Annotated in this window: 39 protein-coding genes and 1 pseudogene (1 of these 40 running past the window's edge); 27 read left to right on the plus strand and 13 right to left on the minus strand. The window is 51.8% G+C overall.

The annotated features are described in order from the left end of the window. Positions 1-238: 238 nt before the first annotated feature. Positions 239-844 carry a phage integrase SAM-like domain-containing protein gene (locus ACS5NO_RS31745; RefSeq protein WP_439418824.1) on the plus strand — a complete coding sequence of 202 codons (606 nt, stop codon included), beginning with the start codon at positions 239-241 and terminating at the stop codon, positions 842-844. A 35-nt stretch (positions 845-879) separates the two neighbouring features. Beyond that, positions 880-1,377, plus strand: a complete 498-nt coding sequence (locus tag ACS5NO_RS31750; RefSeq protein WP_439418825.1) for a site-specific integrase — start codon at positions 880-882, stop codon at positions 1,375-1,377. 498 nt (positions 1,378-1,875) lie between these two features. Here ACS5NO_RS31750 and ACS5NO_RS31755 read toward each other — a convergent pair whose 3' ends face one another. The 3 genes and pseudogenes from ACS5NO_RS31755 to ACS5NO_RS31765 form a co-directional block, all read right to left on the minus strand. Next, a complete protein-coding gene (locus ACS5NO_RS31755) occupies positions 1,876-4,113 on the minus strand; it encodes a PAS domain-containing sensor histidine kinase (RefSeq protein ID WP_439418826.1) in 2,238 nt (745 codons plus the stop codon). A gap of 247 nt (positions 4,114-4,360) precedes the next feature. Next, positions 4,361-4,864 (minus strand): annotated as a pseudogene (locus tag ACS5NO_RS31760) (transposase); the annotation flags it as partial. A 24-nt stretch (positions 4,865-4,888) separates the two neighbouring features. Further along, positions 4,889-5,191 (minus strand): transposase, encoded by a 303-nt coding sequence (locus tag ACS5NO_RS31765; protein ID WP_439415918.1) that lies wholly within the window; start codon positions 5,189-5,191, stop codon positions 4,889-4,891. Between the two features lie 96 nt (positions 5,192-5,287). Here ACS5NO_RS31765 and ACS5NO_RS31770 point away from each other — a divergent pair, with 96 nt between their 5' ends. Next, positions 5,288-5,722 (plus strand): hypothetical protein, encoded by a 435-nt coding sequence (locus tag ACS5NO_RS31770; protein WP_439418827.1) that lies wholly within the window; start codon positions 5,288-5,290, stop codon positions 5,720-5,722. A gap of 599 nt (positions 5,723-6,321) precedes the next feature. Continuing rightward, the gene (locus ACS5NO_RS31775) at positions 6,322-7,008 is read left to right on the plus strand and encodes an FISUMP domain-containing protein (RefSeq protein ID WP_439418828.1); all 687 of its coding nucleotides are present in this window, start codon (positions 6,322-6,324) and stop codon (positions 7,006-7,008) included. Positions 7,009-7,456: 448 nt separating this feature from the next. Here the strand turns inward: ACS5NO_RS31775 and ACS5NO_RS31780 are convergent, their stop codons facing one another. Next, positions 7,457-9,106 carry a hypothetical protein gene (locus ACS5NO_RS31780; RefSeq protein WP_439418829.1) on the minus strand — a complete coding sequence of 550 codons (1,650 nt, stop codon included), beginning with the start codon at positions 9,104-9,106 and terminating at the stop codon, positions 7,457-7,459. Between the two features lie 323 nt (positions 9,107-9,429). Next, positions 9,430-10,461: an alpha/beta fold hydrolase gene (locus tag ACS5NO_RS31785; protein ID WP_439418830.1), complete on the minus strand. Its 1,032-nt coding sequence runs from the start codon at positions 10,459-10,461 to the stop codon at positions 9,430-9,432. Here ACS5NO_RS31785 and ACS5NO_RS31790 point away from each other — a divergent pair. Continuing rightward, entirely contained in the window at positions 10,460-11,224 is a 765-nt protein-coding gene (locus tag ACS5NO_RS31790) for a Crp/Fnr family transcriptional regulator (RefSeq protein ID WP_439418831.1), read from the plus strand. The two genes, ACS5NO_RS31785 and ACS5NO_RS31790, sit on opposite strands and share 2 nt — an antisense overlap. Before the next feature lie 32 nt (positions 11,225-11,256). On the opposite strand, the gene ACS5NO_RS31795 is transcribed toward ACS5NO_RS31790, so the two are convergent. Continuing rightward, positions 11,257-12,468, minus strand: a complete 1,212-nt coding sequence (locus ACS5NO_RS31795) for a sensor histidine kinase (RefSeq protein ID WP_439418832.1) — start codon at positions 12,466-12,468, stop codon at positions 11,257-11,259. Here ACS5NO_RS31795 and ACS5NO_RS31800 point away from each other — a divergent pair. Further along, positions 12,468-12,599, plus strand: coding sequence for a hypothetical protein (locus ACS5NO_RS31800; RefSeq protein WP_439418833.1), 132 nt, complete (start codon positions 12,468-12,470; stop codon positions 12,597-12,599). The two genes, ACS5NO_RS31795 and ACS5NO_RS31800, sit on opposite strands and share 1 nt — an antisense overlap. Before the next feature lie 116 nt (positions 12,600-12,715). Continuing rightward, positions 12,716-13,912 carry a hypothetical protein gene (locus ACS5NO_RS31805; RefSeq protein ID WP_439418834.1) on the plus strand — a complete coding sequence of 399 codons (1,197 nt, stop codon included), beginning with the start codon at positions 12,716-12,718 and terminating at the stop codon, positions 13,910-13,912. A 64-nt stretch (positions 13,913-13,976) separates the two neighbouring features. On the opposite strand, the gene ACS5NO_RS31810 is transcribed toward ACS5NO_RS31805, so the two are convergent. Beyond that, entirely contained in the window at positions 13,977-16,193 is a 2,217-nt protein-coding gene (locus tag ACS5NO_RS31810) for an outer membrane protein assembly factor BamB family protein (protein WP_439418835.1), read from the minus strand. A 364-nt stretch (positions 16,194-16,557) separates the two neighbouring features. Here ACS5NO_RS31810 and ACS5NO_RS31815 point away from each other — a divergent pair, with 364 nt between their 5' ends. Then, complete coding sequence (locus ACS5NO_RS31815) at positions 16,558-16,821, plus strand: hypothetical protein (protein ID WP_439418836.1); 264 nt, start codon at positions 16,558-16,560, stop codon at positions 16,819-16,821. Between the two features lie 12 nt (positions 16,822-16,833). On the opposite strand, the gene ACS5NO_RS31820 is transcribed toward ACS5NO_RS31815, so the two are convergent. Further along, a complete protein-coding gene (locus ACS5NO_RS31820; protein WP_439418837.1) occupies positions 16,834-19,665 on the minus strand; it encodes a hypothetical protein in 2,832 nt (943 codons plus the stop codon). A gap of 263 nt (positions 19,666-19,928) precedes the next feature. On the opposite strand from ACS5NO_RS31820, the gene wecB reads away from it, so the two are divergent. From wecB to ACS5NO_RS31905, 17 genes are all read left to right on the plus strand, one after another. Continuing rightward, positions 19,929-21,017, plus strand: a complete 1,089-nt coding sequence (gene wecB / locus ACS5NO_RS31825; protein WP_439418870.1) for a non-hydrolyzing UDP-N-acetylglucosamine 2-epimerase — start codon at positions 19,929-19,931, stop codon at positions 21,015-21,017. Positions 21,018-21,515: 498 nt separating this feature from the next. After that, positions 21,516-23,819, plus strand: coding sequence for an SLBB domain-containing protein (locus ACS5NO_RS31830; RefSeq protein WP_439418838.1), 2,304 nt, complete (start codon positions 21,516-21,518; stop codon positions 23,817-23,819). Positions 23,820-23,831: 12 nt separating this feature from the next. Then, positions 23,832-24,911 (plus strand): Wzz/FepE/Etk N-terminal domain-containing protein, encoded by a 1,080-nt coding sequence (locus ACS5NO_RS31835; protein WP_439418839.1) that lies wholly within the window; start codon positions 23,832-23,834, stop codon positions 24,909-24,911. A 60-nt stretch (positions 24,912-24,971) separates the two neighbouring features. Continuing rightward, the gene (locus ACS5NO_RS31840; protein ID WP_439418840.1) at positions 24,972-26,321 is read left to right on the plus strand and encodes a lipopolysaccharide biosynthesis protein; all 1,350 of its coding nucleotides are present in this window, start codon (positions 24,972-24,974) and stop codon (positions 26,319-26,321) included. Beyond that, complete coding sequence (locus ACS5NO_RS31845; protein ID WP_439418841.1) at positions 26,318-27,529, plus strand: glycosyltransferase family 4 protein; 1,212 nt, start codon at positions 26,318-26,320, stop codon at positions 27,527-27,529. The genes ACS5NO_RS31840 and ACS5NO_RS31845 overlap by 4 nt, the downstream gene beginning before the upstream one ends. Before the next feature lie 8 nt (positions 27,530-27,537). Continuing rightward, positions 27,538-28,674: a glycosyltransferase family 4 protein gene (locus ACS5NO_RS31850; RefSeq protein ID WP_439418842.1), complete on the plus strand. Its 1,137-nt coding sequence runs from the start codon at positions 27,538-27,540 to the stop codon at positions 28,672-28,674. Between the two features lie 419 nt (positions 28,675-29,093). Beyond that, positions 29,094-29,996: a hypothetical protein gene (locus tag ACS5NO_RS31855; protein WP_439418843.1), complete on the plus strand. Its 903-nt coding sequence runs from the start codon at positions 29,094-29,096 to the stop codon at positions 29,994-29,996. Then, positions 29,993-31,147 carry a glycosyltransferase gene (locus ACS5NO_RS31860; RefSeq protein WP_439418844.1) on the plus strand — a complete coding sequence of 385 codons (1,155 nt, stop codon included), beginning with the start codon at positions 29,993-29,995 and terminating at the stop codon, positions 31,145-31,147. The genes ACS5NO_RS31855 and ACS5NO_RS31860 overlap by 4 nt, the downstream gene beginning before the upstream one ends. A gap of 32 nt (positions 31,148-31,179) precedes the next feature. Next, a complete protein-coding gene (locus ACS5NO_RS31865; RefSeq protein ID WP_439418845.1) occupies positions 31,180-31,914 on the plus strand; it encodes a hypothetical protein in 735 nt (244 codons plus the stop codon). A 112-nt stretch (positions 31,915-32,026) separates the two neighbouring features. After that, positions 32,027-32,833: a class I SAM-dependent methyltransferase gene (locus ACS5NO_RS31870; protein WP_439418846.1), complete on the plus strand. Its 807-nt coding sequence runs from the start codon at positions 32,027-32,029 to the stop codon at positions 32,831-32,833. A gap of 116 nt (positions 32,834-32,949) precedes the next feature. Further along, positions 32,950-34,857 (plus strand): asparagine synthase (glutamine-hydrolyzing), encoded by a 1,908-nt coding sequence (gene asnB / locus ACS5NO_RS31875; RefSeq protein WP_439418847.1) that lies wholly within the window; start codon positions 32,950-32,952, stop codon positions 34,855-34,857. A gap of 3 nt (positions 34,858-34,860) precedes the next feature. After that, a complete protein-coding gene (locus ACS5NO_RS31880) occupies positions 34,861-37,038 on the plus strand; it encodes a bi-domain-containing oxidoreductase (protein ID WP_439418848.1) in 2,178 nt (725 codons plus the stop codon). After that, positions 37,035-38,594 carry a heparinase II/III domain-containing protein gene (locus ACS5NO_RS31885; RefSeq protein WP_439418849.1) on the plus strand — a complete coding sequence of 520 codons (1,560 nt, stop codon included), beginning with the start codon at positions 37,035-37,037 and terminating at the stop codon, positions 38,592-38,594. Before ACS5NO_RS31880 ends, ACS5NO_RS31885 begins: the two co-directional genes overlap by 4 nt. Beyond that, positions 38,591-39,838, plus strand: coding sequence for a glycosyltransferase family 4 protein (locus ACS5NO_RS31890; RefSeq protein WP_439418850.1), 1,248 nt, complete (start codon positions 38,591-38,593; stop codon positions 39,836-39,838). The genes ACS5NO_RS31885 and ACS5NO_RS31890 overlap by 4 nt, the downstream gene beginning before the upstream one ends. Continuing rightward, on the plus strand, positions 39,771-40,766 hold the full coding sequence (locus ACS5NO_RS31895) for an NAD-dependent epimerase/dehydratase family protein (protein ID WP_439418851.1): 996 nt from the start codon (positions 39,771-39,773) through the stop codon (positions 40,764-40,766). Before ACS5NO_RS31890 ends, ACS5NO_RS31895 begins: the two co-directional genes overlap by 68 nt. A gap of 9 nt (positions 40,767-40,775) precedes the next feature. Further along, a complete protein-coding gene (locus ACS5NO_RS31900) occupies positions 40,776-41,912 on the plus strand; it encodes a glycosyltransferase (RefSeq protein ID WP_439418852.1) in 1,137 nt (378 codons plus the stop codon). Continuing rightward, entirely contained in the window at positions 41,909-42,922 is a 1,014-nt protein-coding gene (locus ACS5NO_RS31905) for an MraY family glycosyltransferase (RefSeq protein WP_439418853.1), read from the plus strand. The genes ACS5NO_RS31900 and ACS5NO_RS31905 overlap by 4 nt, the downstream gene beginning before the upstream one ends. On the opposite strand, the gene ACS5NO_RS31910 is transcribed toward ACS5NO_RS31905, so the two are convergent. Genes ACS5NO_RS31910 through ACS5NO_RS31920 form a run of 3 tightly spaced genes read right to left on the minus strand, consistent with a single transcriptional unit; the run spans position 42,880 to position 48,302 of the window. Then, positions 42,880-44,472: a capsule assembly Wzi family protein gene (locus ACS5NO_RS31910; protein WP_439418854.1), complete on the minus strand. Its 1,593-nt coding sequence runs from the start codon at positions 44,470-44,472 to the stop codon at positions 42,880-42,882. The two genes, ACS5NO_RS31905 and ACS5NO_RS31910, sit on opposite strands and share 43 nt — an antisense overlap. Before the next feature lie 18 nt (positions 44,473-44,490). Then, positions 44,491-47,850: a putative type IX secretion system sortase PorU2 gene (gene porU2 / locus ACS5NO_RS31915; RefSeq protein ID WP_439418855.1), complete on the minus strand. Its 3,360-nt coding sequence runs from the start codon at positions 47,848-47,850 to the stop codon at positions 44,491-44,493. 56 nt (positions 47,851-47,906) lie between these two features. Then, the gene (locus ACS5NO_RS31920) at positions 47,907-48,302 is read right to left on the minus strand and encodes a sugar 3,4-ketoisomerase (protein ID WP_439418856.1); all 396 of its coding nucleotides are present in this window, start codon (positions 48,300-48,302) and stop codon (positions 47,907-47,909) included. 348 nt (positions 48,303-48,650) lie between these two features. On the opposite strand from ACS5NO_RS31920, the gene ACS5NO_RS31925 reads away from it, so the two are divergent. Then, the gene (locus tag ACS5NO_RS31925; RefSeq protein ID WP_439418857.1) at positions 48,651-49,637 is read left to right on the plus strand and encodes a sensor histidine kinase; all 987 of its coding nucleotides are present in this window, start codon (positions 48,651-48,653) and stop codon (positions 49,635-49,637) included. A 225-nt stretch (positions 49,638-49,862) separates the two neighbouring features. Further along, positions 49,863-51,917, plus strand: a complete 2,055-nt coding sequence (locus ACS5NO_RS31930) for a tetratricopeptide repeat-containing sensor histidine kinase (RefSeq protein WP_439418858.1) — start codon at positions 49,863-49,865, stop codon at positions 51,915-51,917. A 117-nt stretch (positions 51,918-52,034) separates the two neighbouring features. Here the strand turns inward: ACS5NO_RS31930 and ACS5NO_RS31935 are convergent, their stop codons facing one another. Further along, complete coding sequence (locus tag ACS5NO_RS31935; RefSeq protein WP_439418859.1) at positions 52,035-52,919, minus strand: T9SS type B sorting domain-containing protein; 885 nt, start codon at positions 52,917-52,919, stop codon at positions 52,035-52,037. 90 nt (positions 52,920-53,009) lie between these two features. Continuing rightward, positions 53,010-57,671: the end of a beta strand repeat-containing protein gene (locus ACS5NO_RS31940; protein WP_439418860.1), read on the minus strand. 13,098 nt of this gene lie beyond the right edge of the window; 4,662 of the gene's 17,760 nt are visible here — the last part of the coding sequence; its start codon lies beyond the right edge, outside the window; it ends in the stop codon at positions 53,010-53,012.

The following is a 57,671-nucleotide window of genomic DNA, read 5'->3' on the forward strand; positions in this document are numbered from 1 at the left end:
TGCCAAAATCAAAGCGTTCCGGGCCCAGTTCAGAGGGGTAAGAAATGTGGAATTTTTCCTTTACAGACTAACTCAGTTATATGCTTAAACCAAGATGATCCACAACTTTTGGTATTGATCCAATAAATCTGGGTACACCCTATTGTCATTTTTTCATACAAACAACATAATTGTTAAATCGGGGATTTTTTCTAAAATCTTCCACTTAATCCAATTATGTTATGCTCTCGCGCAAAAAATGCACGTTTTATTCAAGCGCCGACCTAATTCTACCGCCATTTACTGCCGCATCACCGTCAATGGCATTCATGCTACCTTGTTCTCGACTTTCATAAAAGTGCCGGTAGACCAATGGGATCAGAAGGCTCAGCGCATACTGGGCGATAGTCTGGCAAGTTGCGATAATAACATGCGCCTGGATCAAATCAAGTCTGATATCACCCGACTCTTTTTGCAAGACAATGAATTGAGCTCACATGAGCTGGCGGCTCTGTATTTGCAAAAAGACAAAGTCATTTTCTACTTCTCCGATATCGTGGACTTATTTGAAAAGGATTGCCGTTTGATCTATCGCAATCCGGAAACCCTACGCAGTTACCTGACACGCATCGGAAATGTCCGAGCCTTCATTGAGGACCGGAAAATAAATAAGATGCAGGCTTTTCGCATCTCTCTATCAATTGCCCATGATTTTGTACGGTTTATGAGAGAACGCAATTGCAGCCATCCCTACATCTCCCGCAATATCTATGTACTCAAAAATATTACCAGCAACGCGGCCAGTCGGGAGATCCTAAAATTGACCCCCTACTCAGTTTCAAATTTAAGAAGCGGGAAAAAGTGAACACGAACCACTTGGCGAAAAAGGAATTAACAACGTTGGAGACGTTTGCTTGGCGACCCAATCTTCAACGAATTGTTGATCTGTTTTTATTCTCCTGCTATACGGGTCTGCATTACGATGACGTGCAAACGCTGAAAGCAAATGAGATCGTCGACGGGATCGACGGTCGGGAATGGCTGATGAAGGCGCGGGTAAAATACACCGACAGCGATTTCTTCGGGGAACGGATTCAATGCGTGCCCTTGCACCCTAAAGCCAAAATATTGATTGAGAAATACGCAGGCGTAGAGAATCTGCCCAAAATTAGTAACGACAAATACAACGACTATCTCAAGCAAGTTCAGTACCTGGCCGAGATCAGGATCAACTTGAGTGTAAAGATCGGCAGGAAAACACTTACGGATATTCTCCTGAATGCGTTAAATGCCAGTGAAGAAGCCGTTGCGGCCATGCTCGGCCACAGCTCAACCCGTTTCGTAAAATACTATGGCCGGGCGGATGAACGGCGCATTGCCAGCGAAGTGAAGGGGTAAGGGGTACTTAATAGTTTTAGGATGCCCGGTCACATTGGCCGGGTATCCTGATATTCATTCTTCCCGATTCAATTGAAACGAGTCAATTAATCCCGGTCAAACAACTACCGTTTTCCGTTCTTTGAATGATTAACCGGGTTAATATTCACTATTGAGATATAAGAAGTTAGCTAAAGTCACTTTTTTAATCCCACGTTTGATGGGCTTCGACAGCAGGCTGATAGTATTTAGTTTTTCCGGGGGCAAATCGTCGGCTATGATGTGCGACCTGCTTGAGACGTTGCCGGAATATTGGAATCGAAAGAAAACCTAGGTATAAATAACTTAATGTCTAATTTCAAAATACCTTCAATTATTATCTATTGACCTTTTATAAAATACTTTAATTAGGCTGAATTAGCAGTTTTATATATGATCGTTTGTTGAGAGTAGTCCTTAAAAAAGTGCATCCTAATAAGGCCCGATCGACCGAAATACCAAAAGACACCGGTTAATTCATTACTCGTAGCTTGGTAAGAAAACGCTAAAAGTGGCTCCCTGACCGGACTGACTTGAGGCTGTAATAGCCCCCCCATGATTGGTCACCACCTTCTCACAAATCGCCAGCCCGATACCAGTGCCGGCAAACTTGCTTTTGTCATGCAAGCGCTGAAAGACCTGGAAAATGCGATCCAGATACTTCTCCTCAAAACCAATCCCGTTGTCCACTACGTCAATCCGATAATAGCCGCTGACCGGTCGGAGGGGCGTAACCCCCTTTGGTAAATCACTTGCTAACACCCAACTCGACAGGATCTGAATCCTTGGATCAACGCCGGGCTTAACAAACTTAAGGGCATTACTCAACAGGTTCTGGAACAACTGGCCTAGCTGGGCGGCATCGCCTGGTAACATAGGCAACGGCCCCACTTGAATCTGAGCTTCTGTTTGCTGAATCGTCCAGTCTAATGTATTGAGCACGGTGGCAACAATGGTTTGGAGAGAGACGGGAGCACTTTGGTCCCGAAGGGTGGAAATACGGGAGTAATTCAGCAGGTCCCGAATCAGCGTCGACATCCGAGAGGCCGATATTTGCATCCGCTCCAGATACATCAGTGCCTCAACAGTGGGGTCTGTTAAACACGTTTTTAAGAGATCACCAAACTGCTGAATCTTGCGTAGAGGCTCTTGCAAATCGTGGCTGGCAATGAAGGCAAAGGTTTGTAGGTTGGCATTCGAGCGAACCAACAAGCCATTGGATTCGGCTAAGGCTTGGTTATTGATCGCCAATTCGTGGTTAGCCGCAGCCAGCTCCTCCGTGCGCTGTTGCACCTGACTTTCCAAATTCGCCAACAACTGCCGAAGCTGCTCCTCTCTTTGGGCCAGGGTGGTCTCGGTGCGGGACCGTTCCAGGACCGTCCAGGTACGTTCCGCCGTTTCCTGGATCAATTCAACCTCCGACAAAGTCCAGGAGCGGGCCTGGATACTAAGTATCGTCAGCGTGGCAACCCACTGCTGTTTCTTAACCAGAGGAACGGTGATATAGGCTCCAATCTGAGCGGCTTGCAGTTCCGCTCGTTCGGCCAGTGTATGGACGGGATCAATGGCCACATCGGCAACTACCTGCACCTGACCCCCTCGGTCGGAAACAAGTGATTTTACGCCCAAGGTCATTGAGCGAAAGGTATCCATCCGGAGTGGTTGATGGCTGCCATGGACCGCGTGAATGATCACTTCCTGCCCGGTCATTGGTATAAACTGAATCTGGGTATTGCCAAGGTATTGCTCCAGCAACCGGACGGACGTCGTTTGGATCTCAATCGGATCCGCTAAGGCCTGCAGCGCATCACTCAGGGCGAGTAAAAATGCCTGTTTCTCCTGGTTTTGGCGTAGCGCTGTCGTCAGCTCATATTCAGCTGTTATATCCAGATTTGTCCCCATCAGTTCCACGGGGCGTCCCTTCGGGTCGGTTACCACATGGAAACGGGAGCGAATATGGTGGACGCTTTGGTCCGGATGGATGACCCGATAGCTCAGGCCGAAGGGTAGGCCCCGGGCGATACCCGCCATCACCTCGGCTTCCGTGTGGGCCAAATCGTCGGGATGAATGCTGGACATCTGTGCCTGGGCTACGTTGGCTAGATGTCCCGGAGCCAGACCGATTAGCTCCGCTCCCCGTACATCCAGATACCCCTCATTGGTCAGCAGGTTCCAACTCCAGGTGCCCAGTTGGGCAATATCCAGGGCCAACTGTAGGCTGACTTTGCTTTGTTGCTGGGATTCTTGGGCCTGTCGACGGGCGGTGATGTCGTCATAATGGACCACAAACTGGTCATTGCCATAAAAAAAGGCCGTCATTTCAAACCAGCGGTCCAATCCAGGCATGAACCGCTCAAAGCGAATAGTTTGTCCGCTATCGATGAGCTGCTGGTAGGTGTCGAACCACGCTGGGTCAAGAGCGGGGAATACATCCCGAGCCGTTTTGCCAACTGCCTCTTGAGGATGGACACCGGTGAGTTTCTCAAATGCCGGGTTCAGCTCCAGGAATCGGCAATCGATCATTTTACCGGTTTGATCCTTAATGGTTTGGCAAAGGGCAAAGCCGGTGTTTATAGCCTCGAAGAGTCGGCGGTATTTTTGGTCTGACCAGTCCGGGCCTTGGGTGTTCTCTACCGCCTGGTGGCTTAGAGGTGAATCTGTAGGCTGAGCTAGATGCTGTTTGCTCATGGAAATCGGAAAAGAGCCTTTGATAGCCATCTTTTATGGAAGCCAAAGTTAGGCTTAATTTTCTATTTACCAGAACCAGTTAGGTTTTGGTCGTTGAGGGGAGTAGGTTGGATTACCATTCAAATATGCCCGTTTCCACGAGACAATAGACTAACCAGCCATGTGGCCTTCTTGGGCTAAATTCATCAGTCTCACATTGCCATCTCTCGAATCAATCGCAACGGCGCACCGCGTTCCATTTTCAGTACAACAGATGAGTTTGTGACATAGAAGCTGTTTAGACTTTTTCTTTTTTGTTGATTTTGCGTAAAAATAAGACCGCAAAGGCGATCCAATGGAAGGCTGCCCAATTGGCCGCTTTGCATTCAAATCGAACCAAAAGTGCCTTAAAACTATCTAACCAAGCATTCGCCCGTTCAATAACCGTTCTACGTCGATATAGCATTTCATCAAAGTAGTGATCTTGCTGCGGCTGCTTTTTTGCATTCCGAGTATTGGGTTTAATGTTAGTTTCTATCTCGTAGTCAGCGCATTTTTGACGCAAATCTTGCGAATCAAATCCAGGGTCTGCATTGAGAAAAAGCCCTTTCAAAGGAATGCCAGTGGCTGTTAAGACTTGGCACAGTTCATCAAACAAGCTTTGTATTTCAAACAGGTCGTGGTGATTACCCTCCTGGGGTGACGATATAGCCATCATAACACCTTGGTTATCAGACAAAAATAAGCAATTCGTAGTATTGGCTGACTTTCTGGCCTGATAACCAATCGATTGTCCGCCATTTTTAGCGGGCGTATGACTGCCATCCTATTGCATGCAGGAAAGGTCTAAATACCGTCGGTTCGCTTTTAACAGTTCGATCCACATCCGTTGCCAGCAGCCCTGCTTGGTCCATTTATTAAAATAGTAGAACACGCCCTGCCAAGTCAATAACTGACCGGAAAAGAATTGTTTAACGGGTAACTCTCGCCATTGACATCCTGTTTTCAATCGATGAAGAATGGCTTCAACCACTTCCCCAAGAGGTACTTTACTTTCAAAACCACGTTTCCCCACACTCAGATGCGGTAAAATCCACGTCTGGATGGTATGTTTACTTAAGATTCCCACTGGTTTGCTATTTTATGATTCGACACCACAAAACTCAAACTCTGTTGGGAATCTTTTACATTAGTCTAAACAAATTCACTATATAAAATAGAACTTATGAATCTACTTCTCATTTTTTTTATTGAATTTGTATGCGTCTTTTTTTTTAGTTGCTCTAAATCCGGAGGCCCTGATATCTCTGAACGGTATTTCGGGACTTACGCTGTTAAAATGAATACTGATCTTATGGATCCTTCAACAGGTAATCATTTTTTTGCCAAAGATTCATTCCTGCTAATCGTTGATAAGTCTACTACTAGTTCAGAAATCAGTTTTACATGTCAAGATAGTTGGACTGGTGTTCTCAATAAAAATAAATTTATCATTACTCCACATATTTCTAAGCGAACCTATGGTGATATCATATCTCAATCATACGAAGTTTCAGGTTCTGGATCATTTAGTGGAGACAGTATTTATTATATCGAAAATTTAGTATGGGGTGGTTTTGGGTTGCGCGGTAAGAGTCAAATCGTAGGTGTGAAGCAATAGATACATACTAAAAAAAGGCTAATTGATGGAAACTGTACCCTCTCCGTAGAAGTTCAATTTCTTCAGAAGTTCTTCTTTGATATTTAATAAAGAAAACCTCCATTTTTCAAACACACGTTTTATGGACTTTCACTCTTTCACGATCTGAGTAGGGACTAATGGGTAGATAGTCGTAAAATTATCTACACCTGGTATATAGCATGGCGACTTCTTTTGGCCACTAAGGATAAAGTTGTACGTGGTAGAAGGTTGCCAGATAGGATCAACCAAGGTAGTGTCACAAAGCTTTACCGGTACAATATGACTGGAATTTTTAGGATCAATATAAAGGAAGGTACCATGTCCTGAATAAGAGGCTTTTACCTTAACTAATTCCTGATAAATCTTGCTGTTACAGCCGCATTCTGGTGTGATGTCTTTCTTATTACAGGATACCAATAAAGTTAAGATCACTATAACAAAGGTTGACTGTCTCATTGCGCTAAAGGGTTTGATCTTGTAGACCTAAAAAGGGTATAATCCGTTGTAAGGCAGTTGAAAATTAATCAATTATGATTGTAAAGAATTCGTCCATTTTTGGAAAGATCTCTTACGACTGAATGCTTTTAGTTAAGCCTTATGATGACAACGCTAAACCTGAAATAACATTGATGAAACAATACATCGCTACCGTACTTGCTGCCTTGTATTTTAGTCAGGTGGGAATTGCCCAATTTACCGGTACCTTCACTGACTTGCGTGATGGTCAGACGTATAAAACGATCAGCTTTAAAGAAGCTTCGACGGGCAAAACCGTTACCTGGATGGCACAAAACCTGAACTACAAAGTTGAAGGTAGCTATGCTTATGATGACAATGAGAATAATCGAAAAGAGCTGGGCTTGCTTTACACCTGGGAGGCAGCGAAAAAAGCCTGTCCCAGCGGTTGGCATTTACCAACGGATAGTGAATGGTCTCTGCTGGTAAGCCAATTTGGCGGAACTGACCAGGCCGGTGAAGCTCTAAAAAGCGTCAAAGGCTGGAATGAAAACGGTAACGGCACTAACAGCAGCGGTTTTAACGCCCTTCCAGCAGGTATCCGCAGAAAAGGTAGTTATGAAGTCCTGGGTACTCTCGGATTCTTTTGGACGTCCTCCCCAGCGGGCGCGGAAGGTAAGGCCTGGGGATGGAACTTTCACTATGGTGGTCCTCCCAGTAGCAATAAACAGAATTTAAAAAAAGCGTTTCGATTCGATGCCGATGTTGCCGGCGGTGTCTCGGTTCGTTGTGTTGGGGATATAAGATAATTGCCACGGTTATGGACACGAAAACAGAACCATACCCAAAGGAATCAGAAAAAAACCCGGATGCCCCTGGGAGGAAGGGCGAGACTATGAGATAAACTACTTTGAATCAATTAAACCATCTATTATTAAGGTTGCCCGCGATCACTACGATGGCTCTTTCTATAAAGGAACCAAAGCTCAGCAATGAAAACAGCAAGAAGAATGAATCGAGAAACATCCATATGAGAACAGGGTTTGTGAAAAATTACCACGAAATTATCAGAAATGCAAAATCAAGCGATTACAAAAGGAGGCAATTGATATAAACCAAACCTCCGTTTTATCAACCAATAAATAAACCTCATATTCTCGTCTTTTCCTGCCCCTTCTTCGGCTTTCAATCAACTTAAACGAAGTTTTCATAAACATGCATTCTACCGCTAAGGCCACGTAAGGAATTCACAAAACGTCACCGACCTACGTCCAACTTTACATCTCTGAACATCAACGGGTTATCGCTAATCCTAAGCGCTTTTCCGCTGGTAGTGGTCACGTTCCGGAGAATGACCTCTTTAGTTTTGACATAGGGGAATTTCTCCTGATAGGAATGGTCGGTCATTTCCGGATTGAAATTGGCGAAAATGGCGGGGCCCTGGTAATTATCGGGATGCCGGGAGTCCTCTATCCGGAGATTTTCAATCGTAATGCGTTCCGGCATGTAGCAGGTGTAGCCAAAATCATGCTGACCGGAGTTGAATCCGTTGATCAGAGCCGAACTGATGGGTTTGCCATCTGCCGGTACGAAAACACAGTTGCGAATTACGAGTTCTCCCTGCCAGGTACTCCCGTAGTCGGAGCGCAGATTGACGATGCTTCTGCCGCGGATGGTGCAGTTCTCCACCAGCAAGAGTCCAGTGCCGATGGCATTGATTCCCATATGCCCCAGGGTCGAGTTGCGGATGGTGGCATTGGCAACCCCCTGGTGGGCATCAAACCGGGAGAGCGTACACTGGTCATATAGCAGGTTTTTGCAGAAGTTAGAGCCCAGAATCCCCCAGTATCGGTTGTCGTTGATGTCATTGGTTTGGCTGCAGTTCACGAAAGACACGTTCAGTGCGCGATTGGCCGAAAGGTCGTACGTACCCATCGTGACCGGCTTTCCGGCCGCGCCAATGGTGCTGTAGGTCCGGTGTCCGGTCAGGATGGTGTTTTTAATCGTTACATAGGAACAGTCTCCGATGTTGATAAAACCGCCATAGGGCGCGCCGTGGTCTTCTTCGCCCCTAATGCGGTGTTCCAGCCCTTCCACCAGCACATTGGACCGCCGGATGGCAATGTTTCGGTTGTAATAGGTATACTTCGATTCGGCTTTGTTGGCAATGGTGATGAATCGTCCACCGGTAATCTTTAGCGGTTTCTCATCGATGGGCAGCGCGGTGATTTCCGTAATCTGGTCGAAATCCCAGATGATCGGAGCGTTCTTATCCACGTTGCCCTGTTTGTCGACCACAAAAATATCGGTTTGCGACGATCCCTTGTTTTGATTGAGCCCAAACCGAATGTATTGTTTTACGTTCGAATTGGTGACCGTAATCAGACAGGGACCCGGCAAAGAAGCATCGATTTTTTCCTGATTTCTCTTCAGCGAAGGTATCGTTTCCAGTTTAAACGGTTTAAGGTCTGAGCCAACCGTGAAAACAGACGCATTGCGATTTTCCACTTCCGTATCGTCAATGATGAACGCTGCCGTACCGAAATCGGTATCCGTTCGGATGACCGCATTGCGCTCTTTCCCCCCCATATAGTAGGTTGCGCCCTCATCGGCTTTCACCAAAAGACCGTGCAAATTGGCAAAGGCATGGGTGGCAGCGATCGCGTCGGAATCATCGATTTTGCCCTTGCCGCTGGCACCGAAGTTGCTGTAACGCACCAATCCGGCGGCTTTAAACCGGCGGACCTCCTTCGGGTGCACATTCACGTGTACGGATCCGTTTTCCGAATATACCCGGATTTTCTCCTTTTGAGAGGTAATTACGACACCGTCCAGCGATTCTTTACTTTGCCCAGTTGCCACTAAGGCACTGCTAGAAAACAGGAACACCGGGAGTACAAACTTCATTATGCGGTTTAGGATCATTGTCATTTATGTCAAAAAAAGTAACTTACAGGCGGGCAAGGTTGGCAAAAATGGGCCAGGAATTTTACCGCACGGTGGCGGCCCCGTATCATAAAAGCGGCAACGGCTCATTTCTTACCCAACGTCAAGCAACGATCAGCCGCCGACCCGGTATCTTGAGACCCTCCAACGCGTCCCACAGCATCAACTGGCCAGCTTCCTCGGCGTAACGCCCGAATCGCTCAGCCTCATTCGCAAACGGATCACCAAAGCCGCGAAACCGGTTTAGCCCGCTATTTCAGCAGCGAAATAGCCAGGGTGGGTGACTAGTTCACCAGTTTATGAATACGGACCAGCTCACTGTTAAAACGTTGGGCTTCTTCCCAGGCCGGATCGTGACCCGATTTTTCGAAGAGGATGAACGCTTTCCGGGGCGCTTTTAGCTGGTCGTAGTACTGTTTGGCCAGGGGCATCGGGGTGATGTAATCGTGTTGACCACAGATAAAAACCACCGGAATTTTGACCTCCGGGAACTGCTTTCTGAAATCGAAATGGTGGTATTCTTCGTCGGCCAGAATATGCGTGTTGGTAAACTCAACGGCTTTCAGGTAGTTCGCCTTTTCGGCCGGCGTGTATTCGTCCGACTCAATGTTGGCGTACAGATCCTCGATCGAAAAACCGTCGTAAATGGCTTTATTGAGTTCCAGCAAAAGGAATTTCTGCACCGAAAACGCGTCACCGGTTCTATACATCGTGCGAAAGTCGCCCCCGGCTGGTGGCCCCATCGCTTCCAATTGGGCAACGGCTTCGGTTCGGTTGAGTTCTTTGGCTTTGGCCAGAGTATATTGATACGAAAGGAGTTCGCCTTCGCCGGCCGCTACTTCCTGCCCCGTACTGACAAATGCGCTGAAGTGCTGCGGGTAGCGCTGAATGGCGTACATGCCCAGACGGGATCCCCACGAATGACCCACCAAAAATAGCTTGTCTACCTTGAGCCTGTTTTTGAGATAGACTGCCAGCACATTGACGTCCTCCACGTACCGGGCCACTTTGATTTCGGATGCCGGAAAGGTCTCGCTGTACGATTTACCGGCATTCCGCTGGTCCCAGTACACCAACGTAAAGTGTTTTTCCAGGTCTTTGTTGTATTTACGAAGCCCGCCCAGTTCCGAAACGCCCGGCCCACCATGCAGGAAAAGCAAAACGGGGTTTCTGGTATTTTCCCCCCGGATCATCACAAACTGTTTGGTGTTGTTGATGTCCAGGTACATGGATTCGGCAATGGGTTGCGCCGAGTTGACATTGCCCTCACACGCCATGACCCACAGGGCCAGGCAAAGAATACATACGGTTTTCATGTTGATTAGCGGTTTGCCGTTGAAAGATGCGTCCACCACCCGGTGCGGTCGGGTACGCGGGAAGGCGACGATGCAAACCTACGGGTTGCCATTTGGGCATCCATTGACGTTGGTTAAGAACGGTTGGGTGTGGTCAAAAATAGCGTATATTGCCGCAGTTTTCCGGCAGACCAACGCCAAACCAATGCGCGAAAAACTCGTCCGCTACTTCTCCGACCTATTACCCCTCTCCGGGGACGAAGCCACAGCGATCGCAGACAGTGCTGTCGTTCGTGACTACCCCAAAGGAACGGTTTTGTTGCGGGAGGGACAGTTTTCGGCTGACACGTATTTTGTCTTAGCCGGGCTGGTACGCCAGTATAGCCTCGTGGATGGCGACGAAAAAACGCTGGGCTTTTTTGGTGCCGACCAGTGGGTGATTTCCCTGAATACGACGGCAGAAGTAAAACCGGCGGTGCAGTATTGGGTCTGCGAAGAAGACAGTACGCTGGTGGTTGGCAACGATGAGTCTGCCCGGGAACTCTTCCAAAAACATCCCCGGCTTGAGACGGTGGCCCGAATGGTTCTGGAGCGTACGTTCCAGGACTACCAACAGGCGATGATTGCCCACGTCCTGGCAACGCCCGAACAGCGTTACCTGCGTCTGCTGGAAACCCGCCCGGACCTGATCCGGCGCATTCCCCAATACCAGTTGGCCAGTTACATTGGTGTAGCCCCGGAATCCCTGAGCCGCATCCGAAAACGACTCAGCAACCGCCGGTGAATAGCGGAGTCGCTTGCCAACAAAACACCAACCTAAACCGGAAGATAAATGATAAATGTGGAGCCCTGGTTCGGTCGACTCCTGGCCGTGATGGCTCCCCCATGATTAACGACGACCTTCTCACAAATGGCCAGACCAATCCCGGTACCGCTAAAATTATTCCGGCCATGTAACCGCTGAAAAACCTGGAAGATCCGGTCTACATACTTCCCCTCGAAACCAATCCCATTATCAGCCACCTCAAGGCGGTGGTAGGAAGGTGCCCGACGGGCGGGTTTGATGGTTGGCGGCACGTCTTCAGCCCCTACGGTCTGGCTACGAATGTGGATATACGGTGCCACCCCCGGCCGGTGAAACTTCAGGGCATTGCCAATGAGATTCTGGAACAGTTGCCCCAATTGCGTGACATCCCCCGTTACCATGGGCAGCGACTCAACCTGCACCTGAGCCCCGGTCTCGGCAATGGCCAGATCAAGCACATTGAGCACACTCCCAACGACTTTGTTGAGCGACACCGGCTCATGGATACTACGTTGGTTCGAAATGCGCGAAAACCCCAGCAGATCTTTGATCAGTGTCGACATGCGACTGGCGGCTGACTGCATCCGATCCAGAAAATCCACCCCCTTGCCCAACCTTTCGGCGTATTCTGCCTTGAGAATGTCACCAAACGATTGAATCTTGCGCAACGGCTCCTGCAAATCGTGGCTGGCCACGTAGGCAAACCGCTGAAGGTTCTCGTTGGAGCGGGTGAGCAGTCCATTGGCTTCTTCCAGTTCCTCATTGATAGCCGCCAATTCCTCGTTACTATCGGCCAGCTTTTCGGCCAACTGGCGATAGCGATCCTCACTTTCCTGTAGTTGTTGGCGGGCAATAACCTGTTGGGTAATCTCCGTCGCTACAACGACGATATCAACATTTCCACTTTCATCATGGATAGGCGCGTAGACAAAATTAACGTAAGCCGTTTGGCCGTCTTCTCTGGCATAAGGAGCCTCAGCCCCTTTGACCGGTTGCTTTGTCCGGCGAACTTCGGCCAACAGCTCTTCCAGACCGATCCCTGCAATGTTTGGAAAAGCCTCAAATACGGGCTGACCTATTACGGATTCGTGATCAGCCGGCAGTTGCCATATTCCATACATGGTACTGTTGGCCATTTTCAGGCGGTAGTCTGGTCCTACCAAAACCGCAATCGCCACGGGTGCCTGATCAAAGATGCGGGTTAGCCAATGTTCAATCGTCATTGAGATGCAAAGTAATGGGGCTCAAGGCGGCCAGCCTGAACGAAATTCGTAATTTTATCGACGGACATTTTGATACCGTCATGCTGCCCAACCGGAAACCGGGGGATGAAGTGATGGTAGTGGCAAGATAGCAAATCCGGGGCAAAAAACAGGGCGAAGCAATCCAACGGAATGACCCATCCCGGGGTCAACGCTAAACCCATTGCCCGGTCTTGGGTCAAATGGGCAAAAAAATGTAGTTTACGGTATGGTTCGCCTGGTTCTGTTTTTCGGCCTGTTCGTTCCATTGCTGACGGCGTGCAGCAGTGGCAAAACCGCTCTTCATCAGGGCAATTTCGATCTCGCAGTCAAAAAAGCGTCTCAGCGGCTCAATCAGCCGCGCGGGCTCTTTAAACGGGGCTACGAAATGGCTCCTCAGGTGCTGAAAGAAGCCTTCCGACATGCATACAATCAGCATCAAAACGTCATCCGACGGCTCTCTTCGGCCACATCGACCGATTCCAACCAGCCCTTTTCCTTTCGCTGGGAGACGGTTTTTCAGGAATATACCCACCTGCAAACCCTGACCGATAACGCCCGGCGCGGCTTCGTTCGGCAATGTCCGGCCTGTGCGGAGTGGCTGGCAGCCTATCCCGCTTCGTACGTGGATCGGCAGAATGAAGTCCGGGAATTGGCCGCGGCCGACCGGTACCAGGTTGCTGAGCAGGCTTTCACTTTCCGCGAAGAAAACCGTTTAGCGGCCAAAGAAGCTTACCAGCACTACCAGAAAGCACTGAGCTGGGTACCCAACTACCGACAGGCCCGCGCCCAATCCGAAGCGGTTTTGCCTTTTGCCATCCTCCGCGTCGTGGTCGACCCCCTGCATCCGACCCGAGAAATTAGTACCAAGGAGAATCGAAAACTACAACAGCTTATTTTTCAACGCGTTGAACGCAACCCCAAACCATCCCCTTTTGTACTGCTTTACCTGCCCACTGAACAGGCAGGCGATGGTTTTCCGATTCATCAGGCCGTCCAGATGCAGGTGACCGGTTATTTGCCTTTCGCCGAAAATACATTCTCCTCTTCCACCACCATCTACAGCAATCAGGCGTATAAAGTAGGCGAGAAAAAAATCAACGACTCCACCAAAGTCGATATCATGGAGAAAGTCAGTGGCACGTTGACCACCCACCGGCTGGAAATCCGCGCCGGCCTGGATTTACGGATGTGGGCGGTGGATACGCAAACAGGAAACGTCTTGTGGGAGGAGCCCCTTGGGGAAAACCGTCACTGGGTTACGGAATGGGAAACCTTTAGTGGCGATGATCGGGCACTCAATGGCAATTTGCTTAAACGGGCCGACCCTTTCCCACCCTCCCGCTGGCAACTCTACGATAGCCTGCGCGACGAGCTGGCCGACGATGTCGCCCGGCGACTTCGATCAAAGTACACAAAAGAGTAGGCATCCGAACAGAAGCACATCTCCATCCGGGCATCAACATCACTGTGAAGTGGGTTCTACCCCTTTATTTCAAGGCAAAAGCGATGTAATTTCCCCCGATTTTCTGACCTCTGCCTCCACCGGCGGCAATCACCACATACTGTTTCCCGTCAATTTCGTAGGTGATCGGGGTGGCAAAACCGCCCGACGGAAGCTGGTATTCCCAGACCACCTTGCCGGTTTTTTTATCGAATGCCCGGATCTTTTCGTCCCGGGTGCCGGCAATAAACACCAGCCCGCCCGCCGTGGAAAGCGGTCCGCCATAGCTGTCGGTTCCAGTAATGGGAATGCCCTTTTTCGTCAGTTCCGGGTATTCACCCAACGGCACCCGCCAGAGATACTCCCCGGTATTGAGGTCGATGGCATTGAGCGTTCCCCAGGGCGGTTTGATGCCCGGATAGCCGTCCTGATCCGTAAACCGCTGCCAGACTTTGCTCACGTAAGCCGGTACGTACGGAAAACCACCCGGGTTGGTGGCCGCCGGAGCCGGGGCGCTGGCGACCGTCGCCGGGCCGGTTTCCCGGTTTAGCAAAAAGGCAACGATGGCATCACGGTCTTTTTCGGACAGGTGCTGAAACGAAGGCATCCGGCCACTGCCGGTTTTTAGCAGCGTTTTGATTTCCTCCGCCGAGCGTTTTTTGCCAATATCGACCAGCCCCGGCAGTTCCGGCCCGCTACCTCGCCGGTCCTGCCCATGACAGGCCGCACAGTTGGTGATGTACAGGGCATTCCCCGCCGTTACCGGATTTTTCTGCGTAGTCAGGCTGGCCCGTTCCGTCATAACCAGTTCCCAGGGGTCTTCATTGACGTTCTGGTACAGGATTCCCTGCGGATCGATGGCATTTCCGCCCCATTCGGCACCACCGCTATAGCCAAACAGCAAGGTTCCGGTGGTGTTGGGGGGCGCAAATTTGTTGTCCGTTTTAATTTTCAAAAACCGCTCTTTCACGTAGGCATGGGCTTCCGGCGACAGGTCGGTAATATCGGCTTCGGTATACACCTGCCGATTGAGCGGCAGCGGTTTCAGCGGGTATTTTTGCGTCGGATACGGATGTTCGCCGGGCAAGCCGTTCGTGGGCACCTTGCGTTCCTCCACCGGAAACAGCGAGGTTCCCTTATCCCGATCCAGCACATACACCAATCCGTCTTTCGTCGCCTGTACCACCGCATCGACGGCTTTTCCGTTGCGTTTCAAGGTGATCAGGTTCGGCGGACTCGGATGGTCGCGGTCCCACAGATCGTGGTGAATCGTCTGGTAATACCACTTCATTCTGCCGGTTTCGGCCTCCAGTGCCAGAATGCAATTGGCAAACAGATTTGCGCCTTTGCGGTCGCCCCCGTAGAAATCCGAAGCGGGAGAACCGGTGCCGAAATAAACGACGCCCCGTTTCTCATCCAGCGACAGCCCGCTCCAGTTGTTCGTGGCTCCGATTCTCTTATACGCATCCTTCGGCCAGGTATCGTAGCCCAACTCACCAGGCTGCGGAATCGTATGAAAAACCCACTTCAATTTTCCGGTCACCACATCAAACGCCCGCACGTGGCCGGGAGCCGCATCGCCGGATTCGGATACGCTTGAGCCCATCACAACCGTGTTCCGGTAAATAATTCCGGGCGACGTGGCCGTTACCGACAACTTGCTGACGTCATGATCCAGATTGGTCTGTAGCCCTTCGTGCAGATCCACCCGCCCATCGGTTCCGAAACTGGATACGATTTGCCCGTTTTCAGCATTGACGGCGTATAAACTCGACCCTACGGTATACAAAATGCGTTTTTCGTTCCCGTTTTCCCAGTACATCACGCCCCGGTTGGAGTTCAGCCGGTCGTTTTTCGAGGGTTCAAATTTCCAGAGTTGTTCGCCCGATCCGGCTTTCAGGGCAAACAGTTTCAGTTCGGGTGTGGTGCCATACAGAATGCCGTTGACAACAATCGGTTGGCATTGAATGGCGCGGCCCCGCTTCCGGGCGGGGTCATTCGGATCCGGTTTTTCGGAGGCATCATACTGCCAGGCTACCTGCAAATTCCGGACGTTTTCGGTGTTGATCCGGGTGAGTGGCGAGTGGCGGTTGCCGGCTTTGTTCCCTCCATAGTTAGGCCAGTCTTTGCCGGTATCCGAAGCCGAATTCCGCGACTCCATGCCCGACAGCAGGCAGCACCCCAGCAGCAAACCAGCCGTCAACACGTTGTGCAGCCGGGTGTTGAATCCTTTCCTGAAAAGATTCATTTTTCGAATTTTCATTGATTACGGTTTAGGAACGTATTCGAACATCAGGGTCATTCAGAGCGCCAATACCATCAAATTCTGACCACGGGATTCTCTAGTTTGGCACCAATCATCTACAAATAATGCAAGAAAATAATACTATCTGTAAAAACATCCATTTACTAAAAAAAGGGTCAAATTTTCAGCAAAAGCAGAACAATGGGAGCGGTTTGTCGTTACTAAATAATAATTGGCAAAAATCGATTATTGCAAAACATACCACTTCATCCACGGTTTTCGGCGGCTTAAACCGTCATTTTAACCGCTGACACAAAATTATTTAGCAACTTATTTATCGGAAGTTTACCTTCGGCTTATTAACACATACCACAACCACATCATGAGTGTCGTCATTAAACCAACCGTTAGCAACATCATCAATCTCTGGTTCGGCGCGGATACGCCCATCCGTCAGTACAAGATCAAACTCAATCCCGATCTGTGGGGCGCCTGCCAGCAAACCAATCAGAACTTTACACTGACCCGCAGTCAGCCCATCGAGCAATACCGGAAGTCCGACAAAGTTGCTTTTGCCAAAGCCGTTTTGATGGAATTAGAGCGGAATAAGCAGACACTGGCCACCAATCCCCGTTGTCTGAACTGACCGTGTCAGGGCTTATTGAAATACGTACCAGGTTTGACTTTTTGCAGGAATAGTAACCCGAAGCGTCAGTTTGCTTCCGTCCAGCGCCCGACTCGCAAACGCGCCGTCCTGCTGGCTGATGGAAACCCGGTTTTTCAAACCCGTGTAGTATAGATCGACCGTCAACGTTCTCGTAATCGGCTCATCCAGCGGGTTATACACCATCAGCAGACCTTTCTCTTTTCCGGCGGCATCGACGTGCAGAATGGCGTCGTAATCCCGTCCGTCGGGTCGGCGCAGGTGGATGAGGTCGGCGTCCAGAATGGGGCGGTGTTTCTTGTAAAAACCTACCCATTTTTTCACCACGGCTTTGGTTTCCGGCGCGTCGTACAACTGCGGTCCGCGGTAACAGGCCTGCACACCCGCCCCGAACAGATTGGCCATCCGCTGCTCGTAATGCGGCAGATGGTCTTTCAGCGGTTCGATGGTAGCCGCCGGACCACCGCCGTGGTATTCGACCAGCGGCACGAACATCCAGCCCATCGACGGCGTTTTTTCCCAGGTACCGTCGTAAATGTTCTGCCGTTCGATAATCTCCTGGTATTCACGGGGCAGCGACCAGTTTGTTTCGCGGTAGCCCATCGCAATCTTGTTGCTCCCCGCCAGAAAATACCAGTCGGGCACGTTCAGGTAAATGCCTTTCCCGCGACACCACTGGTAAAAATCACGGATTCGGGCAAACTGTTTCCACTGCGAATCTTCCAGACCCGTGTGGCCGGGGTGACTCGTGGAAGCGCAAATGTCGCCCGGATATGAACCGTCGTGCTCCAGGATGTCCATGCCGGTTTCCTGGTAAAAACGGTATAAATTTTCGAAATACCGCTGTCCCCAGGCACTTTCCAGACAGGGCGAATGACCGAAAATGGGAGTCATGCCGGGTTTCGGCATGACCACGTCATTTTCTTGATCAATCGACCGGCTCGCCAGCAGGGAATACCCACCGATGGCAATGCCTTTCGAAGCTGCGTAGTCCTTCAACGCCTTCATGCGCTGCCGGTTTTGCCGGGTCGAATCTTCGATGTTAAAACCGCTGCCGAACGTCAGAATGGCCATCTCGAAACCGGCCTCCGCGCACTGATCGACGGCTTTTTTTACGTCGGCATCGGCCGAACTGCGGATGTGCATCAGGATCGGATTTTCGGTCACCCAGGGCGCGATCGTGCGGTACATTTTCCGCTGCGCCAGCCCCCGGCGTTCCCGGTCGCCGGAGTCGTAGAGCAATTCCCAAAGCCGCATGCTTTCAAACGGCTGCCCCCGAACGATCTTCTGCCCAACACCCTGCCGGGGCTGGCAAACCAGCACCGATGGTGTTTTAAGGTTGTAATTCACCTGCGTGCGGTACGTCGCGTCTTCCTGCCATTCGACGCAGGCGTTTTCGGACGCGTTGGGCGCCATCGACTGGAACGCAAAATCGCTCTGGGCAAAAATCGGCGGCAATTCCCAGCGCCGTTTGGCTTCTACGGAGCTTTCGGCTTCGGTCACGGCCAGGTGTTCGGTTCGGAGATTGTTCAGCACAAAACCTTCCGCCGATGCGGTTTCGACCGTCACCCACTTACTGAGCAGCGGCAAACCGTCGTACAATTCGTAATGCACTTTCACGACCAAACCGTTCAGAAAATCCAGATCAGCCCCCGGATTCTGCGGGCCACCGAGCAAGGTCAACTGCTCAATCCGGCAGCGGCCCGTCGATTGGGAAGCAGACTGCTCTGAGGTATTGCCTTTCTGATCGGTTTTTCCGACCCGGATGCCTTTCGGAACGGAGGCCAGGTCGAGCGTGCGAAGCGCTTTGTAACCAATACCGTCTTCCGATACCGACAAAAGCACTTTGCCCAACGCCAGTTCGATGCGCAGATACCAGGATTTGGCGGGATCGAACCCCTCGAAAAACTCTCCCTGATCGCCATTTTGCAAACCAAACTGCTGGTTGCCGGGCGAGAGATAGAATTTCAACGGCGGCCGATCCGCAAACGTGAGCGCCACACCCGGCCCGTAATACACACTTTGATCCGTTCCCGAATTGAGTTTACAAATCACCACGGCGGTTTTTTCGGGCCATGGCCGCTCCGCAAACAGGGTGCTGTTGGCCGGAATCTGAATTTCACCCGCTTTGCCTTCATTCGTAAACGACGCGGACTGATTCCCCGGCGACGCCACGATTTTCCAGTCGGACGACAGACTCCGAAAACCGTCGTCCAGCAGTTTGGTGCGCCGGTCATCGGACGTCAGGCGGTTTTGGTTATTGCGAATGATGTCGTCCGTCGTTCCGTACGTAAACGTGACCTCCAGCCCTTTAGGGGGCCAGTCGGCTTTCTGCGTCGACCAGGCCGTCCGGCGGTTCCACTCCATCCGTTTTTTAATCGGAGACACCTCATACGTCAGCATTTTCAGGCTGTAGGGATCGGCTTTCATGGTTTTGAGCCAGCCCGTCAGCAGGTAATTCTGAATGGGCTGGCCAGTCAACCCACCCACTTTGATTTCGTGGCCGTTGATCCAGAGAATGGCTTCGGGCGACACCGACCGCAGCAGCGATTCTCCCGTCGTCAAATTATCCAGACCTACCGATGCGCCGTTGGGTTCGAGGGAAAAGGTTCGGGTAATGAGACCGTTGCTCAAGGCCAGAAAGCCTTCTTTGGTTCGATAAACCGCCGATTTTTGGGCTGGTGCAGCCAGAAGCCAGTCGGTTTTGCTCCGCAGTTCTTCGCTGGAATACACCGGCAGACGGGCAATGGATTGGGCGTGAAGCGCAGAAACGACACCCCACAGAAACGCGATGGACAGGATGGGTCGGATAAGAAATTGGGTCATGGAACTTGATGCGAAACAGTCGGTGGTGGGAACGTCTTTTCGGAAAATAAGCGAATTCCGACCGGTTTCCCGATCCCATCGGGGCTTTTTTTTATTCCCGGGCGGGCAGACGCTACAGATTGGCAAAATTACTACGAATGCATTCTTTCCGCGCGCTGTACTTTGTTGTAAACCGAATCGCGGGCGGTTTTGTCGGTTCGCTTCGTACCGCAGCCCAACCCGTCGGCAGACTTGTTTTCTCCGTCTTCGCCATGTCTAAACCAATCAAGATTCTGAACATCGTCGGTGCCCGGCCTAACTTCATGAAAGTGGCACCCCTCCACCGGGCCTTTCAACGCTATCCGCAGGTTCGGTCAATCATCGTTCACACCGGACAGCATTACGACGCCAAAATGAGCGACGTCTTTTTCAGCCAGTTGGAACTTCCGAAACCCGATTATTTTCTGGGCGTTGGCGGAGGGTCGCACACGCAGCAAACCGCCCGGATCATGCTGGAATTTGAAACCGTGATGGAAACGGAACAGCCGGATCTGGTGCTGGTGGTGGGCGATGTCACCTCCACGATTGCCTGCGCGCTGGTGGCCGTCAAGATGCACGTTCCGGTGGTTCACGTAGAAGCGGGTTTGCGGAGCCGGGACCGGCGCATGCCCGAGGAAATCAACCGCATCCTGACCGACAGCATTTCCGACCAGCTGTTCATCACCGAGCAGGCCGGTCTGGATAATTTAAAACACGAAGGGGTCTGTAACGAAAAAGTGCATTTTGTGGGCAACGTCATGATCGACTCCCTGATGCATTACCGCCAGAAAGCCGCCGAAACCAAAACCGTTGAGAAGCTCGGATTAAAGCCGCAGGAGTACGTTCTGATGACGATGCACCGGCCCGCCAATGTCGACACGGAAGCCGGTTTACGGAGCATCCTGCAAATCATCGAAGATACCGCTCCCTACCGAAAAGTCCTGTTTCCCATTCACCCGCGGACGCTCCACAACCTGGAAAAATTCGGCCTGTCCTCCCGGCTTTCCGCCATCGCCAACCTGATGTTGATGGAACCGCAGGGGTATCTGGAATTTCTGAACCTGATGGAACACGCGGCCCTGATCGTGACGGATTCGGGCGGTATACAGGAAGAAACGACCTACCTTCAGGTTCCCTGCCTGACCTTTCGTGACAGCACCGAACGACCCGTGACCGTCGAACTGGGCACCAATCAGTTGCTGGCCGATCTGAACCCGGAAACCGTTCACGGCAAAGTACTGGAGATTCTGAAAGGCCATTCCAAAAAAGGGATCATTCCCCCGCTCTGGGATGGAAAAGCTGCCCACCGAATCGCCGAGATTCTGTTTGCGTGATTGAAGTAATGATAAATGTAAAATGGCGAATGATGAATGTAAAAGTGCCGGGCTGGCTACTCCTTTTACATTCATCATTCGCCATTTTACATTTATTATTCCCTTTTCGCGGTAGCGCATCAGACCTAAAAACCAGACAGTCGGTCAAGCAAAAAAACAAACCCGGCCCTAACAGGCCGGGTTGTTCCACGTTTCAAAGAGTTACCCTACCTCCATAGGATAACGCTGCAAGCTAGGCGGTTTCTACTGCGTGGACTATAGTAAATTTTCTATTTTACAGACAAATCAACATTCGTTCGTTTGGGCAGACCAACCCCTCCCCTGCCCACATTTGGCTAGTTTTCTACACGGCTGCCCCTGGCCATCCGGCTATATTTACGACACAGAGCCCGGGCAATGTCTCAACCGGTTTCACGTACCTATAGCACTTTCATCGTGATTTTTTGGGGTAGAATAACTTATAAAACAGCTCACAGGCAGACCGGCCTGGTATTGATGATGGCTTTCGGAATATTGACCTCTTCCGTAGCGCAAAAGGTAGCTGATTTAACTGAAGAGCAGGTTCAGCAATTTATTCAGCAAGCCAAATCGAGTGGACTTTCTGAGGCACAAATCGAACAACTGGCCTTGTCAAGGGGCTTTACCCAGGCCGATATCACGAAAATGCGTCAGCGGGTTTCCGACCTCAACACCGTACCCAAATCAGAACCGGTTCGCGAGCCGACCGGCGGCCGCACCCAGTCGGAAGACTCGCCGGTTCCGGTTCCTCCACCGGTTGCTGTTCTAACACCACCCACCAGCGAAACCACCCTGCTCATCCCGACGGTCTTTGGTGCTTCTCTGTTTACCAACGCAAACCTGACCTTCGAGCCTAACCTCCGGATTCCAACGCCCAAAAACTACCAGCTTGGCCCGGATGATGAGCTGATCGTCGATATTTTTGGGAACGCCCAGCAAACCTACCGCACCAAGATCAATCCGGAGGGCACGATCCGTCTGGAAAACCTCAGCCCCATATCCGTCAATGGGTTGACGATGGAACAGGCCGAACAGCGCATCGTTACCCGGCTCCGGCAATTGTATGCGGGCCTGAACACCCCTGGCAGTGGCATTCAGGCGCAGGTGTCGCTGGGGAATATCCGGAGCATTAAAGTCACCCTGATTGGCCAGGTCGTCAAGCCCGGCACCTATACCCTGTCGTCACTGGGAACGGTTTTTAACGCCCTCTATGCCGCTGGCGGGCCGGACCCCGGCCGTGGTTCTTTCCGCGACATCCGGGTATACCGCGCCAACCGCCAGATTCGCACACTCGACATCTACGACTTTCTGCTTGGAGCCGACCAGAAAGACAACATTCGGTTACAGGATCAGGACATCATTTTCGTCAACCATTATGACACCCGAGTGGCGTTGACTGGCGAGGTGAAACAGCCCGGTCTGTATGAGGTCAAAAAGGGGGAAATGTTGAAAACCGTGCTGGCTTTTGCCGGTGGTTTCACCGATCGGGCGTATACAGCCTCGCTGACCCTGCGCCGGAATACACCCAAAGAACTTGAAATCGGTACCATTCCGGCGACGGCCATCAATGCCTTTGTACCCCAGCGCGGAGATCAGTATGTGGTCGGCAGCATTACCGATCGCTTCAGCAACCGGGTGGTGGTCAGCGGGGCCGTATTTCGTCCCGGCACGTACGCCCTGCAAAACAATGCTACCCTTAAACAGCTCATTACGTCGGCGGAAGGCTTGCGGGAAGACGCGTTTCTGAACCGGGCTACCATCCGCCGGCTTCGTAAAAACCTCGATCCGGAATTGATTTCTATTGATCTGGGGAAACTCATGCGGGGAGAAACGACCGATATTCCGCTGCAACGCGAAGACAATGTTACCGTTCTGGCGTATAGCGACCTCCGGGAGAAGCGAACCATTGCCCTACAGGGAGCGGTCAATAAACCGGGAACATTCGACTATGCCGACAGCATGAGCGTGGCCAACCTGATCGTTTTGGCGGGTGGATTTACCGAAGGCGCCACAGCCTCACGCATCGAAATTGCCCGCCGGATCCGAAATGATTCTACGGGTTTACCGAACAATCAGAACGTGCGGCTCTTTCAGTTTAATCTGGATGAGAACCTCCGGCTCAACGAAGCCGATGCCCATTTCAGTCTCCAACCCTTCGATGAAGTGTTTGTGCGCACGTCGCCCCGGTACGAACAGCAAAAAATGGTGACCATTACGGGGGAAGTCACTTATCCGGGACGGTATGCCATCCGCGACAAATCGGAACGGATTTCGGATTTGATCGATCGGGCGGGCGGGTTACAGACCAGCGCCTTTTTGAAAGCTACCCGGTTTATCCGAAAAGAAGAATTAATCTCCATCGATATTCATCAAATTCTGCAAAGACCAACCGACAGTGGCAATCTGCTCCTGCTGGCTGGCGATTCCATTGTTATTCCCCGGAAGGTCGAATTAGTCCGCATCCGCGGAGAAGTCCTGAATCCATCGACGGTAGATTTTAATCAGGCCAAATCGTTTCGTTCCTACATCAACGAATCCGGCGGTTTTACCTCAAAAGCCCAACGCCGAAAATCATACGCAATCTATGCCAACGGGCAAATCCGGCGGACGAAACAGCTCCTGTTTTTCCGCTCGTTTCCCAAACCCGATCCGGGGATGGAACTGGTTGTTCCATCCAAACCAAAACGGGAGGAAAGCAAATTATCGCCCGCAGAGCGGGTGGCCGTCATGACCGGAATCACGTCTCTGGCGGCTGTTGTCCTGACCATTATCCGATTATTTTAACGAGCGATCCTGATGACGACGGCGAACCATGTGACCACCACCCAGTCTCCTCAAGCTGGCTATTGGATGGATTTATCGCCCGGACGAATCGGAAAGGTGCTCTGGCGCAGCCGGATCCGGGTGCTTTCCATCACGGCTCTTTTTGCGGTGACCGGCGTTGTCGTTTCTTTGCTAACCCAGCCTGAATACGTCTCTGAAGCGCGAATTATGCCGGAAATCAGCCAGGGAACGGGGGACGTACTCCAGAAACTGGCCTCCGTGGCCGGTTTTGCCGGTTTGGAATTTGGCGAAACCGGTGGCGTCGAAGCCATTCGTCCCGACCTGTATCCCAACGTTTTGCAGAGTACGCCCTTTATTTTGTCGCTGCTGGAACAGCCGGTTCCGACCAGCGACGGCGGCAAAACAAGCGTGTCTGCCATGCTGACGACACCAGATTCATGGTCATGGCTCACATCCAAAAAGAAGCCGGCTCCGCTCCGGCCCAATGCCAATCCGAACACCCTCCAACTCACGCAGGAGCAGCAGGATTTACTGGAAGACATTCAGCAGCGGGTTTCGGCGAAAATGGACACCCGCTCCGGCATCATTACGGTATCGGCCCGCATGCCCGATCCCACGGCCGTGGCGGCTGTTACGCAGATCGCCCTGGATTATTTAACCCGTTATGTATCGAATTATCGCACGGAGAAAGTTCGCCGTGACCTTGAATTCTATACCAACCGATTGAAAGAAGCGAAACGTCGTTTCGAACTTGCTCAATACAGCATGTTCCACTACAACGACCAGCACAAATACATGGTGGTGCAGGCCGCTACCATGGAAAAACAGCGTATTGAAGCAGAATTGACTATTTCTCAGGTCGTTTATACGGAATTGGCCAAGCAATTTGAGCAGGCAAAAATTAAGGTGCAGGAACAAACACCCGTTTTTAAGGTATTGGAACCCGCCAAAATTCCCCTGAAACGATCGTCGCCCCGACGCACGATGCTGGTGATCCTGTATACGCTGGTGGGGTTTGTGGTAGGCAGTGTGACGGCGCTGGCGGTGGGGTTCGATGTGATCGGCCGGCTGCGCCAAAGCCTGGCCGAGTAATCGCGCAGAGCCGGCGTGGCAAGCCGGGAATCGTAACGAGTCATTTTAATCCCGGAAACAATGTTTCGCCGTGTTTTACATTCCATAGCGGCCAGCGTATTGGGTCAGGCCGGCCAAATCCTGATCCAGTTGATCAGTGTGCCGCTGCTGATTCAGTATTGGGGATTGACGTATTACGGCGAGTGGTTGCTGTTGTTTACAATACCGTCGTACCTGAGTCTGAGTGATGCCGGGCTCGCTTCGGCCCTCTCCAATGAACTGCTGATTGTGGTCAGCAAAAAAGACGAGTCGAAAGCCGCCCGACTCCTGGGGAATGGCATCACCGCGATTCTTGGTTTTGGGGGTTTGGGCGCGGTTCTTCTGGCGCTCGGATTGAAACTCACTGGTTTTACGACCTGGCTAAAGATCAACTACATCAGCGAATCGGACGCCTGGCAGACTTTGCTCTTTCTGATGATGTATGTGGTGCTGGCTCTTCAGCAGGAACTCCTCAGTACCGTTCCCCGGGCAGAAGGAGACAACGCCAGCGGTCGGATTTGGATTACCGTTACGCGTCTGCTTGAATTTGCCGTAGTGATCGTGCTGGTTCGCAACGGTAGCCAGGCTGCTACGGTAGCATTGGCCTATTCGGTGGTGCGCGGCAGTAGCTGGGCGGGGATGTTTCTGTGGTATCGCCACCGCTACCCCTGGGTTCGTCAGGTCAAAACCGGCTTTTTTCCCTTGGCCGAAATCCGACCCCTGTTTAGTCCTTCGCTGGCTTTCTTTGGATTTGCACTGGCCAATTCCATCGTCCTGCAAGGCAGCACACTGCTCATTGGCGCTTTCATGACCCCGGTTCAGGTGGTGGTCTACACGACACTGCGTACCCTCAGCAATTTTATCCGGCAAATCATCAACGTCCTGACCTCGGCCATCTGGCCGGAATTGACTCGCGCGCTGGTAGCCTACGATTATTCCACGGCAATTCTACTCCACCGGCGGGTTTGCCAGATTGCGCTATGGTCGTCTCTGCTGTTTCTGATTGCCCTGGAAATCACAGGCGGATCGATACTTTCCGTTTGGACCAAAGGTGCCGTAAAACCCGAGCAACCCGTTTTCACCCTGCTGTTGCTAACATCCCTCCCCTACAGTTTATGGAATACCAGCGCCACCACGGCCATCTCGGTGAACCGGCACCAATCGATCGCTTTGGCATTCCTGGTCAGCAGCTTAGGCTCCTTACTGGCTGCCACCTGGCTGATTCCGTCTTATGGACTGGCCGGCATGGCCATCGGGCTTTTGCTGGGTGACGGTTTCATGCTGTTCCGGGTTTTTCAGAATAGCCTCAGCATTCTTTCGGAGGAACGCATCGGGAAACTGGTGCCAGCCCTTGTCACGGATTTCGCGTGGTTAAACCCCTTACGCAAATGAGCAAACTCCGCCAATCCGTAACCGCCCATGCCGGTGCCCGCGACCACTACCAACTGAGTCTGGCCCTGCACGAAGCCAACTGGCTGAATCAGTTGATTACCGAGTCCTATGCCCCGGACTGGCTGTACCAAAGCCTACCTGCTTACGCCAAAAAGCGGTATTGTCCGGGTTTACCGGCGGCTAAAATCAGCCTATCCTTGCCCGCTTCCTGGAAAACCGCTAAAGCACACGCTCTGCAACGCGATTACAGCCTCGACATCGATAAAGCAATCAGTCTTACTGCCTTACGAACTGCAGAAGCCGCCGGGAGCAATCTGTTTCTCTACAGCTACTACGCTTTTCAGGCTTTTCAACAGGCCGAACAGGCTGGAATTTCGCACCGGATTTTATTCCAATTGCATCCGCACCCGCTTTCGGTACGGACGATTCTATCGGAGGAGATCGATCGTTTGCCATTTGCCAGCCAGTCGATTCTGGCGGAAATGGAGTTTTCGCTGGCAGATCAGCGGCTGGAAGGCTTAATCGCCGAACCGCAATTGGCTACTTCCTGCGTTGTCGCGAGCCAGTTTACCCGAAAAACGCTGATCGAGAATGGCCTGGTCGCCGGGCAGATTCGGGTCGTACCGTATGGCGTCGATACGGCGGCTTTTCCGCAACGCCGGAAGGCTCCTTCAGTCCATCCATTCCGAATCATTTTTGTGGGCCGCATGAACCAGCGCAAAGGGCTGGCGGATCTCTTGCAGGCCGTCCGTTTGCTGAAAAGCCAGACCATCGAAGTGGTGCTTTGTGGGCGCGGCTACATCGACCACAATATTTTAAAAGAATATAAAGACCTGAAAATCAAAGTATACGAAGCCATTGAATTGAGCCGACTGGTGCAGGAGCTTCAGCAGAGCCACGTGTTTGTCCTGCCTTCGCTGGCGGAAGGTTTCGCGCATGTCATTCTGGAAGCTATGGCGACCGGTTTGCCCGTCATCACGACGGAGAACACCTGCGGGCCGGATGTCATCGTGGAAGGAAAACACGGGTATTTGGTACCCATCCGCAATCCGGAGCGGCTGGCGGCTCTGCTCGATTCCGCCATTACCGAACAGAACGCTTGGTTTGAAATGGGCCGTTTGGCCGCCGTTCAGGCACGCTCTTTCACATGGGCACGGTTTCGGGAAGGAATTCGGGCGGTATACCAGGACTTTATTGGCACGAACTAAAACCGGCTATGACAAAAATTCGACTGAGTTTTTATACCAATATTCCAACCCCCTATCAACAGGACTTCTTTGAAGCACTGTCGGTTTATTTTGATTTAACGGTGGTTTACTACGCTAAAACGGAAGTAGACAGACAATGGTCGATCAAAACCGAAAACCGTCCCTATCAAATTCATTATTTAACGGATACGATTGTTGCCCGGTGGATTCAGAAACGACTGAAAGACTACCATTATAGCTGGTCCATTATCCGATTATTGGCCCGTGACAAGGCCGATTATGTCATTTTCAGTGGTGCTTACTGGATCCCGAATACAATGTTCGGTTTAATCATTTCCAAAATCAGAAAAAAGACCATTGCCTTCTTTGGAGAGCGCCTAACCGATGCAGGTTCTCCCTTTAAAAAATACTTGAAGAAAATAAGCCTTACCCCGGCAAAGTGGGCCTGTCAACGCTTATTTGCCGGAGGAAAAGAGGCTGCTCAATCCTATCAATCTTACGGTTTTATATCGCCTATTTCAATCATTCCTTACAATATTGATATCACCCGCTTTGATAAAATCAATTTAAATCAGGAGAAATTGAATAAAATCCGAACCCGTTATAAACCAATCAATCAACTTGTGCTTCTTTCATCAGGGTCGCTGATTACAAGAAAGAATATGGCAACCTTAATCAAAGCTGTAAAAGACAGTAACATAGCGGTTTCGATGGTAATTATTGGAGAAGGGGATGAACGACGATATTTGGAGGAATTGATTGGGAATGATGAGCGCATTCATTTGACAGGATTTGTTCAGGCCAGTGAATTACCCTATTACTATAACCTGGCCGACGTTTTTGTTTTTGCCTCCCGGTATGATGGCTGGGGCGTTGTAATCAATGAAGCGATTGCTGCCGGATTACCCATCATCAGCAGTGAAAACGTGGGAGCAGCCCGGGAATGGCTAATCAACGGCATCAATGGATTCGTATGTCCGCCAAATGACACCAAAGCGTTCCGGCAATCTATCGAGAAGCTAGTCAACACGCCCGATTTGCTGGAGAGTCAGGCGGCCTACAACCGAAATTTTCGGGATAAAACCAGCTCCACGCATTACGCCGGGTTGATGTATGAAGCAATTAACCAAGACTTACGAGGATGATTTGGCTTTACATATTCCTTAATGCGGTCGTTCTCATCAACGGATTTCTGTACGTTCACCGAATGGGAACCCGACAGGTGATGCCCTTTGCCATCTGCCTGGTTTTATTGTCCATTTACTGCCTTTTTACACCCACATATTTCTATCTTATTGATCGCCAGACCTCAATGGGAGATGAGGGTTTATTTCTTTTTACCGGAAAAACCATTACAGGGTATTATGAAAAAGGAATGTTTTTTTACATGACGGCCAATACACTTTTTATTGCTGGTTTCATATGGAAACGGTATCCGATACATTCGTTCAGGTATACGATTAAACCAGAAGCCATTTCACGTCTTCAAAACTGGTCTCTTTTTCTTTATTTTCTTTTTTTCAGCATTGTATTCATTGATATTGCCATTAGCGGGATTAATCCATTGGATATCTTACTGGGCAGCGCGGACGAAAGTTTGTTCGGACAGGAGAGCATAACCAATTCATATTATTTCCGAAACTGTGCCGATTGTATCATCACCACTGTTGTACTCTTTGCGTATTTAAAGGGAAACAAATACAAAGTAACGGCCATGACACTACTGGCTTTTATTTTATTTGCCATCATGGGATTTCGCTACCGGATCATATTGACGATTCTGGGTCTTATTCTAGTCTACGGTCTGGATACCAAATCGATCATTCCATACAGCCGGATTCTTTTAACCAGCATGGCTCTCCTCTATTTCATTTTTTTTATTACATATAATCGCTGGAATTTTATACAGGGGCGGTTTTCGGATTTATCCTACAATCCGGTTGAATTTGAATACGGTGTTTTTTTCGAGCAAACCCGGGCATCTCTGGCCGATTTTAATTTGATCCGGTATTATGAAGCGAACCCCGAAATCCATCATGATTACGGCCTGACTATGTTTGGCTACGTACTGATTAAAGCATTACCTAAATTCGTTTTTCCCAACGGTGTAAAGCCCTACCCCCCTCCCGCGCTTACCATTCTGGATAATTCCCTGGAATTACCGAAACAATGGGCGAGAACCGGAGAAGCAACGCTGCATTATGGCGCTTTTTACGGGGCATTCGGCGGGTTAGGGTTTGTCATCATGCCCTTTTTGATGGGCTTTTGGCTCCGCTTCGTCGTCAGTCGAAACCCGGCTTTCACCCCCCTCGGCTTTCTAAAACAGGTGGTTTTTTCACTGGCTATATTCCAGTTTGTAACCCGGGGGTATTTCCCGCAGTTTGTGGATCATTTTGTTTACATCTCTCTTCCGGTTTGGCTGCTAAGCGGGTTGCTGAAACGGTCGACGGTTCTCAGTACACCATGAAACTACTCATTAACGCCTTTAACCTGGCTTCGGCCGGTGGGCTTAACGTAGCCCTGAATTTCCTGAAAAACATCCCATATTTAAAAAGCGATGCTGACCGAATTCATGTAATTGCCCCACAAGCCTGTGGTTATGAAGCACTTGAATCGGATAGCTTTAAAATTCATTATCTACCCAAAGCGTTGAACCACTGGATGACCCGGCCGTATATGGATCATGTCTGGTATCCGAAGGTATTGAATGAAATCAAGCCGGAAATTATTTTTACCATGGGCAATTTTCCGTCCCCGGTCCCCTACAAACAGGTCGTTCTGTTGCATTTGCCACACCTGGCGTACCCGGAAGACCAAGACCTCTGGAAACAGGTAGGTCCTGAAATTATCTTCAAGATCAAACTGCGCGACTGGGTTTTTAAAAGGCGGTTATCGCACGTTGACATTTTGCTGGTGCAGACCTATACCATGCAGAAACGGCTACTGCAGGTGTATCCCCAACTTCCTTCAATACAGCTTTTTCCGAATGCTTATACGTTATTGAACAGCCAGTCGACCTATGAATTGCCCGTCAAAAAGCAGACCAACCTGACGTATTTAATGTGCTTGTCACGCTATTATCCACACAAAAATCTGGAGATCCTTGTTGAGGTGGCCCGGCTAATGAAAGCCCGGCAGATGCCCTACCGGATTTTTATTACCATCGAAGCCTGGCAACATCCGAAGGCGAAACGCCTTTTGGAAACGATAGCGCAGGCATCGCTGGCGGATTTCCTGATTCCCATCGGAAATGTCCCCGCCGACTGCGTAGCCTCTCTTTATCAGCAGGTTGACGGGCTGATTTTGCCAACCCTGCTGGAATCGTTCACGGCTACTTACGTCGATGCCATGCACTTCGGCGTTTCCATTTTCACGTCTCAACGTGATTTTGCCGAAGAAATCTGTGGTGAAAGTGCGCATTATTTCGATCCGCTTTCGGCCCAAAGCATTGTCGACACCGTTCACGCCGGGTATTCGAACGAAACCCTGCGGCAACGCAAAATTACCGAGGGACGCCGGCGTTCAACGACTTTACCCGACTGGACGGAGGTCAGCCGAACGTGTTGGGAATTACTGGTATCTCTGGCCGAAAACGAGCAGATAAACGTAAAACAATGAACTGAATCCAAATTGTCCTCCTCTTGAAAACCATGATTCTGATCAAAACCCTCCGGCACTTTCGCCCGCTCGTTCTGCCCCTTGTCGGAATAACCGCCTTTCTTTTTCTGGATGCCTGCCAGCCGTCCACCACCGAACCCATCGCATCCGGTTACGACTACCAGCCCCTGGAAAAAGGCAATTACTGGATTTATGAAGTCACGGAACAGCAATTTGCCATCAATGGCAGTTCAACCACCCAGACGTATCAGTTGCGGGAGACCATCACGCATTCGTACGCAGATGCAGCCAATGCCGACCCGACCGGCAGTGCCACCTTTCGCCTGGAACGTCACCGCCGGGCCAACGACAGCCAGAGCTGGCAACCCGACTCCGCAAACAGCATCCGAATCACTGACAATCAATTGATTAAAACCGAAAACAACCTTTCCTATATCAAGCTGGTTTTTCCGCTCATCGACCAGTTTCAGTGGAATGGTAATGCTTTTAATACGGCCGGTGAAGACCTGTATCAACTCAAAAATACCGACAAACCGTTCGTCGTTCTGAGCAGATCGTTTCCTGAAACCGCCACCATCGTCCAGCAAAACGATTCCACGCTGGTGTCGCAGGACAAACGAATGGAAATCTACGCGCGCGGGGTTGGCTTGATCTATAAAGAAAAAGTACAATTGCAATTTTGCTCTTCAACGCCTTCGTGTGTTGGAAAAGCCCAAATCGACTACGGAATCCGGCAGTATTTCCGCCTGCGAACTTACGGAAAATGAAACCGTCGCGTCCCGGTTTCGTTTCTCGCCCATAGAATGGATGTTTTTCTACAGGAACGCCCCTCTGCTTCTGACGATATTTGGTTTAGGTACCGGATCAAGAACCGTCAAGATGAATGCGAAACAACAAGTTCACGATTTCTGGAATGAGGCCTCCTGCGGTGAAGACTTATACCTGAAGGGGGAAACGCTTCGTCAGAAATACCATCAACAGGCCAAAGAACGATACAGTTTAGAGCCGTATATTGCCGACTTCGCTGACTTTCAATCATTTGCCGAGCGACAGGTTTTAGAAATCGGGGTAGGCTTGGGGGCAGATCACCAGAAATTTGCGGAGGCCCACGCCAACCTGCACGGTTGCGACCTGACCGAACGTGCCATTGCGCACACCCGCGAACGATTGGCCTTGTTCAGTTTGCGCTCGGAACTACGGGTCGCTGACGCCGAAAACCTTCCGTATGATTCCAATACGTTTGACCTGGTGTATTCGTGGGGTGTTATCCACCACAGCCCGGATACCCAGCGGGTTGCGGATGAAATATTCCGGGTTTTAAAACCCGGAGGACTGGCGAAAATTATGATCTACCACAAACACAGTTGGGTGGGCTACCTGCTCTGGCTTCGGTATGCACTCGCCCGGGGAAAGCCCACAACCGATCTCGCAGCCATCTATGCCAATCACCTGGAAAGCCCCGGAACCAAAGCCTACAGCAAAGCCGAAGCACAGCAGTTATTCGCCCAGTTTCGGCAGGTTTCCATCAAAACCGTCCTGACCCACGCCGATTTGCTGACTTCGCAAGCCGGTCAGCGGCACCGGAGCTGGCTGCTCACCATCAGCCGTCGGCTGTATCCCCGCTGGCTGATCAAAACGTTTTTTCCGGAACACGGGCTATATATGATGATTTCTGCCATTAAATAAGCACTCAAATAAAGTCCGTTGATTGCTCGGGTTTACAGCCACCATTTAACTCATTGAATGTCAATACGGTATCTAGCTGATTACAACCATGAACTTTAAACCGGTCTACTCCTAGCATGTGCGGCATTGCGGGCATCGTCAGTACTTCCATTCCTCCGTCCGTCGACCTCCAATCGACCATCCGCCACCGTGGGCCGGACGGGGAAGGTATTTTCAATGCACCGGGAATCCAACTGGCCCATACCCGTCTGGCAATCCTGGACCTGTCGCTCAATGGCAGGCAGCCCATGCAAACCGCCGACGGTCGCTACGTCATTATTTTTAACGGCGAGATCTACAACCACCTCACGCTGCGGGCGACCCTGACCGACCGCTATATCTTCCGGTCGTCGTCGGACACCGAAACGCTGTTGTACGGTTTTGCGGCTTACGGAACGGCAGTTTTCAGAAAATTGAACGGGATTTTTGCCTGCGCCATTTTCGATACCGTCACGCGCCAACTGGTGTTGGCCCGGGATCAGTTTGGCGTAAAACCGCTGTATTATTACCACAAAAACGGGTTGTTCCTCTTCAGTTCGGAGCTAAAAACCATTGCCGCTTATCCCGGTTTAGATAAAAGCATCGACTATCCTGCACTCGTCAACTACCTGCATTTTCTGTATTCGCCCGGTATGCAGACGCCTTTTCAGCACGTCAGCAAGCTGTTACCGGGTCATTTGATTCAGTTGTCGATCGACGAACCTGCTTCGATTTGCCTCAAACGGTATTACGACCTGCCTTTCCGGGGTACCTATTCCGAACAATCCGAATCCCAGTTGCTGGAAGAACTTGACGAGCGGCTTTTCTGCGCCGTAAAACGCCAGTTGCAATCCGATGTACCCCTGGCTTTTTTTCTGTCTGGCGGCCTGGATTCCAGTCTGGTTATGGCGATGGCCAAACGGGCGCATCCCAACGAGCAGTTGACCGGTTACACCATTCGCACGGCGTTCCAGAATGGAAAATTCGAGGGCTTTGAAAACGATTTGCCGTATGCCCGGCAGGTGGCGGCCCATTTAAACGTCGATCTGGTGGAAGTGGATGCCAATGTAGACATCGTCCGCGATTTCGACCAGATGATTTACCACCTCGACGAACCACAGGCTGACACGGCCCCTTTTAACGTCCTGAATATCTGCCGGGAAGCCCGCAAAAACGGACATACGGTTTTGCTGGGCGGAACAGCCGGAGACGATGTTTTTTCAGGTTACCGGCGTCATCAGGCCCTCAGTATGGAGCCGTTTCTGAACCGGATTCCGCCCGCCGTGGGCCGGTTGCTGAACCGCACCATTAACCTCGGCACCAACGATGCGCCCTTGCTTCGGCGGCTCCGGAAGTTAACGGCTGGTATGGGCCAGCCCCAACATGAACGAATGGCCGATTATTTTGCCCGTCTGCCCCTTGCCACCAACCATAACTTATTCGAAAGCACCATCGGAAAAACGCTGCACGGCCACCAGCCCAGCCATCAGTTGCTGGCGGCCCTTGAGCGAATTCCCGACGAAAAAAACCTGCTCAACCAATTACTATTCTGGGAGTTATCGTATTTCCTGCCGGATCATAACCTGAACTATACCGACAAAATGAGCATGGCGGTCGGTGTCGAAACCCGCGTGCCATTTCTCGATACCGAACTGGTTGAGTTCAGTACCAAGTTGCCGCCATCCCTGAAAATGCACGGGCGAACCACCAAATACCTGCTCCGAAAAGTGGCCGAGCGGTATTTACCCCAATCCGTCATCTACCGCCCCAAAACCGGCTTCGGAACGCCCCTGCGCGACTGGCTCCGCACCGGCCAGTTGAACGAAATGCTCCAGCGGTATCTTTCCGAAGAAAGTCTGCGGAAACGGGGCATTTTCGATCCGGTAGCCGTACACCAGTTAATTCGGGATAATCAAAACGGAAAGCTCGATGCGTCCTATTCCATCTGGGGATTGATGGCCATTGAGTCGTGGTTCCGCCAGTTTGTCGATTCCGACCATCCGTGACTTATGAAACAACTTATTCTTCACCTGAAAACAGGAAACACCCTATTGGAAGACATACCCGCTCCGCAGGTCCGGCGCGGGCAGGTGCTCATTCAAACGCGCCGGACGCTGGTTTCGCTCGGCACCGAACGCATGCTGGTGGAATTTAGCCGGGGCAGCCTGATTTCGAAAGCCCGCCAGCAACCCGACCGGGTGAAGCAGGTGCTGGAGAAAATCCGTACCGATGGCCTGATTCCAACCCTGGAAACGGTTTTTAACAAACTGGATCAACCGCTCCCGCTCGGCTACTGCAACGTTGGCGAGGTGGTGGCGGTGGGGGAAGGCGTAACCGATTTATCCGTTGGCGACCGCGTTGCCTCCAATGGCCACCATGCCGAAGTGGTTTGCGTTCCGCGGAATCTGGTGGCGCGCGTACCCGACCGTGTCAGCGACGACGAAGCGGTTTTTACCGTCATTGGTTCCATCGGTTTGCAGGGCGTCCGGCTGTTGAATCCGACGCTGGGCGAAACCGTGGTGGTCGTTGGCCTGGGGCTGATCGGGTTGCTTACGGCCGAACTGCTCCGGCTGAACGGATGCCGGGTGATTGGACTGGATGTAGACGAAAAAAAGCTGGAACTGGCCCGCAGCCGGGGCGTAATTGCCCTGAATCCGGCGGGTGGTACTGATGCCGTGAAAGCCGTTCTGGCGCTCACCCAGGGGGTTGGCGCGGATGGCGTCGTGATCACAGCTTCGGCCAAAAGTGACGAACTGATTTCGCAGGCCGCCCGCATGAGCCGCAAACGCGGACGCATTGTGCTTGTTGGTGTCATCGGCCTCAACCTGAGCCGCGCCGAGTTTTACGAGAAAGAATTGACGTTTCAGGTTTCCTGCTCCTATGGCCCCGGCCGCTACGACGACCTATACGAACAACAGGGGGCCGATTATCCCCTCCCGTTTGTTCGCTGGACGCAAAACCGCAATTTTCAAACCATCCTGCAACTGCTGGAAACGGGTCAACTGGATGTCACACCGTTGATAACGGAAGTGGTGCCATTCGAAAATTTTGACCGGATTTACCGCGAAATTTCCCATTCAGCCTCCATTGCGTCGCTGCTGAGTTACCCGGAAAAACGGAATCTGAAACCGGTGGTTCGATTGCGGGAAAGTCAATACGAAGGCGTTGGAACGGCAGTCGCGGGTCTGATTGGTGCCGGCAATTTCACGAGTGCCGTCCTCTTACCCGCTCTAAAACAAACCGGTGCGACCTTGAAAACCATTGCCAGCGCCAACGGACTGAATGGGACATTGCTGGCAAAAAAATACGGTATTGCGCTCAGTACCACCGACTACCGGGAAGTATTGAACGATCCGGAAATCAATCTGGTGGTCATCACCACCCGTCACCAGCAGCACGCCCGGATGACTCGCGAGGCTCTGCTGGCGGGCAAACACGTTTTTGTCGAGAAACCGCTCGCCATCTACGAAGACGAACTGGAGCAACTGGTGGAGGTGGATCAGCAAACCGACAAAACGGTTCTGGTGGGTTTCAACCGCCGGTTTTCGCCCCACGTGCAGAAAATGAAAGCACTCCTGGGCGGTTCGGCGTCCGGCGATGTTCCAATGAACGTCATAGCCACGATGAACGCGGGTTTTATTCCGGCTAACTCCTGGGTACATGACCGGGCCGTGGGCGGAGGACGAATCCCGGGTGAAGCCTGCCATTACGTCGATCTGATCACGTTTCTGACCGGTAGCCGGGTGGTGGCGGTTTGCATGAATGCGATGGGACGGCAAGCCTCCGAAACGAGCGATTCGGCATCCCTCCTGCTGCGGTACGAAAACGGTTCGACGGGCGTCGTCAACTACTTCGCCAATGGCAGCAAAGCCTACGCCAAAGAACGGTTCGAAGTGTATTCGCAGGAACGAACCTTGGTTCTGGATAATTTCCGAACGCTGAAAGGCTACGGTTTCAAAGGTTTTTCTGACTTGTCGACCCAACAGGATAAAGGCCACAAAGCACAGTTTCAGCGGCTGGTGGCGCAGGTGCGCACCGGCGGAGAACCGCTGATTCCTTTCAATGAACTGGTCAACACCACCCGCACGATGCTGGCCGCCCTCCAAAGTTTAAAAACCAGACAGTGGGTGGAAGTCGCCACCGGCGTTAGCGTGACTCAATCGGCAGAACCGTCTCCTATTCTATGAAAAACTGGCGGCTTTATTGGAACACCATCCGGTATTTGCGGACGCGGCAACTGCTGTATCAGTTGATAAACCGCTTGCGTTCAAAACCGTCATTGACCCTAAAAACCGTTCCGCCCGTTACCAATTTCCTCGCGTTTACAGCCCCCGATAAACCACAGCGTCTGACTGGACAAACGTTCACATTCCTGAATCAGTCCGTTTCGTTTCCAACGGAGGTCGACTGGAATTATGCAAAAAACGGAAAGCTCTGGCTGTATAACCTCAATTATTTTGATTTTCTGAATCAACCCGGTCTGGACCTTGAGCAGGGTCTTGGTTTGATCCGGCAGTTTATGCGCCAGTCGGCAGAGTTGAACGGCGGTTTGGACCCCTACCCGGTTTCGTTGCGTGTCATCAACTGGATACGTTTCCTGTCGCATCATCAACTCCGGTTAGCCGACATCGACATTCATCTCCAGGCCCAGATTCGGTTGCTGCAAAACCGGCTGGAATACCATCTTTCGGGCAATCATTTGCTGGAAAACGGGTTCGCTTTGCTGCTGGGATCGTTGTATTTTCAGGATCGGCGCTTATACCGGAAAGCCATTCACCTCGTCCGGTCGCAACTGACTGAACAGTTGCTACGGGATGGCGGGCATTACGAACGCAGCCCAATGTACCACCAGATTATCCTGGACCGGCTGCTCGACACCTGCCAGGCCCTGAAAAAAGACGATTGGCATGCCGATCGCGACGCCGACGGTTTTCTGCTGGAACAGGCCCGGCGGATGCTGAACTGGCTGGTGACGATCACCTTTTCGAAGGGAACAATCCCGCTGATGAACGATGCCGCCGACGAAATGGCACCCACCACCGCCCAGCTTCGCGCCAAAGCCGAACGAATCGGGATCAAACCGCAACGCACTAGTTTATCAGACAGCGGCTTTCGCCAATTCCTGACGCCCAAGTATGAAGTCGTAGCCAACGTTGGCACCATCGGGCCAACTCATCAGCCAGGTCACGCACACGCCGATGCCTTTCATTTTGAGCTTCAGGTGTACGGTCAGCCGGTTCTGGTGGATAGCGGCACATCCACCTACGAAATCAATGCCCGGCGGCAATGGGAACGCAGCACGGCGGCCCATAATACCGTGCAGGTTTTCGATGCCGATTCGTCGGAAGTATGGGGCGGTTTCCGCGTGGGACAACGGGCAACGGTCACGCTCCTGGAAGAAACGCCCACCCTCATCCGGGCGCAACACGATGGGTTTCAGCACCTCGGCCTCCGTCACGAACGCCAGTGGGTCGTGGCCCCTGATCGATTGACGATCATGGACCGGATCGACGACGGGCCAACCGCCGTGGCCCGCTTTTATCTGGCGCCGGGAGTTCGCCCGCTGGTGGTGAATCCGAACTGCCTGCGCTTCTCCTGGGGCAACATGGAATGGCAAAATGCGCTCGAAGTCAGCCAGAAAGCCGTTCAGGTTGCCCGGCAGTTCAACCAGCTTCTGCCGACGCTGGTGATCGAGGTTCAGTTCAAAAAAACAGTACGGACGATAATTACCTGTGTGGAATGAAAATTGTCTATTTTTATCAGTACTTCTCAACGCCAAAGGGTTCCTGGGGAACCCGCGTGTACGATTTTGCCAAACAATGGAATGAAAAAGGCCATTCGGTCACCGTTGTCACCAGTATTTACGCGAAGTCGGATCTGAAGGCCAGCTGCTGGACCGAGGAACAAATTATCGACGGCATCCGGGTCAAAATCCTGAACCTCCGCATCGACAACAAACAATCACCACTTCGGCGAATCTGGACATTCCTCGCCTTTTCAATCTGGTCGAGCTGGTATGCGCTGACGTTGCCTGCCGACATCGTCGTGGCGTCTTCCGGCCCCATTACCGTGGGAATTCCCGGTTTAATCGCCCGGTATTTGCGGGGCCGGAAGCTGGTTTTCGAAGCCCGGGATCTGTGGCCCGACACGGCCATTCTGATGGGCGCGTTGCCCAATCCGGTTCTCCAGAAACTGGCGTACCGGTTTGAGCGGCTCTGCTACCGGGCCGCGCACCTGATCGTTGCCCTGTCGCCCGGTATTCAGCAGAACATTGCCCGGCGCTGTGGTTTCAACCACAGTATTTCCATCCCCAACGCGACCAACCTGGATCTTTTCGGCACACCCGTCGCCGACGTTACGCTACCCGCTTCGTTGTCCGGTAAAAAAGTCGTCATTTACACGGGAAACATCGGCGCCGTCAATAATTCCACCCTGCTGTTCGAAACCGCCAAAGCCCTGCGCCAGCGAAACGACATCGCGATATTGCTCATTGGCGACGGACAATTGAAACAGGAACTCCTGACAAAACAGCAACAGGACGCCTTACCCAATTTCTTTATTTATGATTTAATGCCTAAAAATGAATTGGTTGCCTACGTCCAGCAAGCCTGGTTAGCCATTGTTCCCCTCAAACGCGCGCCCCTGCTCGACACCTCATCGCCGAACAAGCTGATGGAAGCCCTGGCCGCCGGAACACCGGTCATTCAGACCACCGATGGCTGGATAAAAACCTTTCTGGAAGAACATCAGTGCGGTTTTACATTCAGTTCGGATGATCCGGCAGCCCTCGCGGCATTGCTCATTTCATTGGCCGACGACCCTTCCTGGCGTCCGGCCATGAGCCTGCGGGCAGCGGCCGTCGCCCGCAGGCTGTTCGACAAGAACCAGTTAGCGACCGACTATTTAACCGCTTTAACCAATGTCTGTCAATCCAAGCCCCAAGCCACCGACCGCCTTACTGACCGGACACACTGGATTTCTGGGTAAATATCTGGCCCGAAGTTTGACCGAAACCGGGTATCGGGTTTTAACGTTGGGGCGAACTAAAGGCGCTATTCGCACCGATCTGGCAACCCAACAACCGGACTTGTCTGGAAATGCCATCAATCTGGTGGTTCACGCGGCCGGGAAAGCCCACAGCCTACCACGCAGTACGGAAGAATCCCAGGTTTTTTTTCAGGTAAACCGGGATGGCACCCGTCGGTTGCTGCAAGCGCTTGAACTGTTGAAAAAACGGCCCGACGCCTTCGTTCTCATCAGTACCGTGGCCGTTTATGGGTGCGAAACGGGGGAAAAGATAAGCGAAGAAGTGGCTTTGAGCGGGAAAACACCCTATGCCGAAAGCAAAATACAGGCCGAGGCATTGGTGCAAACCTGGTGCGCGCAGCAGGGCGTCCGGTGCTGCATTCTGCGATTGCCCTTGGTTGTCGGTGCCGATGCGCCCGGTAATTTAGGAAAAATGGAGCAAGCCATTCGGCGTGGGCGCTACGTCCACATCGGTGCCGGCTCGGCCCGACGGAGTATGGTGCGCGCCGACGATGTGGCCCGAATGATTCCGAAAGCCGCCCAGACCGGCGGAATTTATAACCTGACCGACGGCATTCATCCGTCCGTACGGGAATTGGGAGACGCCATGGCCCGGCAAATCGGCCAACGAACCATACCGACGGTTCCAATCGGTTTTGCCCGGATTTTGGCCCGTCTGGGCGATGGCATCAATGGGGTGATCGGGCGAAAATTTCCCTTCGACTCGATTACCTTAGCGAAAATGACGGGCTCCCTCACTTTTTCGGATCAATTGGCCCGGGAAAAACTAGGCTGGCAACCGCGTTCGGTCCTCTCTTTTTTCGCTCCGGATTCGGACATTGACCGTAACTTTGTCCAACCCGCTGACAAACGGGGACAGACCTATTAACCATTTCGTATGAATCAAAAGCGACCACGGGTTTTACACATCAGCACGGCTCATCCTCCATACGATCCGCGCATTATGTATAAATATTTGCCCGTTTTAGCCGACCATTATGATGTTTTTTGCGCCATTCCCAATGCCGATCCGGCCGTTGCGCCGGCGGTACATTTTATCAGGTTGCCTTATTTCAAACGCGTCATCGTGCGTTTTTTGGTTACCTGTCCACTAATCTTCTGGAAAACGATTTGGCTTCGCCCGGCCCTGATTCACGTCTATTCGCCTGAATTTCTGCCATTTGCCTATCTATATCGCATCCTTGGCACCCGTGTCATTTACGAGGTTCAGGAGAATTTGCACAAAAAAATCCATTTGAAACGCCACAACCGGGGCTGGTTTCTGAAAGGAGCTTTTGCACTTTTTGACCAGATGGCGTGTCGAGATTTTTCCCTGATTTTTACGGAGCATGGCTACCTGACGACCTACACCGACCTCGCGAAACCGCACGCCGTGATCTACAATTATCCGCTGTTGTCTTTTCTGGATACCTACCGACGGCCGTATCGACAGACATCCGATCCGGTCGAGTTTTTTTACATCGGCTGGCTAAGTTTCGAACGGTCGATTGTTACCCTGCTGGACGGTTTGGCCCTGGTTAAAACCACGCATCCTCATTTTAAAGTACACTTGTTTGGACATCGTTCTTTCACCGATCAGGACCTGGAGGCCCTTCCGGCTTATTCCATTGTGAAAGATAACCTGATTTTTTACGGCTACACTGATCAGGCCAAAGCGTTTGCCCAAGTTTCCAGGGCCGTGGCCGGGCTGGCGCTGTTGAAGCCGATCGGAGATTATACGGAATCGTATACCACCAAAATGTTTGAATACATGGCCCTTGGCCTACCGGTTATTACCGCTAATTTTCCATTATATCGCCCCGTGGTCGAAGGCAATCAGTGCGGTTTTTGCATGGATCCATCCGATCCGCAGGCTTTGGCCCTGCACCTGCGGTATCTGATCGATCATCCGCAGGAAGCGGAAGAAATGGGAAAGCGCGGACGGCGAGCTGCGGAGAAATTCTACAATTGGGCCACTGAACAACCTAAATTACTGAATCTGTACCAGTTAGTTCTTTCACCATCTGCCTCATGAATGGAATTGTTTACGCTGGTGTAGCCCTTTTGTTGTTTGGAGCCGAGGTACTGTACCTTCGTCTGGCCACCCATTACCACATTGTCGATACGCCCAACCACCGCAGCTCGCACACCCAACTGACGGTGCGGGGTGGCGGCATCATTTTCTGGCTGGCGGCTTTTCTGGCCTTTGTGGTTACGGATTTCGCATCGCCGGTCTTTTTTGTGGGCCTGACCCTGGTGGCGCTGGTCAGTTTTCTGGACGACATCTCTTCCATCTCAACCCGCATCCGGCTGCTGATTCAACTGATCAGCCTGGGGCTGTTGCTGGAACAAACCGGCCTCTGGTCCGGACTAAGCTGGTGGATGGTGCCAGGGCTCATCCTGGCCTGTGGCGTGTTGAATGCCTACAATTTTATGGATGGCATCAACGGCATAACGGTTTTTTATAGTGCCATCACCATAGCGACCCTACTGATTATCAACCAGTTTTACCTACCATTCACCAGGTCGTTGCTGCTTGTATTTTCACTCATCGGGCTCGTCATTTTTGCTTTTTTCAACGCCCGCCGACAGGCTCTGTGTTTTGCGGGGGATGTTGGCAGCGTGTCGATGGCATTCATCGTGATTTTTTTGCTCGTCAGTTTGATGCGCGAAAGCGGGCAGTTAACGTACGCACTGCTGCTGACGGTTTACGGCATCGACAGCGTCATGACCATTTTGTACCGTTTATGGCGGGGTGAAAATATCTTTCAGCCCCATAAACTGCATCTTTTTCAGTTACTGGTGCATCAGCTACAATGGCCGCACCTACGGGTTGCCGGTCTGTATGCTCTGACGCAGGCATTCATCAATGGGTATGTGATCTGGCTCACCCGCCAGGATGCTCAAATGCAATTTTGGGGCGGTTTTTCCCTGCTGATGGGGTTGACGCTGGCTTACGTTATCATCAAAAACCGGTTGGTAACGACGCGCCATAAACCCGGTCAGGGTCGGGAAAAGTCCCAGGTTTTTCGGAGACTAAACTGAAACCCGGTGCTGTTGGGATATAATGCCCCGTGGTCGAGGGCAACTGACATTCTGGCCTGCATCCCATGCGCGAAAGCTGGGAAACCCAGCAGCAACAGGGACGAAAACTGCCCGATGGTGGTAGGAAACGGATGCCCGTAGGTGCCCAGATTCTGACTCATCGAGCATTTCAACTGGAATAGATACCGCTGCGACCAGTTACCGGACACGCCCAAGTGAAAAACTTTCACCCGGTTGTTGTTGCTAAAAAAGTAATTTTCAACTCTTTGCGCGCGTGGCAAACCGGAGCGGGTACGATCGGTAGGCGGAATGAACGGCGTGCCGATGGTATGCCCCCCATACGACCAGCCATCGATGTATTGTGAGTGATTGAAGTAATTATCCGCACCGCGTTCCCTATCAAGATCTCCGAATTTGGCGCCCCCCTGGCTTTGGGTATGGAGCAACTCCACCAGAACGGTCTGAATCTGAAACCGGTAGCTCGCCGGGCGATTGTTCTTGAACCGGATGCCGTGCAAACCGTCCGTAATGTTGGTCAGGTAAAACAACGAGCCGTCGTCGTAAATACTCTGGCGGTACAATAGCAGGGAAAACCGTTTGGCGTTGATTTCTACCCCGATGTCGAGCGTCCCGAGGTGATTGCCCAGGCGGTTTCCGCGATCGGCTTTGCTGAAGAGTGTGGTATCGATGTTGTCGCCCCGCGCAGCCAGCGAGGTACCTGTTATTGCATTAAGATAGTTACTAAAACCCGCTGGAAACCGCCCGTTTTTGATCTGGTTTTCATTCGTAATCACCTCGCTCCTGCCTGCCCACTGCACCTGATGGTTGAAACCAGCGTAGAACCGAACCGGCCAACCCGGCTTTCCCAGCCGACCATACAGGGCTTTCTGGTGTAAATAGGAATGCGTGACGGCACCCTGGTTGCCAAACCAGCCGTGGGCATACAGGCCGCGAAAGGAAACCACTCCTTTGGTAATACCGATTGGGGTGTATTCTGCCATGGAAAGCTGAATTTTAGGGATCGGCATCGCGTTGCCGGACCAGATGTAAGGCCCCGTTCCCAACGTAGAATCGGCCAGCCCAATGACTTCTTTCCGGCGCCCCACCAGTAATTCCAACCCCCAGAGCCGCCCTTTCACGTAGGCTTCCGGAATCAGAACGGCCGACTTCCGGCTCGCATTTCCCACCACCTCCAGCCCATAGCCCCAGCCAACCAGCTTTCGTTTGTTTTCGATTAAGTTAACCGGCTTGGTAATGTCGCGCAGATAGTTGGCCGAAATTCCGCCCCGCAGGGTTCCGAATGGCGAAGTCGTTGGCACGGTTCCGTACTGGTTGGTGCGCAGCCAGAACGGTGTTTGCTGCGCGGTGCTGGCCGAAAAGGCGGTTTCGGCAAACAAGCAAAGCTCTTTCTTTTCTAAATCCTGACGAAAAATCTCGGCAATAGCTCCACGCGCCGTTGAGTCTACCATTTGCGCCCGCGCATCGAATGGGAACAGACCGGGCAGCATCAGCAGGAAAGGGATTCGGCAGGCTCTGATGAAGTCGATCATGGGTTGTTGAGTTAAACATTACCGGTTGATAATCACCCGCCCGGTCAGGTGCCGCCCATCGTCCCGAATAAACCGGAAAACATACAAACCATTGGGCAATGCCACGCCCCCCTGATCTGTACCATCCCAGTAAAATCCATTTTCGCCGATGCGAAGCGGTTGCCGGAGCGTTCGAACCACTTGCCCGTTCAGGTTCCGAATGACCAACTGCCCGTTGCCCGGCAGCTCCTTCCCGGTAACGGTAAACTGAAACCGGGTATGCGCCCAAAATGGATTGGGTACGGGCCGGATGACCGACAGACTATCCTCCGTTTTTACCCGAAAATTGATTTCATACGGACTCAACCCGGCTTTGTTACCACTGACATCGGTGGCCTGAACTCGCAATGTGTAGACGCCTTCGGTCAGATTCTGAGGTCGGTAGTGAAGTAAAAACCGGTTATTGGCGCTGGCAGGGGTCCAGCTTACGTCGGAATTGCCAAGAACCACCCGTTCAAAACCGCATGTTTCGCAGGGTTTACGCAGCAGCAAATCGATACCGAGCGTGTCCCGGCGAATGCGGTATGGATCTTCATCCTGCACCATAACCTGAATGACCGGATTGGGCGAAACCAGCGCACCATCGGCAATTCGGGCTCCGTCGATGGTTACATCCAGCAACGGATTGAAGCGATCGGGCGGAAAACGCTGGCTCGAATCGGGCAAAACGACCGCGTACTGATCACCGGATTTCGAAACCGTAAACACCAGCACATTATTGGTTTCGTCTAACTCCTCCACCCGGTTTTCAGCATCCAGTGCCAGTTCGTGCTGCGTTGGGCCATCGACATCCAGGTCGGGTCGAAAGCTGTAATAAATCGTATCACGAAAGGCTACCGCAGCTCTCGAAACGGTTTTATACGACCGAACCGATCCGTCGGACAGCCGCTTCCGAACCGTCAGACTCAGGCGTTCCTGCGGATGATAGCGTCCGGCATTGACCACAACCACCCGCAAACGGACGGAATCCGCGGCATTGTCGGTCCGGGAAACCCCCGAAGACTGCACCTGAAAATCGGCTTTGGGCAACGGAAACAGCCGGAGAGCCGGGTCACCCTGCAACACCATCTGGTTGGCGTTGCCAATTTGCAGGGCATCTTTGGTCGTGGCCAACACCCGCCGGGTGGTTTCCTGGTGAATAACGCCAATCGGTTTTGAGAAGTAGGTGCTGTCCGTAAACAGCGTCTTGTAAAATTGCAGCGTGAACGTGTTGAGGGGCGTGGTAAATCCTTCGAAACAGTGTGCCAGAATGGCAATGGCTCCTTTGTCCGGCGTCAGCAGCCAATTGGTACTGAGCACATTACCACCATAAAAAATATTCCCAAGTCCGCACCCATTGAAAAACATGAGTGGATACCGGCCTTTGTTGTTGTAGCCATATACCGGATCGGAAGCATACCCGATGTCGAGGTCGGCGACGGTAGGAGATGAATGGCCAAAAAAAGTGATCATCGCAACCCCTTTGTTGACCTTGTCGCTGATGTCGATGCGCTCGACGGGGGCATCGGTCGTTTTGGAGCGCGTGGTGACTTCCGAGCCTAAATACGGTTGCTGCACGAGTGCCTTCGCATCGTTCAGAATGGCCTTGAAACCAGCCAGTTCCGACTGCGAACGGCCTCCGCTCAGGTGCAGAACTTCCTTGCGCCACGGCACATTGGCCGCATTGCTTTCAAACTCTTTCACCTTGTTTCCGTAGTTCAGCACCTCCTGCGCCGAAAGTGTATTGAGCCGTCCCGTGGCCATAGCGGGCACGTTTTCCGGAAAACCAGCCAAACCAGCGGTCAACAGAACATCTGAACCGGGGACGTTGCCGATGGTAGGAACCAGATCCAGATAATACTGATTGGCATTCTTGCGGAACGGAAAATAGACCGACGAGCGGCCTATCAAAAACAGGAACTTGCCGGGGCCGCCCGTCAGCATATAATCGGCAAACCGCCGAATAGCCAACGGAGTGCGTTCGCCAAAGCTGAACTGGTTGAACAACTCCTTCATGGTCACCACGAGCGTATCGTACTGACCACCTTTCACGGATGCCCGGTAAGCTGCGTAGGCCCGAACCGGGTCCGCCACCTGCCCCACCGGTTTCATCAGAAGTTCGTGCGAAACAATCAGGAAGTTCGGTTTTGCCGGATCAAATTTGCGAAAAACCACCCGCTCCAACCGAATGGGCGTTACTACCCGGGTTGTCACCAAAAGCTGACGCGGAGACGTCGTGTTGGGAACGACCACCCGCCGGGTCGAACCTTCCTGCGTGCCAGATAGCAGTCGGGCCGCACCCGGTTCGGTGATGTCATAGATGACGGTATTGGCTGGCGCATCCGGCAGTTCGAGGTAAGAAAGTCCACCGGCTTTTGGTAGTAGCCGCAGCACTTGCTGCGTCCCATTTTTCAAGCTGATCGTTTGTGGATACCGAATCCGCACGGTACTCACGGAATAACGATCAAATTCACCCGACCCGCGCGATACGGTAGTTAGCGTCAGGTCCGCCGAAGCATCACTTTTTACGGTAAAATCCGTGGATTGAAGCGGTGCTGAAAACCGGCTCGGCTGAAACGCACTGAATTTCAGGCTCCCCAACGTCCGGCCCGACGCACCGGCCGAGAAATCGACCAGATGTTGGTAGGTATCCCGGCCGTTCAGCAGCACTTCCAGCTCCGGTTTTTCGGCGGCCGAATTGACCCAGCCAGGAAGGTTGAAAAGCTGCGTATGTGGTTTGTTTTTCTGTTGCATCGGCCCCGTCCAGCCCTCTCCTGCTTCAAAATACACCTCATACTGGGTAATAAAAGGCACCGGACCCGTACTCGGGTTGGTAGACATCTCATCCTTCAGCACCTGCAGTTGCTCGGCGATATGATACGGTTCCGGCAGCAAACCGGCGGGTCGGGTTTCCTGCGTGGTGACAACCCGTTTGCCCGGTTTTCCGTCGGAACGCCAGGTTAAAAAATAAGCCGCCGTGTCGGAATACATGCTGTAGTACGGATGCGGCTGGGCGCTCATCGGTCGGTACAGCAAGGTATCCTGCAAACCGTCATTGCCTTCGCCTACAAATTCGAGGTAATCCGCAGCGTCGAGTTTCTGATCCGATTCGCCGGAAACCAGGATCGCCTGCTCGATTCCGCGCCGGAACAGTTGCAGGGTAGTGGGGTTAACGGACGCAACCGGGATGCCAGCCTTTGCCAAGTCTGAAGTTGTCAGTCGGTAAACAGCCCTTTCCGTGACCGGGATTCGGAAATAGGACTGGCTGTGATTAATCCATTCGTTTCCAAAGCGGCCCGTTTGGGCATTCACCCCACCACTACAAACCCATACGAACAAACCAACGATCAGTTTCCGCATAACATTGTCTGAAAATAAAGCATTGACTTCGCAGCATCGGCGGATGCAGAGCGGGCTTACTGCCACACCTGTTCTCTGACTGGCAGCAAAACCGGCCGATAAGGTTCCGGAATATAATCCCGCTTGGAAAACAGATCGCTCGCTAATGCCAGCACCGTGCAATCCGGCGAAAAATCGTACAATATCCGCCAGTCGGAAGGGAGTAGATGCAGGGCCTGATTCGGGCTATTTAATTGATAGACTGCATCATGACCTTCAGATTGAATAAATATGGACACCGATCCAGTCAGGCAGAACAAAATGCTGTGATTCTGCTGGTGGCGGTGTTGCCCCCGGCACTGACCCACTGGCACCTTATAAATGAGGTAAGACCGCAGAAAGGATAATCCGGTCAAATCTTCCAGCTCAGCGATCTGGCTTTTAGACGTTTTTAAGGTGTATAACAGGGCCATGACAACGGCTTTTTATGTCGGACAACCCACCCGGTTTCAAAAACCTGAAAGGTTACGAAAACCGGAATGACCATTCCATGCGGAACAGATACAAATCAATCGAAGGAAACCGTCTTATTCTGTAGAAAATCATCCATTTCAAGTGGCCGGCAAAACCGCCTTTTGGGGGAAAGGCAGCAGGGTGACGAAAATCAGGAGAAAGGCGTCGTTCAAAATACGTTTTTTTCTACAAAAGCCGACCCACAACCTGCTTATGTTTGGGAGGATTATCCCGGCTTTGCGCAATCTATGTTTACCCCAAAACGGAGCGAAACGGTCTGTAAACAGATTACTCCACGATCCGGCACGATGACGTTGATACCGTTTTTTCTGTGGACCGGTAGCACGTCGGCGTCCGCTGAACTGTCTATTGGTCAACCGGTTTTGCGACTCATCGGTTTTTTTTTCAGTTGGAATAATCTAATTTTCCCACCCGTTCTGGCGAGCCTGCTTGTGGCCGTTCTGGTGTGGTTTTTCCTGCGAATTCGCTACCGAAACCAGCATCAGCAACACCTGAGACTGGATCATGAAACCCAGGACCGCATCTTGCAGCAACAGAAATTAATCTCGGAGTTGCAGCAACACAATGACCAGTTAAAAATTTCCAAGGAGAATCTGCACCTGTCTATCTCCGAAAAAGATCGCTTTATTTCGATTTTGATCCACGATTTGCGGTCGCCTTTGCGGTATTTATACAAAAACACCGCATACTTATTCCGAAACTGGAAGCGGGATTCTCACGCCGAACTGGACGATCTGATTACAGAAATCAACAATTCGACCAAGCAGATTCATTTTCTGACGGAAGAAATGATGCAATGGATTTCGACCCAGGATCATGCGTATGGTGTCCGGATCAAGGAGTATTTGTTGCCGGAACTCATCCGTGAACTGGAAGAGTTGTACAAGGAAAATATTCTACACCACGGCAATGTGCTTCAACTCGACATCCCGCCCCTAATGAAGGTGAATACAGACAAATTGCTGCTGAAAACCATCCTGCGAAATCTGATCGACAATGCGAACAAAAACACGGATGACGGCACCATCCGAATTGAAGCCCGGCAGGCCTATCAGAAAGTGGTCATTACGGTATCGGACAGTGGCGTTGGCGTTTCGCCCACACTCCTGCGAGATATTAACCGCTATTTTAGTACATCAGAACCCATGCCGGGTTTAAATACGCAGTTTGGCCACGAAATTATCCGGGATTTTGCCCGCTTACTCAAGGCGACCGTTTTTTACGAAACCCCCGAAAGTGGCGGCTTACGGGTCTCCTTAACGCTTCCCTGTTGATTAGAAACCGGCCATTCGCAACCCATCATTTACCTTTAGATTACCCTTCCGACTTCCCCACCCAACTGTACCACGACCGATTTTTACCGGTCGGCAGTTCTTCAGATCAATTGTTTTTGTAGTATGTTCGTCATCTGTAACACTTTCAGTATTATGTGCAAACATTCACGGCCGTTTAGCACATGGGAGTGCAATTTTACGGCATCCTAAATAAAATTCACCTTCATGAAAAGTGGGCATCCCTTCATCGGTCGTCTGGGCTGGGTTCTGTTGATTTGCTGTTTCTCCAGTTGTGATTTTTACGCAATCCGCAAGGCCGATCACCAGGCTCACGTAGACAGCCTGATCGACCGGGCCACGGTTCTGAAGTTTTCAAAGGGAATCGAATGTTCCCGGATGTATCTGGATTCTGCCTACGCACGGTTTCCCGACGCGGGAGTTATGGATTACTACCGCAAATATGATTTTTTGAGAGATAATTACTTTGATGAGAATTTCAAACCCGACTATGAGAAGGTTCAAAGCTATATCGATAGTATGTTTTGGGTTCTTGAACCCGGAATCCTTCGGGAAAAATACAAAAAGAATTATGCACGTATCTACCTTTTGCGCGGTGGTCTGTTGTATCATCAGAGACGGTACGAAGAAGCGTATAGTCAGTTTTTTCAGGGAAAGATCCTCATGGAATCGACCTTCGACAGTTGCCAAAGCAGTCAGTATACCAGCCGGATCGCCGGGATGAATTACCAGGAAAAAAACTACACCAAAGCCGCTACGTATTATAAACAGGCCTTCCGTGAAGTAATGACGTGTTCGAACGAAGGAAACTTTGATGATTTGTTTGCGAGCCGTCAAGGGTATTTAAGCAATATCGGTTTATGTTACTCAAAATTGGAATTACCGGATAGTGCGCTGCATTACTATGACCAGGCGTTACGGTTTATCGGGCAGAATGAACACAAATTCCCGAATCAGAAAGATTTCATGGCGATGGCCCGGGCGGTCATTTATGGCAATCAGGCCACCATTTATCTCCAGCAGGGAGACCTTCCTCAGGCCGAAACCCTGCTGAAAGAAAGTATCCGCATCAATCGGCAAACCGGGTATTACAACCGGGATGCACAGTTGTCGCAGGCCAAACTTTGTGAAGTCTACCTGACCAATAATCGGCTGGAAATGGCGCGCAAAGAACTGCTTTCCCTGAAAATATCGCTGGATACGCTACAACACCCGGACGCCCTCTTACGGTGGCATCATCTCCAATCGCAATATTTCGAGAAGGTTCACCAAATCAGCCAGGCCCACTACCATCTTAAAAATTATCACGCGCTGAGAGATTATTCCGACCAGGAAAAGGCGGTTTTTAAGGGCATGGACCAGGCATTGCAGAACCTGGATAGTCAGCACAAAATTGAATTGTTACATAAAAAAGAGGAGCTGAACCGACTCTATCTGATGGGGGCGGCTGCCATTCTGCTGATGGCCTTTGTGATTGCCTATCTGATCTGGCACAGTTGGAAGCGAACCCAGAAAAACCTCTTAAAACTTGCCGCCTTAAACCGGCAAATTATTGGCCGAAATACCCAGCTACAGACCACATTGACGGAACTGGAGCGAAGCCAGCAGGAAAATGCCCGTTTGTTGCAGGTTGTTGCGCATGATTTACGCACGCCAATTGGCGCTATCAGCATGGCGGTCGATCTCTTGCTGGAAGATCAGTTGAGGGTTCATAAACCGCAGTACTTCTTGGAAATGATCAAGTCGTCTTCGGCTAATTCCCTCGTTCTCATCGACAACCTGCTGCATTCAAACGCCACCATCAACAAGATGGAACCGGTCGAGTTGCAGGGTTTTCTGGCGTCGTGTGTCGACATGCTGGAGTTAAAAGCACTCGAAAAAAAGCAGTCCATTCATCTCGAAACCACTATGGCCCGGATTTTGGTAGACCGTCAGAAAATGTGGCGGGTGATTTGTAACCTCATTACCAACGCCATCAAGTTTAGCCCACCTGAATCTACCATCACTGTGGGGCTGGAAAAACGGGAGGATACGGTTCAAATATCCGTCAAAGATCAGGGGATCGGTATTCCGGCTCCATTAAAAGCCACTATTTTCGATTTATTTACGACGGCACGACGACCCGGCACCGCCGGCGAAAAATCGTTTGGGATGGGGCTTGCCATTTCCCGGCAAATCGTCGAAGCCCATCGCGGGAAACTTTGGTTTGAAAGTGAGGAGAATCAGGGAACTATTTTTTACGTTGAATTGCCTGTGAAATGAAACCATAGCCGGTTTTCAGGTTATCTTTTCCGGACAAGAAACGGCATTATCCACTAAAAAAGCCTACGAAGAATCTTCATAGGCTTTCGAACTATTGCGAGATGTAAAGGTTAAATTCTAGCGTGATAAAGTCAGGGAGCGGGTGAATTTCCGTCCGTCACTGAGCCGAATGCTGTAGAAGTATGTTCCGGTGGGCAGGTCTTTGTTGCGATCCCGTCCGTCCCAGTCGTTTTGGTAGTCTTTTGACTCGTAAATGACGGTTCCGTTGCGATCAAAAATGGTTACCTCCGCAGCCAGTTTTCCCAGATTGACAATCATGAATTTATCATTGGTACCATCCCCATTGGGCGAGAACCCTTCCGGAATCCGTAGCTCCCCTTCCGCATCCGGGTTTGAACCGGAACACAAACTGGAAAGCGATTTGATGGTCAGATTCTCAAAGACACCACTGGCTTTGGCAACGTAGGTATCGTAGTCAAACTCAGGTGTGTTTTTTTTGAGCACAACTTCACTTAAGCCCGTGACCGGAAAGGCTTTGTCATCATTCCAAACCAGCGTTGTTCCGGCTTTTTCATCCGGATTGACAAGATCGAATTGCAGCGTCGCAATGGGAAGCCAACTCGTGGAAACGGGCGTCGCGTTCTGTTCCGAACCGCTGTAAATGATGTTCAATGAAACGATGCCGTTGGCATTCCGTTCGGCCGAACCGTTCAGCGATAAAGGATTGTAGTTCAGGCTGGCATTGTCGCCCTGGCTGGTAAAATTCTGCTGATCGGCAATAACCGGCGCTTTAATCAGGTGAGCATCGTACAAAAAACGAAAGTTTGCATTACCCATCAAAAAGGTGCTGCCTTCATCATGAGCCTTCACTTCCACCGTCACCAGCAGCTTCTTTTGAGCGCAATCCGCTTTTTTTAGTTGTAACCGCACATCAAATTTGCCGTTTTGGGCCTTAGCCAGAAGCGAAGAGCAGACCGCGAAAAGAAAGAAAAACCGTTTCATATCCATTGGTTTTACGGAAAATAGAATTCAAACTTCAGAGTTGGATCAAGGAAGGTCCAGCGGTCGAAACCGCTGAACCTTCTGTCGATATCAATGCGGCACTTTGGAATAGCGTCCGTTATTTTTCTTCCACAACACGCTGTCGACAAAGTTTACATCGGCGTCCATGTTGAAGTCGCCATAGCGATACTGATCAAAAATACCGCTCTCGTCCTTCCACAGTTTCGAGTCGAAGAAGTTGATGTCGAAGTTGTCGCTAAAGACGTCTTTTTTGCCATCCCCCCCGTACATCATCCACTTTCCATCGACGGCGATTTCACCGAAGGACGGCGGATCAGCAATGGTGTAGGAATCCTGGACGGTAAAGTCGAACAGCAGTTTGTTGTTCACAATGGTCACTTTCGTCGGCGACATGACGCCCATGTGATTCCGGTGTTCAACCACCGCATGGTAGGAACCCGCCGGAATATTGAAGCATGGATTCACGAACGTAATCCGTCCGTCATCGTGCAACAGACCCGCTACCCGGAATACCGGTGTTGTCGACAGTTCATCTGTCCGCAACGAAACCAGCACCCAATCCACCACATCCTGATCGTAGGTGGTCACACTTTCTGTTCCGGTGTAATTCCACGGAGCCGTGTTGTAAGGCTGACCCGCCGGAGTAGCCACGGCAAACTGACCAATGGGGGTCTGACCCGGCAACAAGCCACGCTGGTTGAGCACCGTGTTCATTTTGTGAGTCGTAGTATTGTAAGGACCTTCCAGCAACACCTTGAGTTCCAATGTGACACAGGTTAGACACGTGCCTGGGGTTACAAACAGCGGCACATCCGTGTCTGGAGACGACAGCCCGTCACTATCCGTTACCCGGATGACGGCTTTATCGTTGCCCGTAAAACCGGGTGCCGGGATGTAGGTAATCAAAATCCGGTGCGTTACCTGATCCACGGTAGCCGTAATCGTCCCGTTCAGTGGTTGCGACAAGACCATGACGCTGTGCGTATTGTCGGCGTTGATGTCGAGGATCGGCATGTAGGCTGACGTAGTCGATGAGCAGTTGGTCACAACCGGAACGATTGACAGTGCCGGTGGATTGGGGATATCGACCACCGTGATTGGCACCTCGATCACCGTACACCGGTTGGTCTGATCGCAGATGGTGATACACACCTTATCGGTTCCCACGTAGTTGGCATTCGGTGTATACTTGACACACAACATATGCGTCGTATTATTCACCGTTATCTCTGCCGTACCGTTCTGTGGACCACCGCAAATGGTCGCGGTATGAACATCCGTCGGCGTATCGACAATGGGGACACAAATTTCCTTCGGATTATTCTTCGTGGTAATAATCGGTTGCGGAATCACTACCGGCGGTGTTCCGGAACATCCACAAACACAGCGAATTACCTGGATCGGCACATAAACCTGATCGAAGTTTCCGCATTTATCCGTGACTGTTACGCAGACCTGGTCGATTCCCTGGAAGCCCGGAGCGCCTTTGTACGTGATGAAAAGCTGACGAGTCTGGTTATCGACACCCACCGTTACCGTCGCATTGGTCGTTCCAACTCCGCAAACGGTAGCGGAGAATGAATCGCTGAGGTCAGCGTCTAAAATCTGCATGGATACGGTTTTGGTGCTGTCTTTACAGATCAGTAGCGGTTGCGCAATGATCAGGGGTGCATCTGTGCATTGCGAACAGGCCGTGCTGCTAGCAACCGAAGCCGAAACCGGCACGGTATTGCGGCATCCACCCGCCGAAAGAACCGTCAGGCTATAGGCTCCGGACGTCAGGCCCGTCACCACAAGCTGACCATTTCCTGCGGTCACAAACGGCGCACATTGGGTCGTTGCTCCGGCCTTGCTATAACAAACCGTATAGCTCTGGTTGGCGGTTAATCCACCCAGCGTGACACTGCCATTGGTTCCCGAGCAGGCTGTCGGCGCCGTTGACGTTACCAGGGTCGGAGCCGGTATCGCCATGACCGTGATCGGAACGATGGCCGGAATCGACGTACAGCCGTTGACGGTCTGTATTACCGTGTAATTCCGCACCCCGGTCGTGGTTGGCAAAGCCGTGGCAACTCCTCCGGTAATACTTGACAAGTCTAATCCGGTCCACGTGAAGGGGCCGTCCAGGTTGCTGGAAGCGGTCAGCGTTACTGATTGTCCGATGCAAATGGTAGCGCTCGGTGTCAGGGTCACTGTCGGTTGGGCCGGTGTCTGGCCGACCAAGGTTGCCGAAACCGGTTGGCTGCTACAGCCTCCATTCGACACTGTCACACTGTAAGCCCCCGCTGTCAAACCGTTCATGACGATATTACCCACGTTGTTTGAAGCCAGTTGCACACAAACCGCCGAACCGACATTGTTAACCCGGTAGCAAACCGTGTAGGTTTGGTTGGACAGCAGCCCACCCATGGTAATGGCCCCGTTGGGGTTTGCACACGCGCTCGGATCATTTTTACTAATCAACGTTGCACTCGGTACCGGGTTGACCGTGATGGTAATAGCCGTCCACGATGCGCCACAACCGACAATCGACTGTGTCACGGTGTAGCTCAGGGTTCCCGTCGATTGCGGATTCACGGTAACTACACTGCCCGTCGTTCCCAGGAGTCCCTGTCCTTTCCAGGTGAAACTTGCACCAGGCTGACCAGTTGCCGTCAAACTCAAGGCTTGGCCCAGACAAACGGTTGTGCTAGGGGCCACCGTTATCATGGGGTTTGGCAACGCAGGATTCGTCAGCACGACGGCTTTTGGCAAGCTGATACAACCCAGTTCTGTCACGGTTATATTGGTGTAGGAACCGGCTGATAATCCCGTAATCGTAAGCACGCCATTGACGTTGGCCAAGCGTTCAGCACAGACCGGTTGACCGGCATCTTTGGTGTAGCAAACCGTGTACGATTGTCCCGGAGTCAGCCCCATCAGGGTGATGCTGCCATCGGGGCCATTACAAACAGTCGGGTTGGTTGCCGATACCGAGAAGGTCGGCGTCGGTTTCACCACGACCGTAACGGTTGCCGGCGGAGACACGCAGCCATTGGCCGATTGGGTGGCCATGTAGGTTATAATACCGGTCACATTTGGAATAGCCGTTACCGGGCTACCCGTCGTGCTTTGCAGACCCGGCCCTTGCCACAGGATGTTCGTACCCGATGCGGTCAGCGTAATGGATTCACCCACACACACCGCCGTTACACTACAGGTTGCAGAGGGAGCAGGCAATCCGCCCACCAACGTTACCGATACGGCATTGCTCGTGCATCCGTTTCGGCTGGTGGTAATGTTGGAATAAACTCCTACTCCTAACCCGGTTACTAAAATCCGTCCATTCTGATTAGCAGTCAGGGTTTGACAGAACGGTGCATCCAGGTTTTTCGTATAACAAACCGTATAACTCTGGCCTGCCGTTAAACCGGTCAACGTCAGACTACCATTGTTGGCCGTACAGGTTGTCGGGTCACTCGGGAATGGCAAGACTGCAATCGTCGGACAAGGCGGTGTCGTTCCCGGAATGACCGTAATGGTGATGGGCACCTGGGTACACAGACCCGTCTGGTCACACACCTGCAAACAGCCTCCCAGCGGCTGACCGCTGTAGCCCGCAGGCGGAGTGTACGTCACACACACCATGTGTGTCACGTTGTTGACCGCGCCCACCGTGATGGTGCCCGCCGAGGGCTGACCACAAATCGTCGCCGTGTGAATGTCCCCGAAATTCGGATCGTTGATCTGAACACACACCGTCTGGGGCACGTCCACCGTGGTGATGATCACCGGAGGTACCACCGTTGGCGGCTGGGGCTGCGTCGGCGGACCCGGTTTGGGGATTACCACAATCGGGATGGTCACATCCGTACAAAGACCCGTCTGGTCACACACGTGCAGGCACAACTCGTCGGGACCACTGTAACCCGCCGTCGGCGTGTAGGTCACACAGATCTGGTGCGTCGTGTTGTTGATCGACACACTCGCCGTGCCGTGCTGCGGCTGACCACACATGGTGTAGCTGTGCACATCGCCCACATTGGGATCCAGAATCGGATAACATTCCGTCTTGGGTTCGCCCGTGATGGTCACAATCGGCGTCACCGGAACCACCGGCGGTTTGCCCACCGTGGTCGTTGGCGAAGTCGGAACGATGGTGATGGGAACATACGTCGTATCGCACAAACCACCCTGATCGCAGGTGATCAGACAAACCTGGTCGAGGCCCGTGTAACCCGCCGTCGGCGTGTAGGTAAAGCACACCGTGTGCGTCTGGTTGTTGACCGTCAGGGGCAGACTCACCGTGCCATGGGCCGGTTGGGCACATAATGTCACCGTGTGGGTATCGCCCACGTTCGGATCGGTGATCGGCAGACAAACCGTCACCGGTTTGCCCGGTTCAGTCACCACTGGATGACCCGGCACCAAAGGAGGTTCGTTGGTGGAAGGTCCCGGAATGACCGTAATGGTGATGGGCACCTGGGTACACAGACCCGTCTGGTCGCACACCTGCAAACAGCCTCCCAGCGGCTGACCGCTGTAGCCCGCAGGCGGAGTGTAGGTCACACACACCATGTGTGTGCCGTTGTTGACCGCGCCCACCGTGATGGTGCCCGCCGAGGGCTGACCACAAATCGTCGCCGTGTGAATGTCTCCGAAATTCGGATCGTTGATCTGAACACACACCGTCTGGGGTACGTCCACCGTGGTGATGATCACCGGGGGAACCACCGTCGGCGGCTGGGGCTG

The organism is Larkinella fluvii (assembly GCF_051857545.1).
GTDB lineage: Bacteria > Bacteroidota > Bacteroidia > Cytophagales > Spirosomataceae > Larkinella.

What these genes read in the sequence shown, in the direction of transcription:
- ACS5NO_RS31890 (WP_439418850.1), top strand. Translation starts at nt 38,591, where the DNA reads ATGAAAATTGTCTATTTTTATCAGTACTTCTCAACGCCAAAGGGTTCC.
- ACS5NO_RS31845 (WP_439418841.1), top strand. Translation starts at nt 26,318, where the DNA reads ATGAGCAAACTCCGCCAATCCGTAACCGCCCATGCCGGTGCCCGCGAC.
- ACS5NO_RS31880 (WP_439418848.1), top strand. Translation starts at nt 34,861, where the DNA reads ATGAAACAACTTATTCTTCACCTGAAAACAGGAAACACCCTATTGGAA.
- ACS5NO_RS31885 (WP_439418849.1), top strand. Translation starts at nt 37,035, where the DNA reads ATGAAAAACTGGCGGCTTTATTGGAACACCATCCGGTATTTGCGGACG.
- ACS5NO_RS31810 (WP_439418835.1), bottom strand. Translation starts at nt 16,193, where the DNA reads ATGAAAATTCGAAAAATGAATCTTTTCAGGAAAGGATTCAACACCCGG.
- ACS5NO_RS31910 (WP_439418854.1), bottom strand. Translation starts at nt 44,472, where the DNA reads ATGATCGACTTCATCAGAGCCTGCCGAATCCCTTTCCTGCTGATGCTG.
- porU2 (WP_439418855.1), bottom strand. Translation starts at nt 47,850, where the DNA reads ATGCGGAAACTGATCGTTGGTTTGTTCGTATGGGTTTGTAGTGGTGGG.
- ACS5NO_RS31805 (WP_439418834.1), top strand. Translation starts at nt 12,716, where the DNA reads ATGGTTCGCCTGGTTCTGTTTTTCGGCCTGTTCGTTCCATTGCTGACG.
- ACS5NO_RS31930 (WP_439418858.1), top strand. Translation starts at nt 49,863, where the DNA reads ATGAAAAGTGGGCATCCCTTCATCGGTCGTCTGGGCTGGGTTCTGTTG.
- ACS5NO_RS31820 (WP_439418837.1), bottom strand. Translation starts at nt 19,665, where the DNA reads ATGACCCAATTTCTTATCCGACCCATCCTGTCCATCGCGTTTCTGTGG.
- ACS5NO_RS31920 (WP_439418856.1), bottom strand. Translation starts at nt 48,302, where the DNA reads ATGGCCCTGTTATACACCTTAAAAACGTCTAAAAGCCAGATCGCTGAG.
- ACS5NO_RS31865 (WP_439418845.1), top strand. Translation starts at nt 31,180, where the DNA reads ATGATTCTGATCAAAACCCTCCGGCACTTTCGCCCGCTCGTTCTGCCC.
- ACS5NO_RS31815 (WP_439418836.1), top strand. Translation starts at nt 16,558, where the DNA reads ATGAGTGTCGTCATTAAACCAACCGTTAGCAACATCATCAATCTCTGG.
- ACS5NO_RS31895 (WP_439418851.1), top strand. Translation starts at nt 39,771, where the DNA reads ATGTCTGTCAATCCAAGCCCCAAGCCACCGACCGCCTTACTGACCGGA.
- ACS5NO_RS31900 (WP_439418852.1), top strand. Translation starts at nt 40,776, where the DNA reads ATGAATCAAAAGCGACCACGGGTTTTACACATCAGCACGGCTCATCCT.
- ACS5NO_RS31905 (WP_439418853.1), top strand. Translation starts at nt 41,909, where the DNA reads ATGAATGGAATTGTTTACGCTGGTGTAGCCCTTTTGTTGTTTGGAGCC.
- ACS5NO_RS31925 (WP_439418857.1), top strand. Translation starts at nt 48,651, where the DNA reads ATGACGTTGATACCGTTTTTTCTGTGGACCGGTAGCACGTCGGCGTCC.
- ACS5NO_RS31830 (WP_439418838.1), top strand. Translation starts at nt 21,516, where the DNA reads ATGGCTTTCGGAATATTGACCTCTTCCGTAGCGCAAAAGGTAGCTGAT.
- ACS5NO_RS31840 (WP_439418840.1), top strand. Translation starts at nt 24,972, where the DNA reads ATGTTTCGCCGTGTTTTACATTCCATAGCGGCCAGCGTATTGGGTCAG.
- ACS5NO_RS31775 (WP_439418828.1), top strand. Translation starts at nt 6,322, where the DNA reads ATGCTTTTAGTTAAGCCTTATGATGACAACGCTAAACCTGAAATAACA.
- ACS5NO_RS31935 (WP_439418859.1), bottom strand. Translation starts at nt 52,919, where the DNA reads ATGAAACGGTTTTTCTTTCTTTTCGCGGTCTGCTCTTCGCTTCTGGCT.
- ACS5NO_RS31835 (WP_439418839.1), top strand. Translation starts at nt 23,832, where the DNA reads ATGACGACGGCGAACCATGTGACCACCACCCAGTCTCCTCAAGCTGGC.
- asnB (WP_439418847.1), top strand. Translation starts at nt 32,950, where the DNA reads ATGTGCGGCATTGCGGGCATCGTCAGTACTTCCATTCCTCCGTCCGTC.
- ACS5NO_RS31785 (WP_439418830.1), bottom strand. Translation starts at nt 10,461, where the DNA reads ATGAAAACCGTATGTATTCTTTGCCTGGCCCTGTGGGTCATGGCGTGT.
- ACS5NO_RS31850 (WP_439418842.1), top strand. Translation starts at nt 27,538, where the DNA reads ATGACAAAAATTCGACTGAGTTTTTATACCAATATTCCAACCCCCTAT.
- ACS5NO_RS31770 (WP_439418827.1), top strand. Translation starts at nt 5,288, where the DNA reads ATGAATCTACTTCTCATTTTTTTTATTGAATTTGTATGCGTCTTTTTT.
- ACS5NO_RS31745 (WP_439418824.1), top strand. Translation starts at nt 239, where the DNA reads ATGCACGTTTTATTCAAGCGCCGACCTAATTCTACCGCCATTTACTGC.
- ACS5NO_RS31780 (WP_439418829.1), bottom strand. Translation starts at nt 9,106, where the DNA reads ATGAAGTTTGTACTCCCGGTGTTCCTGTTTTCTAGCAGTGCCTTAGTG.
- ACS5NO_RS31870 (WP_439418846.1), top strand. Translation starts at nt 32,027, where the DNA reads ATGAATGCGAAACAACAAGTTCACGATTTCTGGAATGAGGCCTCCTGC.
- ACS5NO_RS31790 (WP_439418831.1), top strand. Translation starts at nt 10,460, where the DNA reads ATGTTGATTAGCGGTTTGCCGTTGAAAGATGCGTCCACCACCCGGTGC.
- ACS5NO_RS31755 (WP_439418826.1), bottom strand. Translation starts at nt 4,113, where the DNA reads ATGGCTATCAAAGGCTCTTTTCCGATTTCCATGAGCAAACAGCATCTA.
- ACS5NO_RS31860 (WP_439418844.1), top strand. Translation starts at nt 29,993, where the DNA reads ATGAAACTACTCATTAACGCCTTTAACCTGGCTTCGGCCGGTGGGCTT.
- ACS5NO_RS31795 (WP_439418832.1), bottom strand. Translation starts at nt 12,468, where the DNA reads ATGACGATTGAACATTGGCTAACCCGCATCTTTGATCAGGCACCCGTG.